Below are 57,671 nucleotides of genomic sequence, written 5' to 3' on the forward strand. Positions count from 1 at the left end.
CACTGAACGCCTTCGACATCGCCTTCGACGGCCGCCTGACGGCGGCCCGCCAGTAACCCCAACCACCCTGGTTACACCGCTCGTTTGACAGACCCGGACTGCGGCGGGAGAGTGCCCCAGGGTGATGGAGGGCCGTGGTGGCCGCAACTCACTCCGGGGTGTCAGCGATGTCTCCGTGCAACGGGATCACCGCAGGCCCGCGTTCGAGGACGGCGGGAGTCAGAAGGGACGGTCGCCGATGATGGTGACGCGTTCCATGAGGCGGAAGTCGGGGTAGTAGTCGCTGACCGCGTAGTGTTGCGTCGCGCGGTTGTCCCAGAAGGCGATCGCCCCGGGCTCCCACTGGAAGCGGACTTGGTACTCGGGATGTTCCGCCTGCCGGAACAGCAAGTCCAGCAGGGAGTTGCTCTCCGCCTCCGGCAGACCGGTGATCGCGGTGGTGAACACCGCGTTGACGTACAGGATCTTCCGGCCGGTGTCTGGGTGGGTGCGGACCACGGGGTGCTCCACAGGCCTGGTACGGGCTCGTGCCGCCCGGATGTTCTTCGCCACTTCGCCCTTGGCGTCCTCCGTCACAGCCGGGATCTCGTGGAGGGCGGTCAGTCCGTCGATGCGATCACGGACGTCCTCGGGAAGCCCTTCATAGGCGGCGGTCATGTCCGCCCACAGCGTGTCTCCGCCGACCTCGGGCACCTTGACGGCGCGGAGTATCGATCCCATCGGCGGTGTGGCGCTGAAGCTGACGTCGCTGTGCCAGACGTTCTCGGTTCCGGGACGCGACGCGTCGTGTTCGAGCCGGACCACCTCGGGGATCTCGGCCTTGGGCAGGAAGGGGTGGTCCTCCAGCTCGCCCCAGTTACGAGCCAGGCCGGCCTGCTGGCGGGCAGTCAGCCGCTGGTCGCGAAAGAAGAGCACCTTCCACTCCAGCAGCGCGCGCCTGAGTTCGGCGATCACCTCCGTCGCCGGTCCCTGGGCGAGGTCGACGCCGCGGACCTCGGCACCTATCAGCCGGGAACGGGGAACCAGGTCGAAGTGCTCGTACGGCTTGCCGGTGCCGACGGGGCGGAACTCCCGTGTGAGCAGGGTCGGCCGGAGGGCCCGCGCGGTACGCGTGGCGGCGGACTGTCCGGGCGGTTCGGTCTGGGTGGTCATGTCAGTGACTCCTTGGTGAGGCCGTTCTCCATGAAGGGGGTCACGGAGAGGTCGTTGCGGTGGGTGGTGGCGGCACCGCCGGTGGCCGGGGTGCGGCCGTGCCGCATCGGCAGTGTGGTCAGCAGGGCCAGCAGAGTGGCGCCGGCCGCGAGGACGAAGGCGAGTCGGTAGCCGGTGCCGGCGAAGAGTGATTCGCCCGATCCGACCGGATAGAGGGTGCGTACCGAAGCCAGTACAGATGCCCCGGTGGCCGCGCCGAGTTGGTTGGCGACCGCGACCAGGGCGGTGCCTGTGGCGGCCCGCTCGTCCGGTACGGCGTCGGTGATGAGGTTGGCCAGGGCGACATAGGCGAGCCCGGTGCCCACGCCGAACACGAGCGAGAGCAGCAGGACGACACCGCGTTGGCCGGGCAGGGCGGCGAAGCCGAGCGCACCGGCCACGACGAGCACTTGTGCCGCCAGTGCCGCGCTGCGCGGGCCCCGCCGCCGGGCCAGCAGACCGCCGACCGGTCCTCCGGCGAGCGAGCCGAGCCCCAAGGTGAAGGTCCAGCCGGCCGCGGCCAGTGCCGTAAGCCCGAAGGCGAAGCCGAGTCCCGCGTGGCGCGGGGTCTGCAGGAGCTGAGGCAGCAGATAGGCGACAGTCGACGTACCGGCCGTGGTGAGTACCGCGGTGAGCAGGGTGGTGCGCACCGCCGGTGCGGTGAGCAGGGCGAGGTCGACCGCTGGGTCGGACCTTCCCCTCTCGCGCCGCCAGAAGCCCACCGCCAGGAGTAGCGCCACGGGCAGCGACACCAGGACGCCGGGGTTCGGCCAGCCCGTGCGCACCGCGCTGCCGATGCTCCAGATCAGCACCGCGGCGGACAGCCCCAGCAGGAGTGCCCCGACGGCGTCGAGGCGTCGGCGCGGAGCGGTCGGCACGCCGGTCGAGGGCCGGTCGGCGGGCAGTGCCAGTGCCGCGAGCGGCAGGACGAAGGCGCTCAGTGCGAACAGGAACCAGAAGACCCCGTGGTAGCCGTAGTGGTCGACCAGCGCACCGCCGAGGAACGGCGCGGTGATCCCGCTGATCCCGATACCGCTGGAGACGATGCCCAGGGCGACCGGTACCCGGTGGCGGGGGAAGGTGTCCCGGACGACCGCGTACGCCACCGCCAGAGCCCCGCCGACGGCGCCCTGGAGGACCCGGCCGAGCAGCAGCAACGGCAACGATCCGGCCGTCGCGCACAGCAGCGATCCGACCGCGAAGACGGCCCCGGACCACAGCAGTACCCGCTTCTTGCCCACGACGTCGGCGATCCTGCCGAGCAGCGGGATACACACCACGGCGGCCAGGCTCACGGCGCCCGTGACGGCGTCGGCGCCCGAGCCGCCGAAGGACTCGGTGAGCGAGTGCGCCGCCGGGTAGACGAGGCTCAGTTCCAGCGGTGCCGTCTCGGTGAGCAGGACGAGCACGGCGAGGATGCCCAACTGCCGGAGCCTGGATTCGGGGGACGTGGTCATCGGTGAACTCCTTGTTCTCCGCAGGCGGCCGTACCGGCGACTGCTCCACGCGTCGATTAACCCATGTGGGTCAGGAGGGGTCCATGTACGCCATATTGCAGGTTTGTGTCCCCATGCGACGCCGGGCTCGGGACGGCTCCCGGTGGCCGGCGACGGCTGTGATACTCGCCCCATGACCTTGTCCACCACGAAGCAGCGCCCCCGGCCGGCCCCGGCCTCACGTGCCGACGAAACACGTCTGGCCCTCATCGAGTGCGCTGAGCGGCTGTACGCCGAGCACGGGGTGAACGGTGTTTCCCTGCGGGAGATCGGTGCCGCCGCGAGCCAGCGGAATACCGGTGCCGTGCGCTACCACTTCGGCTCCAAGTCCGCTCTGCTCACGGCCGTCTTCGAGCATCGGATGAGCCGGGCCAACACACACCGCGAGCGGATGCTGGCGGACGCGGACGCGGACGGACGGGGCGGAGACCCGCGCGCCCTGGTGGAGGCATTGGTGCTGCCGTTGGCGATGCTCCTCGGCGAACCCGGCCGGCCGAGCTGGTACGCCAGGTTTCTTGCTCAGACAGCCGCCGATCCACAGTTGGCGGACGCGGTCGGTTACCGGCCCGGCACACCCTGGACCAGCGCGGCGGTCGAAGTCGAGCAACGCGTGCTGCGACATCTGCGCCAGTTGCCCGAGCCTTCGCGCCGGCAGCGCTTCTCGCTTCTGGTCAGCTTCTTCACCCATGCGCTGGCCGACTGGGAAGCACGTCTCACCAGGACCGACCTGCATCTACCGACGCGTCATGAGCTCGCTGAGCACGTCATCAGCCTCGGCACGGCCATGCTGACCTTCGACACGTCCCCCGGAGCCCCGTCCGTCCCGTGGTGAGGCAGTGTCCGCAGCTCCGGACCACGCCCCCGTGGCCACCCCGACCATTCGATCACCACGCGTTGTCGAGATGAGGGAGGCACGGTTGTCGGCCTCGAACCGGGCCGGACTCGCCGAGCCGTCCCGGCGCTGCCTCGGCTACCCGCGCCAGAGCCATGTGGTCCGCTCGTAGACGGCTCGAATCCGGTGCGGATCATGTTGTGGAGAGACGTGTTGTGGTCACCGGGGTCTTCCGATCCGGCCCCGGCGACGATTCATCGGCAGCCGGCAGCCGGTATCCCGAGCCGCCCGCACACGCGCGGCCAGCAGTGCCGACCGGGCGCCGGGCCCGCGGGCTTCCGCAAGCGTTGCGCCGCCGAACATGTCCGCACACTCACCGTTGGCGAAGATGCTCCCGAGCGCGATCATCCGCTTGCCCTCCCAGACGCCGTCGCTGCTGCCCCCGGCCTGCCCACGCACGACGCGCCAGCTCGGTCAAACCCGGCGAGGTGAACCCGGAAGTGGGCATCATCACCGTGGCGAACTCGTGCGCCTGATGGGCTTCGACCAGCCCGACACGTAGCCCAGGGACGAGTGTCGGGCTGGGTCGGCTGGGTCGGGGCCGACGTGCCGGAAGCCACCGGCACTCTCGAATTGAGGGTGGCCCTGACCAGGCCGGATGGCGAAACACTGCTTGGGGTACTAGGCCACCGCTGCGGCCAGGAGGGCCAATGATGCGTCGAGGTCGTCGGTGGAGATGACCGGCAGGCGAGGCATCAGCACAGGGTGTGTGACACCCGTCCAGTCGTAGGTCTGGGTCACCTCGGTGTGCCCGTCGTCGGTCGGGGTGAGCTTCCATGTGAAGCGGTGACCGAGCGGGCGCTGCCCCGGTTGGCCGGGAGCCCAGGCGATGATCCGGTTCTCGGTGAAGGCGACGACGTGGTTTTCCATCCGGTTGTCGCCGCTGACCATGACGAAAGTGTCGCCGACGGCGTTGAGCGAGACAGAGCCCTCCACCTCCCGCAGGCGGCCGACCGCGTCGAGTTCGGGGTGGCTGCGGGGGTCGCGGAGCACGGCGAAGATCCGTTCGGCCGGGGCGTCCAGCACCCGGGACACCGTGATGTGGGTCGGGCCGTCCGTGATGACCGGGTCGGGGTAGAACCGGGCCCATGCGATGCGGCCGTCGCGGGTGGTGAGGATGACCGGGCCGCGCAACAGGACCGTCGCCCCGGTCGAGGCGGTTCCCCGGTACTCCCACTCCGACCACAGCTCGTCGCCGTTCTGGGCATGGCGCAGGATTTCGACCTGCAGGTCGGGCAGCCCGGCCAGGATTTTCGTCCAGTTCGCGGCGACCTCGCCGGTACCGATGAACCCTTCGGCCGGACGCAGGGGCCGTTCGGCCACGTAGTCGTCGGTGAAGCAGCCGGCAATCCGCTCCGGGACGTGGGAGTTGATCGCGTCGCGCAGTGCTTGAAGGGCCTGGGGGAGCATGCCTTCGATCTCCTAGCGGTGGTTCGTTGGGTCACGTCGATCATGAACATCGGGGGTAGTGGCTGACAACCGGACATCGCTCAGACAGCGTCCGGACAGTACGTCGGCTCTGGCGGGCATAATCGATCTCGTGAACGATTCGGTGGGAGTGGTGCGGACGACGAGTAGTTTCGCGGCCGTGCTGCGTGACCTGCGCGAGAGTAGGTCGCTGACCCAGCAGGAGCTGGCAGCCGCCGCAGGATTGTCCGTTGACGCGGTGAGCGCGTTGGAACGGGGACGGCGGACTCAGCCCCAGCCGCACACCGTCCGGGCGTTGGCATCGGCACTGCAGCTCCGCGACGCCGACCGTATGGCGCTGCTGTCCGCCCTGGGCCGAGGGGGGGAGGGGGCCCTCGAAATGCCGTCCCGCACGTTGACGCCTCGCGCACCGTCGCCGCCAAGTGTCGAGGTGGTCGGACGGGACGGCGAGGTGGCGGAGGTCGTCGCCGTCCTGGGCGCCACGCCGGGACGGCTGGTGACGCTCACCGGACCGGGCGGGGTGGGCAAGACCACCGTCGCGTTGACGGCCGCTGCGGTGATGGCCGCGGAGCGCCTGGACGCTGTGTATTTCGCCGACCTGACCGATGTCACCGACCCCGACGACGCCGTGGCCGTCATGGCCCGGGCGGCGGGATCCCACGCCGACACGGTGGACGGCCTCGCCGCCCATCTCGCCGGGACGTCGACCCTGCTCGTGCTCGACAATCTGGAGCGTGTGACGGCCTGCGGCCCGCACCTGGGCGAGCTGCTCGTGGCAGCGCCCGACTTGGTGGTACTGGCCACCAGCCGAGTCCCGTTGCGAGTGCGCCGGGAACGGGAGGTGCGTATCGCCCCACTCGATCCGGCGTCGGCGGTTCGGCTCTTCGGTGAGCGGCTGGCCGCCGCCGGTGCGCCACTCGTCGGGAGTGGAGACGAGGAAGCCGCGGCGCGGCTGTGCCGGCGGGCCGACGGGCTGCCGCTGGCCATCGAGCTTCTGGCCGCGGGGGCCGCTCGTCTCGGACCACGGGAGCTGGTTGAGCGGGACGACCAGCTGACGGACCTGCCGGTGGCGGGCCCACGGGACCTGCCGACGCGGCAGCGCACCATGGCTGCCACGATCGAATGGAGCTGCCGGCTGCTCAGCCCCGCGGCCCAACGCCTGTTCCCCCGGCTTGCCATGATGCCGGGTGCTTTCTCCCTCGACATCATCGACGCGATCGCCGCACCGGAGGGGGCGGGTACGTTGGGCGCGCTCGCCGAGTTGATCGAGCACTCACTGGTCACTCGCGACGACGAGACGGCGCCTGTCACGCGGTACCGGCTGCTGGAACCGGTCCGCCGGTACGCGTTCGAGAGCCTCCAACCTCCCGACCGGGAACAGGTCCTTCGGGGTGTGGCCCAGTGGGCTCTGCGGGCGGCGCGCGGACACGGTGCGCGGATCCGGAGCAGGGGCGACATGACGGTGGTCGAGCAGGTCGAGATCGATCGCCATGTGCTGCGACTCGGCTTCGATCAGCTCGTCGATGCCGGCCGGTACGACGACGCCGCCGAGCTGATGTGGTTGGTGTGGCTGCCGTTGTGGATGTCCGGGCACACCTATGAAGGTTGCGCCTGGACCGGCCGTCTGCGTGAGGACGATCTCAGCGAGCGGGGCAGGGCCCGCTGGCTGGTGGCGTGCGCCGGGTTCAACCGTGTCGCCACCGATTTGTTCGCCACCGCGGAGCGGGCGATGCAACTGGCCGAGCAGATCGACGACGTCTCGCTTGCCGTGGAGGCAGCGATCTTCGCGTCGGCGGCGGCGCTGCGACTGGAGAACTTTGATGGTTCGAGGGCTCTGCTGACCAGAGCGGAGGCCCACATGAAGGAGCAGTTCGACGTGGAGGGCGACGTGTGGGCGGCCGTGCACGTGCCCATCGGCCATGGGGACGGCGCACTGCTGCGCGGCGATCGGTCAGCCGCCACGCGGCACTGGTGGGACGCCGCAGCCAGGGCACGGGAGCTGGGCAGTGGCTTCTCGGTGGCTGTGGTCCTTGCGGAGTGCGCGCAGGCCGCCTGCGGCGAAGGACGCCTGGACGACGCCGCTGTGATGCTCGCCGCAGCCGCCGAGCTGGCCCCCCAACGGAACGGACACAAACCGCGGGCGCACCTGGCGGGCGCGGCCGCGGTCGTGGCAGCCGGCCTCGGTGACATGGCGTCGGCGCAAGACTGGCGGGACATGGCAGGCAAGCAGACGGAGACTGACTCCGACGAGCTCGGTGAGCGGTTCCGGGGACTTGTCCGGCAGGCCGACGCGGTCTTCGGACGGAACTGAGCCCGGCCTCGTCCACCCCGGGTACACCCCTGCGGCAGCCGGGATTCCGAAGCCGGGTACGGGAGGTGGGCCGAAGTGGTGCGGACCCCCCTGCGAGGGGACGACGGCTGCCCGGTCTGGCCGCGACCACCGCGAGCAGGCGATCACACCGAGCAGAAGGCCGCGCCCTGGTCACGCGTCGACCCATCAGGCGAGTTGGCGGAAGGCGCTTGCATGGAAGACGAGCGGGGCGCTCGTGGGGTCGGCGTCGAGGTAGTGGATCTCCAGCAGGGCGATCGAGTGGTCACCCGCTTCGATCTCCCTGTAGAGGGAGCATTCGAACCGGGCCGGAGAGCCCTGGACGAACATCGCTCCGGTGTCGGACACGTCCCAGGGGATGCCGGAGAAGCGGTCGCCGGCCTTGAGGGAAAGCTGACGGGCGTGGGCACTGTGCTGGTGGGAGAGCACGCTGACGCCGATACGTCCGGCCGTCCTCAGCTTCTGCCAGGTGCGTGAGGAGTTCTGTATGGACACGGAGATCAGCGGTGGATCGAGGGAGACCGTGGTGAAGGCACTGACGGCCATGCCCACAGCCTGTCCGTCAATGACGGAGGAGATGGCGGTCACACCGCTGGGAAAGCAGCTGAATGCCGCGCGGAGAGCCGATGCATCGGTGGGGGCGGTGAAGGACATGTTTGTCTCCTGGAGACGAGTACTGACTGCCGGTTTCAGGGGGGAGAGGGCGGGGCCGGTGGGCCATGGTCACCAACCCCGGCGGACGGCTCCGCGCGTGTTTCAGGTGACGGGGCGTACGGAATCTCCCGGCCCCTCGTCACCGGCCGGCGCGGCCAGGGGCCCGTGGGGAATGTCGTAGGACTCCGTCAGGTCCTTCTTGATCGCGGTGTGGTTCAGCTGGACCGGGGCGCGACGGCAGGCGCCGTGTGCGGGTGGACGGAGAGATCTCTCCGGATGCCGCCCACCCGGGAGATGCGCCGCCCGGCCACCGACAGGCGGAAGTCGGAGTACTGCCCGTACCCGGCGTCGGCCACCGCTGTCGGGGCCGACCCCGCCCGGCCGAGGCGCCCTGCGCCGGCCGCCGCCCCTCCCGGTGCCCGAGCTCCCGCAACACCCCGGCGACGCGGTGACCCGCCGGGTCCGCCGTCCGACAGCCGCTCTTTCATCGTCTGGACAGCATGTGCCGCACGTCCACCCACCCGCCCCCGTGCCCCGGACGGTCACAGTCGGCACATAGCCCGGCGGAGCCCTAGCAGCAGTGGTTCAGCCGGGGTCCACCGTGATCGCTCGGGCGTCGAAAGGAGACTCAGGCGCGCATGTAGTCTGCGATGGAGGGCATTTGGCCGGACAGCTCGTACGAGCCGATGAACGCGTTCTTCGCGTCGACGGAGTCGTGGCTGCCGTAGGTGCGGGCGTTGCGCCAGAACCGGTCGAGGCGATACTTGCTCGCGGTGCTGCGAGCGCCCGTCAGGTCGTGGATGCGCGACGTCACGTCCAGCGCCGTCTGGGTGCTGGCTACCTTGCTCCGCATGCCCTGGATGGCCATCTCCGCTGGGTCCGCGACCAGCTCAGGAGCCTCCAGAGCACTGGCAATCGAGACCATCAGCGCTCGGGCTGCGGCGAGTTCGCTGGCCATCTCGCCAATCTGACGGTGCATGAGCGGATCGTTGCCGGCGGTCTTGAACATTGGCATGCCTGGCCGGTTGAGCTGCCGCACGAACGACAGCGCCGCTTCCAGCGCGCCCTCTCCAATGCCCTGCAGGATGCCGGCGTGCAGGCACATGAGAGCACCGAGCCAGTGCGGGAAGTGGGCCGGGTCCATAAGCGGAGATGCATAGTGCCAGCCGTCCGGAACGAAGACGTCACGGTAGGCGATCGTCTGGCTGTAGGTTCCCCGCTGGCCCATGTTGTCCCAGTCGTGCCGCAGTTCCAGCGCAGGATTGTCCAGCCGGATCAACGCATGGTGCTGGGTGGCGTTCTTCAGCTGTTCGTCCTCGCCCAGCAGGGCGAAACCGACGCTCGCGATGTCGCGACCGCCGCCACCGCTGTTGGTGTTGAACGTCTTGACACCGCTGACGACCACTCCGCCCGGAACCCGGCGCCCCACGACCGGCCCCGTGCCGCCGGCCTCGGCGTTGGAGGAGACGAAGCGCCGGCCCTGGTAAAGCAGCTCGTCGGCCAACTGGGCCTTCGTCTGCTGCGGAAGGTCCTCGGAGCTGAACAGATCGCGTGAGACGAGCACCATGGTCGCCCAGCACTGGCCGGTGGAGCCGTCCGCCGCGGACAGTTCGGTCAACACCTCGATCGTCTCCTGCCATCCGCCGTAGGCCGATCCCTCCCACAACCCGCCGAATTCCTTCGGCACGTTCAGGCTGTTCAGTCCGGCTTCACCGATCAGACGCATATTGCGGGTCGGGTCCGCGCCCGTGGTGTCGATCATCACCGCATCCTCGGCCAGAACCGCGCGCAGCGCCCGCGCCCTGTCCAGGGCCTCCTGACGAGACGTCGGCAGAGGAGTACTCTCCGTGTCGACCGAGGTCGTGTGCGTATCGATGTCAGTCATATCAGTTCCTTCTGGCTCTGTGCACCAGGTGCAACGTGTGCAGTGGATTCACCGGGCGGACCGGCCCACCGGGGCCCGGCCACCCTTAGCCGGCCTCAAACCGCCGCTGTCCGGCGCGGTTGGTCACCTCGGACGGAGATCTTCGGCAAGACGCGGAAGGGAAGGGGGCGTGCTGCCCGGTGAGGTTGGAGCTAGGCCCGACTCAGTTAACTGAAACACGAGTGCATCAGTTACGTCAACAACTGATGTATCCGCGTTGCCATCTGTCGTAGGTTGTCAACTTGGCGGTGGGGTGATCGGCGCCCTCGGAAATTACTGAAAGTGACGACTGGTCGACGCAGCGGTCGATCTGCTCGGTACTCGTGCACAGGACGAGCCTGCGTCGCCGCACGAGCCGGATCTCGAAAGACCATGGCGCATCGCAGAGTTCTGGGGGTGTGGGCGTGGCTGCCACCGGCCTGGCAATGGGCCGGCACCTGGAAATGAAGTGGAAGCGCTTGTCCGGCTCATCGGGGATCACAGGTTTCGGGACGGCCGACGCATCGGAGCGGGTGTCCGCGATGGTCCACGCGTTGGATCCGGTCCTGCGCGAGGACGTGATGAGGCAGCTCCGTCAGTGCCCCGAGGCCGAGCTCCGGTACTCAGCCAGGTGGGGGTCACGCGTCGCGGACCGCACTGACGCGCCGTCCTCAGGGAGGACTCTGCGCGTCATGGCCCGCCCGTCGTCTTTTGTCCTCCAGAGCTGTGTGAGCGTGCGGGTGCGCACAGTCACGGAGGTCCGACCCTCAACCGGCCGTCGGAGCGCTCGTAGCGTTCATCGACGCCCACCGGCAGGTGTTCGGAGCCGATCCGCGTGGCCGGCGTCGGGCTCGGCGCCGCGGAATGGGTCAGACGAACTACTGTGCTCAACATCGGCCTCGACCGGCGCCTGCTGTCAACGCATGGAGCCTCCACCGATCCCGGAGCGCCTCAATCGGTCGCGGCCCGGCCAAGCAGGTGCGTGTCGGTCACGGAGTTCGTCATCTCGCCAATGCGCTGACGGCGGGTACCGTCAGCGGCTCCTCGCTCCGTGCTACGGATGAAGCGTCTCGGCCCTTCCTCCGAGCGCGCCGAGCACGGTCCGGGTCAACAAGTCCGTTCTCGCACCCACTTCCGCCACCGAGCCCTCCTCTGCCTGTGTCAGCGGGGGCAACCGTTCGACCTCACACATCAGCGCTCCGTACACCTGGCGACACCAGGACGGGTCGTCAGCAGTGATGACGTCGGCGGCGCGGAGCCGCGAGAACAGCAGATTGAGACCGTCGATCACTTCTTGGGCAAGGATGGCGGCACCGGTCTGCGGGTCGACCACGCTCGCCAATGCCGAACGATGACTGAGTCTGAAGTCAAAGACGATCTCGGTGAGGCGGTGCAGAGCCACCAAAGGCGGGGCCGTCGTCACCCGGGCCTGCTCCAGTGCTCGCAGATACCGCTCGTTGAACCGTTCGTTCAACGCCTCCAGCAGTGCCTGCCGGGAGGAGAAGCGTCGGTGCACGGTGATCCGGGCGAGCCCCGCCGCGTCGGCGATCTGCTCAAGCGTCGCGTTCGCGTCGACTGCAAGCAGCGTTTCTGCCGCTTCGAGGATGCGAGCGGAGCTACGTTCCGCGTCCGCCCGCACACGTTTGGTTCTCGTATCCGCAGTCATGCCACCTCCAGCTTGGAATCTTACCGTACACAGTAACATTGAGATCTCATTTTTCGGCGTAAATGGTGCAGACCTGTTTCAGTTAGCTGGCCGGGGGTGAACCCCAAGCGGCCCGTCTGCCTGGACTCCGACCTCGGTCGAGGCTGTCGCCAGTCCTGCTGTCATGTGCGACCGCCGAGGCGTCCGCGGGCGTCACGGCGTCTCCCATTTATTCCGGCCAACCTCGCTGTCAGGGGGATGGTTCACGGGGAAAGAACGTTCGGTCTTGACAAGTTGGGCAAAGCTGCCTTTACATCAGCAGTGATACCGAACGTTCTACCCATACGAACTTGGTGGTTCTGCTCATGGCTCTCCGTCGCTACTTCATCTTCCTGAGCACCGCCCTAGCGGTCGTGGCCGGCTTGGCGGCCGTGCTGCCAGTAGTCGCCGGAGTCGGGCGTGGTGCTCTCGCTCTCGTGTTCATGGGCGCCGCCGGTGCCGCCGTCGGTGCACACGCCGCCCCCTCCAAGTCCCCTTCGGATGAGCCCACTCGGCTGCTCCGGGGCCCCTACCGCGAGGTTCACGAGGTCGAGCAGGAGAAGGCAGTCCGTGAGGCGACGGACGTACGGACCCGGATCTATTCGGTGCGGGCCGGTGACTACCTTGCGAAGATCGCCGACGAACAGAAGGTCAGCGGTGGCTGGAAGAAGCTCTACGCCGACAACCGGAAGGCCGTCGGCGCCGACCCTTCGCTGATCCGTCCGAACCTCAAGCTCGTCATCGGCGGCAAGAAGACCGGCACATCCGATCCCTCGTCCTCACTGTCCACTTCGAGGCCCGAACCGTCCTCGAAGGAATCGTCCAGCTCGAAGGCGTTTTCCAAGGACTCGTCCGGCTCGGGGGTTTCTACGAAGGAACAGGGTGGCACGGTCGTCCCCAAGCCGTCGTCTCCCGAACCCTCTTCGGCGTCCAAGCCGCCCCCGAAGGAGTCGCCTGCCCCGAAGCATTCCGCGGCGAAGCAGGCCGAGCAGGCACCCCCGGCCAGTCAAACACTTGACGCAGCAGGCGGCTTTACCGCGCCGGCCTCCAGCATCCCACTCGGCACCGGCTACAAGGACGGAGGCAGCCTGTGGTCCAGCGGCCACCACACCGGAGTCGACTTCCTGGCGGCAACCGGCACTCCGCTGAAGGCGGTCGGCGCGGGCACCGTGGTCTCGGCCGGCTGGGGTGGCGCGTACGGCAACCAGGTCGTCATCCGGCTCGCCGACGGTTACTACGCCCAGTACGCGCACCTGTCCTCGCTCTCCGTCTCCGGTGGTCAGACGGTGACCGCGGGCCAGCGGATCGGTCTCTCCGGCGCGACCGGCAACGTCACCGGCCCGCACCTGCACTTCGAGATCCGCACCACGCCCGACTACGGCTCGGACGTGGACCCGGTCGCCTATCTTCGTGCCAAGGGTGTCACCGTCGGCTGACGTGGGTGCTGCACCGGCGTTTGACGAGCGAATCGACACCTCGTGCCGGGGAGGGCACAGGGACAATCCGCGCACAGGGCACCCACACACGGTCGTCGGGTGTCGTGATCGTACAGATGCACTTCAACGCGGCAGCGTCCCAGGGGGAGTGGCCACGGATCCGGGCGGCCCCCGACAGCGTGATCAGCCATCAAGCGCATAGATCAACTACCCAGGTGTGCTTCTCAGTTGCTGTCGATGCGGCCACCTGATGCGGGATCAGCTCGGAAAGGTCATTGTTGACTTTGGAGAGAACTCAAGGCAGACTCCCTCTACAGGGAGAACGTTCTGTCTTGTTATTGGGCGGAGACTCATCACTCCTGCACGCGAATCGTTCACTCCGTGGCGCCACTGACGCCGGGCCTCCGCGAGGGGTCACGCAAGGAAGCGACGCTCCCCACCAGCTCCACGGGCCTGGTCCGACACCCCCCCTAGTTGTATTGGACATGAACGTTGTTGACGGCGGGCAGGTAGGTCGGCCCGTCAGTCGCTTGGGTCACGCTGGAAGGCAGTTGGGGCCGGTTCGTGCTGCTCCGGCGCGGTGGTGGCACGCTCGGGCTGCTGTCGGCCGGTCCGCGGCTGCGGCCGGTGAGAAGGAGGTGCCTCGACGGCTGCGCAGGCTCGTACAGATCGAGCTGTCCGCCGACGCACTGGATTGGTCACTATCAGAAGTTGCTCGCCAGCGGTGTGCCGGTACGCCCGTCGAAGGGCCGACCGTGGGAGCGTCGATGCAGGTTGCCCCAGGCGGCTTCACCGCCGACTCCAGCCGAGGGTGACGTGAGGACCATGCACCTGACCGTACCGAGCGGTCATCTGATCGCTGGTAGTGCCGATCGGTACCACCGCGCTGGCATCTGACGAGCGGACGGTAGATGACCCGGGCTCAGGCCAGCCGGTCGGTGGGCCTGAGGCCGTCGAGTAGGAGGTTCAGCAGGCGACTAGCCAGGTCTTCGCGCTTGGGTCGGGGGGCCACGGTGAAGATGCCGATGAGAGAGGCGGCGATGTCTTCGGCGGTGACGTCGGAGCGGAGGTCGCCTGCCACAGTGCCGGCGTCGAGGATCGTGGTGATGGCTGTCAGGAGCTCGGTCCGGGTCTGGGCATGGGCGATGTCGCCCGACTCGATCATCGCGAGCAGCGTGTCGAGCATGCCGTTCTTGGTCGCGATCCAGTCCCCGAACAAGTCCATCCAGCGTCGCATCGCTGTGGCCGGGGGCAGCTGGCCGAGCAGTTCATGGGCACCGGTCGTCAGCCGTCTGACTTGGTCCTGGTAGATCGCATCGACCAGCGACTCGCGGGTGGGGAAGTGCCGGTAGAGCGTGCCGATGCCGACCCCGGCCTCGCGGGCGATCGCGCGCATCGACGGCTCGGCGTCAGCCGACGCGAACACGCGGGTCGCCACCGCGAGCAACTGGTCTCGGTTACGGGCCGCGTCCGCCCGGGGCGCGCGTATCTCCGACCCATTCGAAACGGAGCGCGCTCCGGTTGTGTTACGGTCATTCATGTAAACGGAGCATAGTCCGTTTCGATGCTCTCGCTCAATCCAAGGAGACAGGCGCACATGCAGGAACAGAACAGCAAGGCGGTCCGGCTCGAGTCATTCGGCGGCCCCGAGGTCCTGGGCGTCCAGGAGATTCCCGCTCCGCAGGCCGGCCCCGGACAGGTCCGTGTGCGCGTCTCCGCGGCTGGTTTGAACCCGATGGACTGGTTCATGACCGCTGACGCGGACACCGCCGCCCGGTTCGGCTTGAGCCTCCCGACTGGGTTCGGGACCGACTACGCGGGAGTGGTCGATCAGGTCGGCGACGAGGTCAGCGGCTTCGTGCCCGGCGACCGGGTGTTCGGGGGCGCCCTGTCCCGCGCGGTCGCCGAGTTCGTGGTGGTCGACGCGGCCGGGGGAACCGCGGCGAACGAGGCGTACCACACGCCCGATGGCGTCGACGACCGCACTGCCGCCACCCTCACGATCGCCGGCCGCACAGCAGCCGCCGCCCTCGCCGTGGTCAACCTCGGCCCCGACGACACCGTGCTGATCGGCGGCGCCGGAGGCGGGGTCGGCGTGTTCGCCGTCCAGCTGGCCCGGATCGCGGGAGCACGTGTCGTCGGGACGGGATCGGCGACATCGGCCGACTTCCTGCGCGATCTGGGAGCCGAACCCGTCACCTACGGAGACGGGCTGGCCGACCGGGTTCGTGCCCTTGTACCCGGAGGCGTCACCGCCGCCCTCGACCTGCACGGGACAGAAACCGTCCACACAGCACGGGAGCTCGGGGTCCCGGACGACCGCATCTGCACCATCGCCGGTCAAGTCGACGGGGTACCTGCGGCCAACGGCGCGAGCGCGACCCCCAGCGACCTGGACGAGATCGCCCGCCTGGTCGCAGCAAGCCAACTCCGGGTCCCAATCGAGGCGAGCTTCCCGATCAAGGAGATCCGCGAAGCGGTCGAGCTCCAGGCCAGCCGGCGCGTGAAGGGCAAGATCGTCGTCGACCTCTAGCCACACCGGAAGGTGCAGGTAGTGCGGCGGCGGGCCCTGCCGTTGCAGGCACTCGGCACGAGCGATGGCCGGTTCGCTCGCGCAGTGGACGCCTGGGTAGGACCGGCAAGCTGATGCCCCGCGCATCGCCACGCGCCCGTGGGGATTCCTCCATCGGCTGCGGCGGGCCGGCCCGGGTAGGCGCGTATGCCCACTGCCGCTACTCCTGGTCGCCGCCGGTGCGGTCGCTGACGTGCTGCAGCCTGGCTTCCTCCAGGTCCAGGATGTGCTGGGTGTCGTTGAGGGCGCGCGCGCTGAACGTGCCGTCCGCGCGAGCCTGCAGGAGCGCGGTGTGTTCCGCGGCCATGACGGCCAGGCGCAGCCTCAGATAGACCTGGTGGGCCTCGGGGGTCGGCCTGGGCTGCTGCTCGTCACCGGGGCGGATGGGCCGGATGAGGCTGTCCTCGCGGACCTGGGACACGATCTGGGGATCGATGTCGTCGCGCATGGCCTTTTCGTCAAGCACGTCGCTAGCCGCGTTCGACAACCTGGCGACCAATTCCACGCATTCCTTGCGCAGACGTGCGGGGTCGTCGCCGGGGACCTTCAGGGTACGGATCACGGCCGGCAGTGACAGGCCCTGCAGGAGCAGGGTCGCCGCGGCCACCACGAACGCCATCAGGATCAACTGCGGCCGGTAGGGGGTGTCTTCTGGCAGGGTCTGGGCCGCGGCCACCGTGATCGCGCCGCGCATCCCGGACCAGGCGAGCACGACCCCGCCGCGCCAGCCGAACGTCTCGGTGAGGCGGAACTCGATGTCGGCGCCGACTCGGGCGACCCGGCGCTCGATGCGCTCCTTCTTGCGCGTCCCGAACCGATCGGCGAAGTCGAACGTCGCCAGGCGCTTCTGCCAGCCCTCCATGAACGGCTTGGCCGCGGCGGCTTTGCGCTCGTCGCGGCGCACCATCGCCACCAGCGGGGCCACGAAGACCATGCGGACGACGATGACGAACCCGGCCAGGGCGAGCCCATAGAGGAAGGCCCGCCACGCACCCATGCCGTTGGCGTGCGTGTGCGCCTCGTCGATCAGCGTCTTCAGGCTCAGCCCCATCAGCAGGAAGATCGCGCTCTCCAGAAGGAATGCAAGCGTGCGCCAATTCATCTCCTCACCGAGCCGATCCTGCGCGCGCAACAGCCGAGGTGCGAGATGCCCAGTCACCAGGCCCGTCACCACCACCGCCAGGACCCCCGACGCATCGAACTCCTCCGCGGGCACATACGCCACGAAGGGCACCACGAACGAGATCGCCGCGTTCAGGACGGTGTCGTCGAGCAGGGCTCGAACCTTGACGTTCACCACGCCGACCACCACGCCGACCACCACCGCGATCACCACGGAGAGCACGAACTTGCAGGCCACGCTCCACACCGACACCGAAGCGGCCAGTGCGGCGATCGCCCGAACGCAATAGCACCAGGGCCGACGCGTCGTTCACCAATCCCTCACCCTCCAGCAGGGTCAACAGGCGCGAGGGCAGGCCCAGTTTGCGGCCCACCGACGTCGCCGCGACCGCGTCGGTGGGGCTGATCACAGCACCGAGCGCGAACGCCGCAGGCCAGCCCAGGTCCGGGACCAGCAGGTGCGCAAGCCAGCCCGCGCCCAGCGTCGTGACCACCACGAGCAGCACGGCGAGCCCGCCGATGGACCTGATGTCGCGGCGGAAGTCCGTCGCGGGCATGTTCACCGCGGCCGAGTACAGCAGCGGCGGGAGCACACCGGCGATCACCCACTCCGGCTCGACCTCCAGCACCGGGACACCCGGTACGAAGCTCAGCGCGATACCCACCACGACCAGGCTGAGCGGCGCAGCAAGGCCGAGCCGCTGCGAGAACGCCGCGACCGCAACGATGCTCGCGACACCCACCACAGCGATCAGAGTCACTTCCATGCGGGCATTCTCACCGGTATCGCCCTGATATCGCCGTGGGCGCAGTCCTGTGTCCCCACCACCGCCGCCGCGCACTCACGCTCGCGCGATGAGCGACAAGGGTGACCTGAACCAGTGTCTCGTCGGATGGAAGGTCTTGGCGGGCGAGAAGTCCGGAGAGGACGCACCTCAGCCACCCAACTATCCAGCAATCCCGGCGCGGTGCGTATGTGACCGGCCACCACGTCGGGAACCGGCACGACATACCCGGGCGCGACCCCAGGCCCCAGCACCTTCTCCACGAAAGACGTCAGCATGGCTCACCCGAACGCTCGCCTCACCGTCCACTGCAGACGTCTCCTGGTCGACCGGGTGCGATCGGGCCGTCCAGTCGCGCACGTCGCCGACGAAATGGGCATCTCCCGCGCCACCGCCTACAAGTGGGTCCGCCGCTGGCGAGCCGAAGGCGACGCAGGGCTCTTCGACCGCTCGAGCCGCCCCCTGACGACACCCCACCGCACGCCCGCAGACATCGAGAACCGCATCTGCGAACTGCGGCGCGAACGCAAGCTCGGCCCCGCACGCATAGGACCGATCCTGACAATGCCCGCCTCAACGGTCCACCGCGTCCTGACTCGACACGGCCTGAACCGTCTCCGCTGGATGGATCGGCCCACCGGCCAGGTCATCCGCCGCTACGAACGCGAACGTCCCGGTGAGCTCATCCATGTCGACATCAAGAAGCTCGGCAACATCCCCGACGGCGGCGGTCACCGCATCATGCCCAGGCAACAAGCCCTCGCCAACCGGCAGGCCACGACCGCCGCGCGCAAGGGCGGCAGCCCCGTGATCGGCTACAGCTTCGTCCACTCCGCCATCGACGACCACTCCCGACTCGCCTACAGCGAGGTCCTGACCAACGAGCGCAAAGAGACCGCCGCCGCGTTCTGGCAGCGCGCGAACGCCTTCTTCACCGCTCACGGCATCACCGTCGAACGCGTGTTGACCGACAACGGCTCTTGCTATCGATCCCGGCTGTTCGGACAAACCTTGAGCGCGGCCGGCATCGTCCACAAACGCACCCGGCCGTACCGTCCACAGACGAACGGGGGTCTGTCAAACGAGCGGGTCTGTTCCGTAATCGGTGGTGACGGAGGGTGTGGTCAGCCCAGGAGGATGCGGTGGCGGAGGAGGGGGAAGCTCGCGCGGCCGTACATCTGGCGTTTGATCAGCTTAAAAGTTACGTGGAATCTGTCCGGGGTGATCATGTCTCCCCGGTGCAACCACGGACTTGGGAGATGGCTTGAACGGCACGACGGTGCTGACGGAGAAGTGGCCGGTGCTGGGCCGGCACGAGCAGGCAGCGGTGTGGCTGCAGATCTGGACTGATCTCGGTCGGGCGCCGAGGACGATCGACGCCTACGCCCGCGGGCTGGCCGAGTACCTGGTGATGTGCGAGCGGGAGAACGTCGAACCGGTCACCGCTAACCGCGCCCACATTGCGGTCTATGTAAGGGAGCTGACATCGCGGCCGCACCGCCGAGGGGCGAACGTGGTGGCAATCGACTCGGGGTCGGGGCTGGCCAACGCCACCATCCAGCAGCGCCTGGTGCCGGTCCGCTTGTTCTACGACTTCCTCATGGAGGAGGGCCTGCGCGAGTCGAACCCGGTCGGCCGCGGACGCTACACCCCTGGGCGCCAGCAGGGCGGGCAGCAGCGCGGACTGGTGCCGCGGCTCACGAAGCTGCCATGGATCCCCAGCGAACAGCAGTGGCTGGGAATCCTGCAGGTCGCGCGAGAGGAGTCGGTCCGCAACCGGGTGATGCTGGCCCTGGCCTACGATGCCGCGCTGCGGCGAGAGGAACTGTGCTCGCTGCGTACCGACGACCTCGATCCGGCTCACCGGACGCTGAGGGTGCGGGCGGAGACGACGAAGAACCGGCTGGAGCGGGTGGTGCCGTACTCGGCGTCGACCGGCGTGCTGATGTCGGCCTACCTCGCCCACAGGGCCACAATCAGCCGGGCCAGGGGGCCGCTGTTCCTGTCGGAATCCCGGCGAAACCACGGACAACCGCTGACCCTGTGGACCTGGTCGAAGGTGGTCCGCATGATCGCCCTGGCGGCCGGTGTCCCGCGGTTCTCGACCCACACCACCCGGCACCTGTGTCTGACCGATCTGGCCCGGATGGGCTGGGAGCTGCACGCGATCGCATCCTTCGCCGGCCACCGCAACACCGACTCCACGCTTCAGTACATCCACCTGTCCGGCCGGGACCTGGCCGACAAGCTCGCCCGCGGCATGGAGCACATCCACGCGTGGCGAATAGAGGCGCTCACCTCCCCGAACGGCACGGCAACGGAGACGGCACGGTGAACACATCTCGCCTGGCCCTGCCAGCTGAGAACGGGCCTGAACGCTGGTCCTGGCCGATCATCCCGGACCACTATGACACTACTGTCGAGGTCCGACCCGCCGAGGCGGTGGCAGTGAGCGAACTCGGGGTGCGGAATCTGCGCCGGCTCAAGGACCACGATCCGTCCGCTGCCGGCTGGCGGGTGATCCACCGTCTGATGGTCCCGCTGGAGGCGGTCAACGCCGCTCTGGACTCGCCACCTACCCCGCACCGTCGACGCGCGATGCTCGACGTGATCGCTTTGCTGCTGACGCGCTGCGCGGAGACTGGCCGAAGCTTTTGGGGATGGACCTCGCAGGAGTGGATCCATCTGCTCGGCCGCAACCAGACCGAGTTCCACGAGCACGCCCCGGGCTGGGTCAACGACGAGGTCCGCCCCTATCTCGCCGCGCACGCATACCTGCTGGGCTCCTTCAACGAATTCCACCGGCTCGGCAGCTTTCAGCGACTCACACTGTCCTGGCGGGTCTTCGGACGCGGCCTGGTGACCAGCGAGATCGCCCGCATCCGCGCCGTCCTCGCTTCCTGGGGCTATCAACTGGGGCGGGACGACGACACGCTCCTGCCGATGGTCGTCTGCCAGCTGCTTCTCCTCAATCGGAGCCCGCACCTGGAGGATCTCGACACCTCGCTGTTCGAACGAGTTCGGCGCGAGAAGATGCTGGCCGGCTCCCAGCGCTACACCCTGCACGCCACACAGCGGGCGGTTGCCGAACTCGGATTCTGTGATCCTCCGCAGCCCATCACCGGCCGCCAGTCGGCACGGGCGACCGGCGGCGCGAAGACGTGGGAACAATGGGTCGATCGCTGGCACGCCACCTCTACGCTCACCCCCGGCGTCCGCGGCGCCATGCGCTCTGCCCTCCTCAGGGTGGGCCGGTGGATAGCCGCGGAACAGCCCGACACTGCTGACCCGACACTCTGGACGCGGCAGACCTGCGCGACCTGGATCGCCGCCGTGGACCGGATGAGGGTCGGCGACTACGTTCAGCGGACGGCCGGCCTGGGAGACCGTCTCGGCAAGCCGCTCGAAGCCGCGACCAAGGCCGCGCAGATCACCGCGCTGCGAACGTTTTTCAGGGACTGCCAGGAATGGGAGTGGCTGCCGCGTGGCTTCGACCCACTGCGCGCGCTGGCGATCCCTCGCAGCATCACGGCCCTCCTCGGCCCCGACCCGCGGGTGATCGCCGATGAGGTTTGGGCGAAGCTTCTGTGGGCGGGCTTGAACCTGGAAGCTGCAGATCTTCCGCAGTCCCAGGCCGGCCAGTTCTACCCCTTCGAACTGGTCCGAGCGGTCACACTGACCTGGTTGTTCTCCGGACAACGCAGCAATGAGATCGCCCGATTGAGGGTGGGCTGCATCCGTTGGCAGCACGATGGCACCCCCATCACCGGTGACTCCCAGGAGGTCCTTGCCCGCGACACCGTCTGTCTCCTCGATGTCCCGCCCCACAAGACCGGCACCGCTTTCACCAAGCCGGTTGACCCAATCCTCGGCCAGGCCGTCGACGCCTGGCAGGCCGTCCGCCCGGATCAGCCGAAGTTCACCGACCGCCGCACCGGCGAGCGCGTCGACCTGCTGTTCGCCATCCGGGCCCGCCGCGTCTCCACGCACTACATCAACAACACGATCATCCCGATGCTTTGCCGCAAGGCCGGAGTCCCGGATGCCGACGTCCGCGGGAACATCACCAGCCACCGGGCCCGGTCCACCATCGCTAGCCAGCTCTACAACGCCAAGGAACCGATGACGCTGTTCGAACTGCAGGCCTGGCTCGGACACCGATCCCCGCAATCCACTCAGTACTACGCGAAGATCACACCCAACACCCTCTCCAAGGCCTACTCCGAAGCTGGCTACTTCGAGCGCAACGTGCGCACCATCGAGGTCCTGGTCGACCGCGACGCCGTCGCCTCCGGCGCCGCCGCAGCCGGTGAGCCCTGGCAGCACTACGACCTCGGCCACGGCTACTGCAGCTACACCTTCTTCGAGCAATGCCAGCACCGCATGGCCTGCGCACGCTGCGACTTCTACAGCCCGAAGGAGTCCACTCGATCCCAACTCCTCGAAGCCAAAAGCAACTTGCAGAGAATGGCCGTGTCCATCCCGCTGACCGACGATGAGCAGGCAGCCGTCGAGGACGGCCAGGCGGCCTTGGACCGGCTACTCGACCGCCTCGCCGACACACCCACTCCGGCCGGCCCGACACCACGCGACCTGGACCTGCCGGCGACAGCCCGTCTTCTGCCGCTCGTAGACGTCCGACAGGGCGGGGCAGGCACCGCACCGCGCTGATATCGGAGTGCGCACAGGCCCAAGAGAGTGTCACAGTCACTGCCGTGACCTTGATGAACGTGCTCGTCGACTTCGCCCGAACCGGCCGGGTCGGTCCTCTTCACTGCGGGATGCCCCTGACCGAGGCTGAGGACCTTCTCGGCCCGGGGCGCCCGCACCCCGCCCACATCATGAAGGGGCCCGATATCGACGGCTACCCCTACTCCTGGAACGGGCTGCGACTGGTGGTCACGCAGCGGGCCGTCAGTGGCATCTGGATCAACCTCTGGCCTGGTTCGACCGCCAAACTCCCACCGCTCGTCCTGCCCGATTCCGAGTCATTCGAGGCCACCGTGCTCCGCGAGGAATTGGTCACTGCCCTCGACACCGCCGGCTGCCACCACGAGGTCAACCCTGTCCTGACCTTCGGTGAGCAGTCGAGCATCCTCACCCAGCCGGCCGAGGTCTGCGCTGTGCTTAGCCTGCCTGGCCGGGACCACCACGTTCCGCACCACGATCGGCACTACCTCGACGTGATGCACAAGCACACGGCTTGACATCGCTGATTCCACAGAATGGTCTTGTTGTTGACGCCTTCGGTGCCGCCGTTGTGGTGCGGCAGGGTGAGGGCGGCGTCGACTGCGGCGCGGTCCTTCTCGATGCCCCGGGTGAAAGTATGCAGGTGGGGCAGGTCCTCCTCCTGGACCGAAGTGATCCAGGTGCTCAGTCGGGTGGCATTGCCGTCGGCTGGGTCCAGTAGCGCGGCGAAGCGGTGGATGAGGTCGGCCAGAGCGGTCATCTCGTGGCAGGCGGCTCGGGCGGCCTCGATCCGTTCTCGCTGGTGAGTCTTGATGTGGTCGGGGCGGGTGAGGAGGTAGCGGGCCAGGCGTCGAGGCGAGAGGGCGGGTCGGTCGGCCTCGACGCGGCCCTGGTTGATGTAGCGGACCAGGAGGTTCGAGCTGCCGGTGTAGCCCAGTTCCCTGATCTCCCGGAGGAGATGTGTGACGGGGACGGCCGGATTCTCCAGTCGGCGCTGGGGCAAGTGGTCGCGGTAGGGATCCACCAGGGTGGGCCGGTACTTGGGGGCACGTATGAGGCGCTCGGGCTCGGCGACACGGTTGTAGCGCTTGACGGTGTTGAGGGCAAGATTCAAGCGCCGTGCGCACTCCAGCAGGCCGACTCCGCGCTCACGCAGGGCGTGGATCTGCTGCCAGCGCTCACGGGTGGTGGCGGCCTGTCTCCCCTCGGTCGGGGGCGGGCCCGCTTTCGCCCAGCAAGCGCTGTGCACTGCGACTTCCTTGTGGACGGTCTCGGCGAGGTTGTGCCACAGGTGCCAGCGGTCGCTGATCTGGACCGCGTCGGGCAGGGCTCTGCGGATCGCCTCGGCATAGGTGGTCGATCCGTCCCGGCACACGGCCTCGATGCTCGGATGTGTGCGCAGCCATGCCTCCAGGACGGCGGCCTCACGGCCAGGTAGTACCTCGATCCGCTGGCCGGTCTCGGCGTCGATAATGATCGTGGCATAGCTGTGCCGGCGCCGTAGGGCGAAGTCGTCGACCCCGATCACCCGCGGAATGTGCACCACAGGCACGGGCACACGCCGCAGCAGCCGCAGGGCGGAGGCGTACGAGAGGGGCGTCGCCAGTGACTTGGAGAGTCGGGCGGAGGCTCGGCCACATAACTCCTTGACCAGCCCGGAGAGCTGGCCGGTCAGACGTGTGGTGCGGCGCTGATGGCGTTCCAAGAGCCCGGGAACCTGCTCTCGGAAGGTCTGCTGCCTGCAGCCGAGGACCGGACAGACCAGCCGCCGTATCCTCACCCGGACGACGACTTGCCTGCCATCGATCGGTACATCCCGCACCGTCCGGCCGTGATACGCGTGGACCCTCCCCGTCACCACCCCGCACACAGGACAGGGAACGGGAACATCCCGGGTCCGAGCCGAAACCAGCACTACCTCGCCACTGTCCGCCACATCCTCGATGACCAAGGCTGACAACCCCGAAAACACCGTTCCCACAAGCGCGTTCGCATCAAGCACGCTCGATGATCACAGACTGAGACTCACCGTTACCACCGACTACGGAACAGACCCGAACGATTTACAGTCCCACGAACGGCAAGGTGGAGCGAGCAATTGTCAATACCTGTGGATCAGTTGAGCTCGGGTGAGTTGATCGCGACGAGCTCGACCTCGAAGCCGTCGATGTTCTCCAGGTAGGCCGCGTAGTGCTGTGTGCCGCCGGCGTGCGGGTGCAGTTCGGCGAACATCAGGCTCCAGCCGTGCTGGGCCGCTTCAACGGCCAGCTTCTCGACGGTAGTGGCGTCCTCGACGTGGAAGGCCAGGTGGTTCAGCCCGGGTCGGCGGCGGTCATACCGGTCGGTGGTGAGGGCCCGGGACTGTTCGAGGACGAGGTAGGTCGGCCCGAGCAGCCAGCTGCGGCCGGTGTCCCAGCTCTGCGAGACGGTGTAGCCCAGCGTCTGAAGCAGCCAGCCGAGTGAGACGAGGGCGCGGTCGAGGTCGGAAACCCAGATCTCGACGTGGTGCAGTGCCCCGTGCGTGGGCCGGTTCACGCGGCCACCGACTCCTCGCGCTCGACCAGGTCACCATTCTCGAACCTGGCGCCGGAGCGGACCAGAGCGACGAGGTGGGGTGCGGTGATCGCGCGCCAGCGATCCTGGGCGGACTCGACCAGCTTGAACACCATCGCGAGGGCGGCGGCCGGGCTGCCGGCCCCGCGGGTGACCTTGGTCCGCAGTTTGACCGTGGAGAACGTGGACTCGATGGGGTTGGTGGTCCGCAGGTGGATCCAGTGCTCGGCCGGGAAGTCGTAGAACGCCAGCAATTCCTCGGCGTCGTCGGTGATCTTCGCGACGGCCTTGGGCCACTGCGCGCCGTAGGTCTTCGCGAACGCCTCGATCGCCTTCTCCGCGTGAGAGCGGTCCTCGGCGTTGTAGATCTCCTGCATGGCCTTCGTCGCACCTGGCTGTGCGGACTTCGGCAGGGCGTTCGTGACGTTGCGGGCCTCATGGACCCAGCACCGCTGGTGCCGGGCGGCGGGGAACACCTCGGCCAGGGCCTTCCACAGACCCATCGCGCCGTCACCGACGACGAGTTCCGGGTCGCGCATGCCCCGCTGGCGGCAGTCGCGCAGCAGGTCGGCCCACGACTCGGTGGACTCGCGCAGTCCCTCGGCCAGTGCGATCAGTTCCTTGGTGCCGTCCAGACGCACTCCGAGCAGCACCAGCACGCAGGAGTGGGCCTGCCCGAGCCGGACCTTGGGGTGGACACCGTCCGCCCACACGTAGACGAAGTCGCGGTCCGACAGGTCTCGCTGCTGGAAGGTGGCGTGGTCGTCGCTCCACTGCCTGGTCAGCCGGGTCACCGTGGCCGGCGACAGGTCGGCCGTCGAGCCGAGGAACTGCTCCAGCGCGGGCACGAAGTCCCCGGAGGACAGTCCGTGCAGGTAGAGCAGCGGCAGGACCTCGGAGATCTTCGGGGACTTGCGGCACCACGGGGCCAATATCTTGGAGGAGAACCGCTTGCGCTCGCCGGTGGCCTCGTCGATGCAGCGGTCGTTCACCCGGGGCGCCGCGACCTCGACCGGACCGGCAGCAGTGGCCACGGTGCGGGGCCGGTGGCGGCCGTTGCGGACCACCAGGCGGCGCCCGCGCTCGTCCCGCTCGGCGGCCAACTCGGCTGTGTACTGGTTGACTTCCGCCTCCAGCGCGGCGGCAAGCATCCGGCGGGCGCCCTCGCGCACGATCTCGTCGATCAGGGAACCGGACTCGGTGGAACCATCGGCATTCACTACGCTGAGCACGGGCGTGCCTTCCCGACCCGCGCTGCGAACGCGGGCCTACTCAGTGACCATCACAGGATCATTCAGGAAGGTACGCCCTCCGCATGCCCTCACAGGGCTGATCCACAGGTCTCGAGCATTGCTCAGGTGGAGCGCCTGAATCGGACCCTGCTCGACGAGTGGGCTTACGTACGCCCGTACTCCAGCAACGCCGAACGCACCGACGCCCTGGCGGATTTCCTTCACATCTACAACTACCACCGATGCCATACCGCACTTGAAGGCCAGCCACCCATCAGCCGCGTAAACAACGCTCCAGGTCAATACACCTAGTTGGCCAGGCCCGTGGATTCTCGATGAACGGGAGACGGTATCCGCGCGGGTCTGCACGTGGGGGAAGTCCGTGACCCGGTACCGGTTCGGGGTGTCGGCGGCGTCCCGTGCGGATTCAGCTCGCAGTCCCGCATCGTTGTGGCGCACCGCGTCCCCCGTCGTCTGCGGTGACCTTGAGGTGCGCGGCTGAGCCTGTCGGGCACATGCGGGCCGGGGGTATTGCGGCCGGCGAAGTGGGACGCATCGAAGCCGCTCGTGCTGCCTGCCGTGAAATACCCGATCCGGCCGACCCCGTCCACCACTTCGCCGTTCCGTTGGATCCCGCCGGGGACTGATCTTGAAGGAGGGGAGAACGTTCTATCTTGACAAATACCGGCGTAATCATATGCTGACCATAGATAGAACGTTCCGTCTATGTGTGTCTCGGTAGCCCTGCGCGTCCGCCTGGGTGGAGGAGTCGACCGCGGTGCTGCCGCTGAAGTGTGTTCTTCGTCTGTGCCACAGCTCGGAAGGAGCCGCGTGACCGCTGTTGAATCGCCTGCCGACGACTCGTCTGGGGCCACCGGCGGATTTGCGTCGACGCCGTGTCAGCTGTACTCGATGCGATCCGACTTCGCCGTCGTCGGTCCAGGCGTCCGGTCGTCACCGGCTCCGGTGGCATCTCCGTACCGGCAGGGGTGCAGTTCAATTCTGGGACCTCCGCCCCGATTCCGATCAGGGAACCCGGTCCCGCCGGGCCGAACAACAACATTCACGGAGGACGTATGAGTGAGCAGCAGCCCGGCAGCGGTCAGGGGAGGATCGCGGACAGGCCGGCGCCGGGTTCGGGAGGTGAAGACGCACCGCAAGAGCCGGGTTCCGTTCCGGCCAGGACACGCTTGGCCGGTCGCGGCGGGCGGATCGCGCGGGGAGTGATTGTCGGTCTCGTGGCGGGCGGCGCGGGGCTGGCGATCGGTGAACTGGTCGCGGTGGCCACGGGGGAGGCATCCGCGCCCGTGACGGCAGCCGGGACCTGGGCGATCAGCATCACGCCGACGTGGCTTGAGCAGTTCGCCATTCGCAACTTCGGCAGCAACGACAAGACGGTGCTGCTGATCGGCGTCTATGTGACGCTGGCGTTGGCGGCAGCCATCGACGGCGTGCTTGCCCGCGTCCGGCCGATCACGGCGACCATTCTGACCGCTCTGGTCGGTGTGGTGGGCGCGATCGCCGCGGTCACCCGTCCTGCTGCGAGCACGAGCTGGCTGCTCCCCTCGCTACTCGCGGGAATCGCCGCGGCGTTGGTGCTGCGCTGGCTGACGATCTTGTCGCTGAAGGAACCGAGGCCCTCCGCGGAGCCGAGCGAGAGGCGTCGCTTCATGTTCGGCACGCTGGGTACAGCTGTGGGAGCGCTGGCGGTCGGGTACGGCGGTAACACGTGGACCAAGAAGCGCTACGACGTTTCGGGCGCACGCGACAAGGTGGTGTTGCCGGCTCCGGCGAACGCGCTGCCCGAACCGCCCGCCTCGGTGCATCCGGAAGTGCGCGGGCTCGGGCCGTTCTTCACTCCGACCTCCGAGTTCTATCGGGTGGACACAGCGCTCGCGGTCCCCCGGGTGGACCCGAGGGAGTGGAAGCTGAAGATTCACGGCATGGTGGAGCGCCCGTTCGAGATCACCTTCGACGAGCTGCTCTCCTACCGGTTCGAGGAACACGACATGACCTTGACCTGCGTGTCGAATCCGGTGGGCGGACCGTACATGGGCAACGCGCGCTGGCTCGGGACGCCCTTGGCGCCGCTGCTGCGCCGCGCCGGCGTGCGCAGAGGGGCAGACATGCTCATGTCCACCTCGACGGACGGCATGACGATCGGTTCGCCGGTCGAAGCGGTGCTCGACGGCAGGCAGGCGATGCTGGCGATCGCGATGAATGGCGAGGCGCTGCCGACCCAGCATGGCTTCCCGTGCCGAATGCTGATCCCAGGGCTGTACGGATACGTGTCGGCCACCAAGTGGTTGGTCGATCTGAATCTCACTACATTCGCCTCCTCCGACGCATACTGGACGCCGCGTGGCTATTCGCCGCAGGCCCCGGTCAAGACCGCGTCGCGAATCGACGTGCCGACGTCCGGGGCGACGGTAGCGGCCGGGACCGTGGTGCTCGCCGGCACTGCCTGGGCCAATCACCGCGGCATCGCCGCGGTAGAAATACAGATCGACAACGGGCCCTGGCAGGAGGCGAAACTGGCGACGTCGGATACCCCGGACACCTGGCGACAATGGTCATACGAGTGGGCGAACGCACCCAGGGGCTCGCACAAAGTCAGGGTGCGCGCGACCGACGGCACCGGTGCCGTGCAGACCTCGGTCGTCCAGGACGTGGTTCCGAACGGCGCCACCGGCTACCACACCATCACTGTCCGGGTTTCCTGACCCGGCCGCGCGGCCGGGTCAGGAAACCCGGACGCCGCGCCTTCGGTGCACAGCAGCTTCTTGACCTCCCGTATGCCGGTGAGCCGGAGCAGAGCCTGGCTCAGGAGCGGGTGCTGCGGCACCCGAAGGCAAGCTCGAAGCACTTGGTTGCCAGGTGGGCTGCCGCAAACTCACGAGACAGAATGTTCTGTCTTGACTCGTGAGGCGAAACCGCACTAGGTTTCAATTGTATTGAGCGCTCCATAGGCGAATCGATGAGTCAATCCGCATCGCGAAACACGTTAAGGATGGACATGCTCCATAAGACTTCACTGCGAACGCTTGGCGTTGGCCTCTCCCTCGCCGCATTGGCGACGTTCGCGGCAGCGTGCGACAGCTCTTCCAGCGACCAGTCGGCCGCCGATTCGACGACGACTTCCGCTGCGCCGGACTCGAAGGACTCCGGTTCGACGACGGCCTCAGCAACACCGGACTCGGAAGACTCCGGCTCGAAGTTGGTCTTGAAGACCGCGAAGGGCGCTGAGGGCATCTGGCTCACCGACTCGGCTGGACGCACGCTGTACCTGAACACCAAGGACAAGGAAACGGCGTCCAACTGCTACGACGAGTGCGCCAAGAAGTGGCCTCCGCTCACGACGGACAAACCGGTGACCGTGACCGGCAAGTACACCGTTCCGAGCAGTGTGGGCACCATCACCCGGACCGACGGCACCAAGCAGGTCACCTACGGAGGCCACCCGCTGTACTACTTCACGGGTGACACCGCTCCTCAGCAGATCAAGGGGCAAGGCGTCGACGGCACTTGGTTCCTCATCGGACCGATCGCCAACATCATGAACGGCACCAAGCCGTAGCAACCGCCCTGCGACCGTCTTCGTCGCCGTGTCTTTCACGTGGGTGTGTGATCGCGGATGGAGTGTGGTGCCGGGCCGGCCGTGGCGTGATCCGGGGGTGAGTGGTTCCCGGCCGCCCCGGGCCGTGTCCTCGGACGCGGACGGTCGTGTTCGCCCGGACCCCGGCCGATGATGTCGGGCCGCGGCTGGGTACCACTGAGGTAGAGGGCCATGGGCCGCCGGCCGATCGTGGCGGTCGCCATGCGTTCGGCGGGCTCTGACGTCAGTCCGACCAGACGGCATCCGAGATCGGCGGGGAGCTTCTCGTCGTCCACGAACGCTTCGCAGCCGCCGACTCCGTGGCGGTCGACGAGAGTCGGTGCCGCCGCGGTCAATCCGGCGTCGTCAATCTCGCCGTCGCCTGGCCGGGCCAAGCGCAGGGACCTGTACTACCCGCACGAGAGCTGTTGACATCGCCTCCTGCGAAGTTTCGCGAAGCGATCCGGGCGGCAAGCTCAGCGGCCTGCGGGTCGGCCTGCGACCGTGGCACCGGGCGTTCGTGCTGGAGCAGTTCCCGGGAGACCGGATCACCGGTGAACCCCCGCAGCGGGGACCGGGCGGCCTGCCCAGCACGGACGCGGTGCTGTGGGCCATTGGACGTGTACGCCCCAACGCGGGCTGACTTCCGGTCCGGGACGTGCTTCTTGAACCCGGCCCGCCAGGCATCGGCCACCGTATTCCGACTGGCAGCCCCCGTTCCGAGTGCCTCATAGCTCCTCCACGGAGCCAACTGCCCAGGGCGGTCAGGCGCTCCCGCCCTCGCACGTGGCTCGCTGGCCGGGTTCCGTCACTCGGCGGGCAGGACAACCGCCGGTTCCCCCGGGACGAGCCAATCCGCGCAGGTCCTCTCGACGCGGCTGCCGCATTCCCAGTTGCCCGAAAATGAGAGATAGAACGTTCGGTCTTGATTGCGTGACTTCGCGTGATTAGGTTCGTACGAGCGGCGCCGCACACAGATCACCTGCGCTGCGCCTGCCCTCGTGACGGTCGCCTGGGTGGGCCAACTGCCCTTCGGCCGGGCGGTCGATCCGCCTCCGCCGTAAGGCTGCAAGCCTGCAAGGCAAGGAGAGAGCCATGCCCACGATCCAGGACATTCCCCGGGCCCCTGGAGGCAATCCGCTGTTCGGGCACGCGGGACCGTTGGTTCGGGATCCACTGGCATTCGTCTCGTCCCTACCCGGGCAGGGCCGACTGGTGCGCATGGACATGGGAATCAAGAATGTCGTGGTCGTCTGCGATCCCGCCCTGATCCGTCAAGTCCTGCTCGACGACCGGACCTTCGACAAGGGGGGACCGCTCTTCGAACGTGGCCGAGAGGCCCTCGGCAACGGCCTCATCACCTGCCCCCATCACGACCACCGGCGACTGCGGCGCCTGTCCCAGCCCGCCTTCCATCCGAACCGAATGGCCGGCTACGGCGCCGTCATGATCGAACTGGCCGACGACATGGCGAGCGGCTGGCGCGACGGTCAGGTACTCGACGTGGTGAGCGAGATGATGGGGCTCACCGTCGAAGCCACTGTGCAAACGCTGTTCAGCGACTCGCTGCCCCGCGCCACGGCCTCCCAGATCACGGATGACTTCCTCGTCCTGATGACCGGATTCTTCCGGCGCATGATCACGCCCCCCTTGCTCAACCGGCTTCCCAGCAGAGGAAACCGCGACTACACACGTGCGATTGAGCGCCTCCGGAACACGGTCGGCGGCATCGTGGCCGCTCGGCGAGCCGATGAGTCCGACCACGGTGACCTGCTGTCCGCGCTCTGTGGCGCCACCGGCCCGGACGGCTCCCACGGCCGCAGTGAGACGGAACTCATCGACGAAGTCCTCACCTTCCTGCTTGCCGGGACCGAGACCACGGCGGCCACCCTGTCATGGGCGATGCACCTGCTGTCCCAGAACCGGGAGGTGGAACGTCAGGTGCACCGGGAGGTGGAGACCGTACGGTCCGGAAGCCGACTGGATTTCGCACGTCTCGGCGAACTGGAGACAACCGCCAACGTGATCAAGGAGACGCTTCGCCTGTACCCCGCCGTGTGGATGCTGACCCGGGTGACGTCCGCAGAAACCGACCTGGACGGGTACGCGCTTCCCGCGGGAACGATTGTCGCGTTCAGCCCATACGCCATTCACCGGCGTCCCGATCTCTACGAGCGGGCGGAGTCCTTCGATCCGGACCGGTGGCATGACACCACGATGGTGCAGGACTCCTACCTCCCCTTCTCCGCAGGGGCGCGGAAGTGCATGGGGGACCGATTCGCGCTCAACCAGGCGACGTTGGCCCTGGCCACCGTCGTCTCCCGCTGGAGGCTCTCACCCGTCACCGACCAACCGCTGCGGCCCTCCGTCAAGGCATCCCTGACACCCCGCAGGCTGCGTCTGCGTGTGACCGCTCGGAGCGAGCCCCTCCCGGTGCGGGATTCCGCCGCGGGAAGCGCGGAGGAGGGAGAATGACCGCTCGACGCGGGAGGTCGGCGCACCAGGACGAAGAGGCAGAGTCGAAGGCGCCGAGGACAGCGGACACATCCGTGCCGCGCAGCGTCGCCGAGTACCGGGCGATAGCGGCCAGTCATGTGCGGGACGGGCTTCACACCGCCCCGGCAGTCGGCGGTGTATGGAGTGTGCAGGAGTTCAGAGGACCTCGGCGATCACTCGTCCGAGTCGGCTCCCCCGGCGCCGAGCGGGCCGGCCGGGTGTCGATCCGATACCCGGACGTCGTGCGATCTCCGGAAGTGTGGCGGTCCCTGCTGGGCGACACCGACTCGCTGAGGGGGAACGGCGCGGGGCCAGGATCCCGGACGGATCCGCCGGCCGTAGTGACCGAGGACGACTGGCGGCGGAGCCTGGCGGCGCTGGTGGCGAGCCTGCGTGTGGACCACTCGGTCGACCCGCACGGTGACGGCCTGGCCAGGACGGTCGAGCGGGCCGCTTACGCCCTGCTGGGGGCCATGCTTCACGAACCGGAGCACACTGCCGCGCGCCCCACGAGTCGCTTCGCCGCAGACGACACGGGTGAGGCGCAACGGTGTGGGGCCTGGTCGGGTTCCGCTCAGTGGTCGCGTGCGCAAGGGGGTTCCAGAGCCTCTCGGGCGGCGCCGGAACGGCCATGCGGATGCGACGACGCATCCCTTTGCCTGTGGGCCTGGGCGGACACGCACTATCCCGAGACGATGCCCGCACACGACTGGGACGAGTTTCGCGACCTGATCGCCGACTCGACCCTGATGCGGTCGGTTCGGGCTTTGGGTGTCGACGCGAGGGCCCGGAACGCCGGTAAAGGCCGACCGCCCAGGGTCGAGGGAGGGCTCTGGGCACGCGCCGTCCGGGAGTGGGGATTCCAAGGTGCCATGACGTCCCGCGTGTACGCGGTCCCCTCGTTCACCGTCATGCCGGCGTCCAGGTGGCTGGTCAACGAGAGCCGACGGGAGAGCGCGCTCACCGAGGTGTTCGGTTACCTGGACGACATACACATCGAGAACCTCGCCCTCGCCGGGCCGGACGGAGGAGCCACCGCCGCATCCATTCGTGACAACCTCCGGTCCTGGGCATCGGTCGAGCCGCTTCGCGAGACGGCGGTCATGGTCGCGCTGATCGGTGTGTGGAACACCCTTCTGGAGATCACCCAGAATTACCCGGCCCCAGGCGGAGGCGGCCCAGCAGCTGTACCTCAGTACGGACAACTGAGTGGTGGGGAGCGGAAACTGATCCTTGCGGTCGACACGTGCCTGCCGCATCTCGCCTCGGCCTACGACGCCGATGAGCGCTCGCTCGACGATCTGGCGATATCGCAGACGCTCAACGGATACAGCGACCTCGGCAGCGACATGGCGATGGGCGTGGTCAACAACGGGCTCCTGCTCGGTGCCGGGCCAGGAGCCGTCCCAGGCAGTCCCGACGCGGAGGACGCCTACCGAGCGTTGTCGAGATCCATGCTGGCCATCGCCCGGTCGGGGGCGAACCGGCCAGGTGCCGAGGCGGTGTCGAACACCGTCATCTGGAACATCACCAATGGGCGCCACAACATCGTCGAACGTGCGGCGGGGGTGCCGTACGAGTGGATGGCCCGTCGATGGCCGGCACTCGACGAGAACCGCCGGGACTGGGACGCGGTGGAGGGAGAGCTGTGCACCCGGGTGCGCGCAGCTCTCGGGCGCGATTCCGGTCACGGCGACGGGAGGGAGAGGTCCTGTCCCGTGTGCGGCGAACTGCCGCGCTGGAGTGCTCTCATGCACGAGCTGCTGGACGACGTCGAGGGCGCCGCATGCGCGATGACGAGGTACATACACTGCGATCGCGTCTACGCCGACGAGTCCGCACGCGCGGATGTACATGGCACGCCCGCCAGCGACTGCGCCGGAGCGGTCGGCATCCTGATCCGGCGGTTCGAGTCGAGCGGTGTACTCAGCGACCTGAGCTGGATTCTGGCCGGCGCCATCTGGTTCCGAGAGGCACTGCATCTCCGCGGGAGCCTGGTCGACATGGCATATCGCCGGTCCGGTCGGGACACCGAACTGGCCGAGGACGACTGGTAGGCCGGTGCCGGACACGTGCGGCGCGTCGGTCGGACGCGTCCGCGTTCGTGCCGGGGCGGACCGAAGTCGCCATCGACGTGTTGCGGCCTTCCGCCAGGAGCAGGCCGGCGCGCCCTCGACCACATGGCCCGGCACGCACTCCTCCATCGGTGCTACTCAGTGTGCAAAAAGACTCGCTTATGGTGATGCTGTCCGTGTCAACCGCTTGGGGCGGTCATTCTGTGCCTACCGAAAAATGCGGGGCATTTCGTCACGTACCGGTTGATTGTTTATAGTCCGGGCGTCACCGTGGAGTACATGAATGATGGTGCCGTGGCGACCCCCGGAGTGCACATGCGCTCCAGAGGCCCGGGTACGCCACTGGCCGTGACGGATGTTCGCGGCCGCGTCGTGGCTTGGAGCACCGGTGCGACTCTGCTGGTCGGCCTTGATTCCGCCGAGGCAGTCGGCCGACCCGTTGCCGAGCTGCTGGGGACACAGCCCCACTGGTTGACCGGTCCGGACGAATGGTACGGCACGCTCGAGATCCGGCGGGTGGAGGGTGGCAGCCGCCAGGTGGCCGTACGGGCGTCCCGCCTGGGCGGTGGCACCGACGAGGAACCGCTGTGGCTCCTGGCTCAGGACGCGGGAGAGACGTTTCCGACGGGTCAGATGCTGACGCACTGGCTCCGGACCCAATGCCCCGTCGCGGTGGCGATCTACGACGCCCAGTTCCGCTGCGTATTGCAGAACGGGGAGATGCGGCGATTGCTGGGCGTGTCCGACGAGGAGCACACCGGTCAAGGCTTGTCCGCAGCTCTGATCGGGGCCGGAGCCACGGAGTGGGAAGCGCGGATGCGCCTCGTGCTGGAGACCGGGCAGGCGGATGACAGGTTTCTCGTCCGGGATCGGACCCGGTCCGGCACCGATCATGAACAGCGTCTCACCACCACGGTGTCCCCCCTGCGCGGACCGTCGGACCAGGTGGTCGGTGTGTGCGTCATGGTGACCGACACGGCCGAGCGGCGCAGCGCCCAGGAGCGACTGGCGCTGCTGAACGAGGCCAGCGTCAGCATCGGGCGCACCCTGGATGTGACGCGCACCGGGCAGGAACTGGCCGACCTGGCTGTTCCGCGCCTCGCCGACTTCGTATGTATCGACCTGGTGGACGCGCTCCTCAGCGGCGAGGATCCACCGCACGGTCCGGCTGCCGGGGCCGTGCTGCGCCGGGTGGCGAACCGGTCCGTTCACGAAGGCACACCGGAAGCCGTGGTTCCCGTGGGCGACGTGGACTTCTACCCGGCGAACTCGGCGCAGGCCCACTGCCTGGCCAGCGGGCGTTCCACGCTGTACCGGACACCCGGTGACGCGGGCTGGGTGCTTGAGGACCCCTTGCGCATGGCCAAGGTACGGGAGTACGGGTTCCATTCCTGGATGATCGTGCCCGTGGATGCCCGCGGTACGAGGCTGGGCGTGGCGATGTTCCTCCGCGGGCGGCACTCCGAGTCCTTTGACGACGAGGACCTGTCCCTGGCGGAGGAAGTGGTGGCCCGAGCCGCTGTCTGCCTGGACAACGCACGGCGTTTCACGCGCGAGCGCGCGGCGGCTCTGACCTTGCAGCAGAGCCTGCTGCCTCAACGACTGCCTGAGCAGTCCGCCGTGCAGGCGGCCTTTCGCTATCTGCCGGGCGCTCCCGAGCTCGGTGTGGGCGGCGACTGGATCGACGTGATTCCCCTGTCCGGGGCGCGGGTGGCGCTCGTGGTCGGCGACGTCGTCGGTCACGGCCTCCAAGCCTCGGCGACCATGGGCCGGTTGCGCACCGCGGTGCGTACCCTCGCAGACGTCGACCTGGCCCCGGACGAACTGCTGACCCATCTGGACGACCTCGTCATCCGGCTGGCCTCGGAGTCCGAGACGGGAACGGAAGAAGTCGACGCGAGCGAGATCGGAGCCACCTGTCTGTACGCCGTCTATGACCCGGTATCCGGTCGCTGCTGCCTGGCCCGGGCCGGCCACCCCCTCCCGGCAGTGGTGCGGCCGGACGGGACGTCCGCTCTCCTGGACCTGCCTGCCAGCCCCCCGCTGGGTCTGGGCGGACTGCCGTTCGAGTCCGTCGAGGTGGAGCTGCCGGAGGGCAGCCTCCTCGCGCTCTACACCGACGGTCTGATCGAGTCCCGTCAGCAGGACGTGGACACGGGACTTGAACGGCTGCTGCATGAGTTGTCGGGTGTTCATGCCTCACCGGAGGCTCTGTGCGACCAGGTCGTTGACGCCCTCTTGCCGGAGCATCGCACCGACGACGCCGCGCTGCTGCTGGCTCAGGTCCGGCAGCTCGACATCGGCCAGGTCGCCACCTGGGACGTACCTGCCGACCCCGAAGCGGTGTCGGGCACCCGCGCACACGTCGTCCGTCAACTGCGCGACTGGGGCTGCGAGGCGGCCGGCTTCCCCACCGAGCTCGTGGTCAGCGAGCTGGTCACGAACGCCATCCGATACGGCAGCACTCCCATCCAGCTGCGGCTCATCAAGGACCGATCGCTGATCTGCGAGGTGATGGACGGCAGCAGCACAGCGCCGCACCTGCGCAGAGCCCGTGCGTTCGACGAAGGTGGCCGCGGCCTGCTGCTCGTCGCGCAGCTCACCCAGCGCTGGGGCACACAGCAGACACCGGACGGCAAGGTCATCTGGTGCGAGCAGGCGCTCCCGGCCGAAATGTGAGCCGTCTGCCACTGCGGCGGGCGCCGGCCCTGGCGGCGGCAGGGTCCGGCATGTCGCGAAGCGCGCGGTGCGCACCGGACCGCCCTTCTTGCCGCAGTGCCCGGCACTCGTCGGAGCACGTCCGTGGCTGTGGCGACACGGCTCGGCGTCACCGAGGAACACGGCCAACGCGAGCCGGGCACCGGTCGGCCCGCATTCCGGGGGAGTGCGGCGAGCCGCTCGGGAGGCCATGGGGACGCTGTTCGCACAGGCCGGGGGCGTTGAACGTCACGTACCGCCCGCTCGCGGCGAGCGCGTGGAGAGCCGGTCCGCGCAACGCGCGGGATTTCGCCTTGTCGCAGGCTCAGTCCAACCCCTTTGAGTGCCCACGAGCCCCGATCGTCCTTCGCCCACAGGTCTGAGGCCCGAAGAACCTCTGCCTAACGAATGCGGTCTGGAGGTCGCGGCCCACCATGGGCGACGCGAGGCTCTCGTCGTCGAGCTCCTTCACGTCGTCGGCGACGACACCGCCTGGGCGCTCCCGGCACGGGCGCCCCCGACATCACGATCCCGTCCCTGGCCACCTCCCACCCCGCGTGTTCGTCAGCGAGTGGGTGCCGGGCCGTACAGCTGGGACGGGTCGCCGGACAGGGCGGCCTTGACGAAGCGGCTGGGCTCGTCGACCAATACTTCGAGCAGGTTGTTCTGCACCCCGTCGAGGCTGGCCCGCGCCACATCGAGCGGGTCGATCTTGGGGGCGTCGCTGCCCGCCATCATGTCGGTGTCCGCAGCGCCCAGATGAACCCCCTGGACAAGGGTCCCCTGCCCGGCGAGCTCGACGCGGACACCGTTGGTCATGTTCCACTCCGCGGCCTTGGACACGGAGTAGGAGCCTGAGCCCTGAGGGGTCGCCACCCAGGACAGCACGGACAGGATGTTCACGATCGCTCCGCCGCCGTGCGCGGCAAGGGCAGGGGCGAAGGAGCGGATCACGCGCAGGCTGCCGAACAGGTGTGTCTCCAGCTCACGCCTGATGTCGTCCAGGTCGCCGCTCAGCAGGTCGGCTCCGGTGGTGATGCCGGCATTGTTGACCAGCAACGTGACGTCCTGCGCGACAGCGGCCGCATCCGCGATGGACTTCTCGTTGAGAAGGTCCAGGAAAAGAGGTGTGACCCGCGGGTCGGAGACGGAGACCGTCTCGGGGCGGCGGGCGGCCGCGTAGACCCGCTCGACGCCCCTGTCCAGCAACTCTTCGACGAAGCTTCGGCCGATCCCCCGGTTGGCGCCGGTCACTAGCGCGACAGAGCCAGCAATATTCATGATCGTCTCCGGTTGTGCGAAGTCCCGCACCTGTCCGCGGGTTCCTGGCCTACGCTAGAACTTGACGTCAGCGTCAAGGGCAAGTCGAGTAACGCAGAGGAAGCGGGGTGTCACGGTGCGGATCGGTGAGCTGGCAGAGCGAGTGGGTGTCTCAACCCGTGCTCTGCGCTACTACGAGAACCAGGGCCTGCTGTCGTCGTCGCGCACCTCAGGCGGACAGCGCGTGTACGCACCGGTGGCCGCGGATCGCGTAAGGCTGATCAGGGAGCTGTATACAGCTGGCCTCAGCAGCACCCTGATCGCCGACCTCCTGCCGGCTATCGACGACAAACACATTGGGCCCGCACTGCTGGCCCGCCTGCTGGAGGAACGCGCCCGCACCGCCACGAAGGTCGCCGAACTGCAGGCGGCGGAACTGCGGCTGGACACGCTGATCCGCCTGGCCACGTCCGCGGGCAACGGGGCATGTCCCACCACACTCGACCAGACGCACGGCGAGAACACCGCCGCATGAACGCCGGGCCGCCCGCTGAAGAACCGGCGGGTACTGGCCCGCCACCTCACGGATCCGGCGTTGCCGGTGTGGACGAGGGCAACCGGACCAACGAACTTGCCGGAAGCCACCGCGAGGCATTCGTCGCCAGGATTCTCACGAAGATCGAAAAGAACCTCACCCCCCACCGCCGACAACTGAAGTGGCCGGCAAGGCACTCTGTGCCGCGTGGTTATGCATGGTCGACCGTGAAGACGTCACGCCCAGTCGCAGTGCGGCGATACGGGTCGGGAAGGGGGGGCATGATCGCCGCGATCACCCGCTTCATGGCTGGCGGATCTCACGGCCACCGGGACCATTTCCGGCCCGGCGTGAACGCGGCGGCGTGAATGCGGCATCAAGCCCCCTCTCCCGAAAACCGGCCCGCTCGTGCGGTTCCTTCGCATCATGGTAAACGTGACCGTATACTCGACGTGTGAGCGCAGCGGACACGGTGGCCCGACGGCAGGGACGTGGAGGTCGGGAGCGTATTCTGGCGGCCGCCGGCCAGCTGTTCGCGGCCCAGGGAATCAACGCGACCGGCATGGAACAGGTCGCGGAGAAGGCGCCCGTGTCGAAGCGCACGCTCTACGCGCACTTCAGGACCAAGAACGACCTGGTCGTCGCCCATCTGAAGGGCCTCGTGCTGACGGGCGGCACGCTGGAGAGTGTGCTGGCCCGCGAGGACATCCCCGCGCGGGAACGCATCCTCAAACTGTTCGACCGGCTCCCGGCGGACGTGGGACCGGTGCGCGGATGCCCGTTCATCGACGCGGCCGCGGAGTTCCCCGACCCCGAGAGCGCGGTCCATTCCTACGCGCGTGAGCAGAAGCTGCGAATGGTGCAACTGCTTGCCGTCGCCGCGGCGCAGCTGGGCTGCCGCGAACCTCTCGCACTCGCGGAACAACTGGCCACCCTCGCGGACGGGGCAGCCAGTCGTGCCATGGTGCTGGGCGAAGCGGACTACGGTCGGCACGCGCGGGCGGTGGCAGAGATCCTGCTCGAACGAGCACTGTCGGACGTGAACTGACGGCGAGAGGGCACCGCAGGGCGGCTGCGTCGAGAACGGTTCAACTCGTTCAACCAGTCCGTCTTCCCGGGGTCGCGCGCTGAGCCGCGCCACAATGCCTCGTCACGCATGGGAGGTCCCGGTCCACTCGTGCGCGGCCCGCCTGGCTGTCACTCGGTTCACCGGGACGGCTCGGCGCTCCCCTGCGGCCACGGCCGGGCGCTGTACCCGTGGGCCTGGCGTGACGCCAGTACCCGGGCGTCGCCGATGCGCGGGCGGTCCCGGATCGGGCGGGTCGCCGCGACGGGGGCGGGTGGCGCCAGGAGTCGGCCTCGTGGCGAGCGGCTCTCACACCCCCGGAGCGCCTTTCAGGGGCAGAGTCCGGCTGCCGCTGACCGCCCCCATGTCCGTGCCGCGGTCTGAGGTCCCATCCATTTAGTAAACGAATGCGTTTACCTAGCTGTCCGCGACGTGCTACGGTGCCCAGGTAAACGATTGCGTTTACCTGGGGTGGAGTCGAGGCTACGCCTGCCGACCACCAGACATGCATCGCCCGAAATGAGAAGTTATGCCTGACGGCCTTCCGCCCGACCAGACCCTCGTCGAGCCGCCTCCCGGACAGGACACATCCACTGCCGTCGAATCCGGCGCGTCGTCGAGCGTCCGCAGGCCGGGGCTGGTCCTGGCGCTGCTGGCGATGGCGACCTTCCTGGCTTCGCTGGATCTGCTGATCGTCAACGTCGCCCTCGACCCGATCGGGCGCGGAATCGGTACACGCGACCTGTCTGGCCTCAGCTGGATTCTGAACGGCTACGCCATCGTCTTCGCCGCGTTGCTGGTCCCCGCAGGCCGACTGGCCGACCGCTATGGACGCAAGGGTGCCTTCATCTTCGGCCTCGGCCTGTTCGCCGCGGCCAGCCTGGGCGCGGCGCTGTCGGGGAATCTGTGGATTCTCGTCGTGTTCCGCGTCATCCAGGCCGCCGGTGCGGCGGTGCTCACTCCCGCCAGTCTCGGCCTGGTCCTTGCGACGGCCCCGCCCGCCAAGGTGCACAAGTACGTTCAGATCTGGGCGGCAAGCGGGTCGCTCGCCGCTGCGGCCGGCCCCGTGGCCGGCGGGCTGCTGGCGAACGCGGCCTGGCAGTGGATCTTCCTCATCAACATCCCCCTGTGCCTGGCCGCCATCGTCATGGCGATCCCCTTGATCCCCAACGTCCGCCACGACCTCGGCACCCGCATTCCCGACCTCCTCGGCGGGGCGCTGATCATCCTGGCCGTCGGAGCCCTCGCCGTCGGGCTGGTTAAGGCCCCCGACTGGGGTTGGGGCACGGCTCCCACAGTCGGCAGTCTGATCCTGGCCGCCGTCTCGCTCATCGCGTTCGTCGTCCGCTCGGCCCGCGCGCACCTGCCGATCGTGGAACTCCGCATCTTCCGCAACGTGGTGTTCTCCTCGGCGAACGCGGCAGTCCTGCTGTTCTACGCCTCGTTCACGCTCCAGTTGCTGGGCATCATCCAGTGGCTCGAACAGCAGGCCGACTGGTCGGTCGTCAGGACGGGGTTCGCCGTGGCACCCGGACCGGGCATGGTCTTCATCGCCTCATTGCTGGCCGCGCGACTCGCCCTCCGGCTGCCCGTGGGCCTCATCGCCGCCGTAGGCGCTCTTCTTTCCGGTGTCGGCATCGTCCTGATCACCGCTTCCACCGGCGGGCATGCCATCCACTACGCCTCCGACATCCTCCCAGGCTGGCTCGTCGGAGGCTTCGGAATGGGTCTGGCACTGCCCACCATGTTCTCCTCCGCGACCCGCGACCTCCCCGCACATCAAGCGGCCACCGGCAGCGCCGTGGTCAACATGGCCAGCCAGATCGGCTCCGTCCTCGGGGTGAGCCTGCTCGTCATCTTCCTCGCCCTGCCCGGCTCCGACCCGCATCACGGCTACGCCATCTCCTGGTGGACCGCCGCCGCGGTGGCCGTCGCCAGCGGCGTCGCCGCTCTCGGCCTCAACGCACGGCGACACCCCCACACGACCGTCGCCTGAGCGGTCCGGCGCCCTCACCGTCCGCCCACCGGGCGTACGAGGAGGGCGCCGCCCCTGGACAACCCACCAAAGGCACACGACGGGACGCCACAGTGAAGACTCTCGGTTTCCTCTCCTTCGGCCACTACCAGCCGGTGCGGGGCTCACGTACCCGCACCGCTCGCGACGCACTCACCCAGACCATCGAACTCGCGATCGCCGCGGAAGAGATCGGCATCGGCATGGCAGCCGTGCGCGTCCACCATTTCGCCCGACAAGCATCCACACCTTTCCCACTGCTCGCCGCCATAGCCACACGCACACACCGGATCGAGATCGGCACAGCCGTCATCGACATGCGCTACGAGAACCCGTACGCCATGGCCGAACAGGCCGCCGCGGCAGACCTCATCAGCGGCGGACGCTTGCAACTGGGGCTCAGCCGAGGCTCACAGGAGGTGGCGCTCCGCGGATACGAGGCGTTCGGACACGTCCCCGCAAAGGGAATGAGCGACGCCGACATGGCCGTCCACCACACCGCGGAATTCCGGCGCGCCATCGCCGGACAGCCCGTCGCATCGACCGATCCGACGACAGGCCCTGTCACCGGACTCCTGGTCGAACCCCACTCACCGGGCCTCGCCGAACGTATCTGGTGGGGCTCCTCCACCCGCGCGAGCGCCGCTTGGACGGCAGAGCGGGGCATGAACCTCATGAGCAGCACACTGTTGTCCGAGGACACCGGAACACCCTTCGACGAACTCCAGCGCGAGCAGATCGACACCTATCGCGAGGCATGGCGCTCGGCGGGCCACGCATTCACCCCGCGCGTGTCCGTCAGTCGCAGTGTTCTGCCGATCACCAGCGACGAGGACCGCCTCTACTTCGGGGGCGGCGACACAGTGAACAACCGCGACCAGGTCGGAATCCTCAACGGAGCGGTCTCCCGGTTCGGCCGCAGCTACATCGGCGAGCCGGACACCATAGCCAAGGAACTGGCCGCCGATGCGGCCGTCGCCGCCGCGGACACCCTTCTCCTGACCATTCCGAACCAACTCGGTGTCGACTACAACACCCGCCTCCTCCAGACGATCAACGATCACATCGCTCCCCACCTGCGGTAGCCGAACCCCTTCCCGTAGAACGACGGCACCGCCGACGTGCCCCTGGTCTTCTCCAGCACCTTCGCAGCTCCTCCGGTGGTCTGCCTGCTCGACGATGTCGCGACGGGAGTGCGGACGAGACGGGCCCGCGGACCCCGCATGGACCGGCATGTCGTCGGCGGCCACCCCGAGCGCCTGCAGAAGCCGTCGAGGCGGAGAAGCGGGCCGAGCACGGAGGCGGCGCCCACCCGAAAGGCCGGCGGGCACCGACTCGCGATTCGGCCGGCGCGAGCACATGGGCGACACCGGCCAAGCCCTCGGCGTCTCACCGGCCACCGTGCACCGGCGCGTTGTGCGAGGAAGCCGGACAGGGGACGTGACCGTCCCGGGGCGTCTCAGGTGTTCGCTTCCTCCGAGGACCAGATCTCGTCGACGGCTTTGTCCCGCGCCGCGATGAACGCGTCGAGTGTGCCCAGCGGGTCCGCGTTCTCGGCCAGATGGTCCGCCAGCAACGAAGCCTGTCGGACGGCCGACCACACACCCTGTCCGTGGACGGGGTTGAAGCTCGCGACGCAGTCTCCTATGTCGAGCAGCCCGCCCGGGAACCGAGCCCCGTCCCGCAGACCCCGCCGCATGCTCTGCGCGTAGGAGAAGCTCTCCGGGGCGCCGATGGCTTCGCCCTCGGTCGCTTCCTGGAACACCTTCGGGAGTCCCGCGCAGATCTCACGAATGTCCTGATGGGAGATCTTCCTCCGGCGCGGTCCCCCGATGGCGACGACCTGCCACTGGTCGTCCTCCACGGCATAGGCGGCCACGGCGGACAACGGACTGCCGCCGTGGGAATGTTCCACCGGCCGCGTGCCTCCCGGGGTGAACTGGTCGAGAGCGCAGGTGACATCAGGCACCCGGGCCCGGGTGAACAGGGCTGTCGTGTAGTGGACGTCGATGGTCTCCCGCTGCGTGTCCGGGACCGGAAAACCGCCTTTTTCCAGCCACTTGGCCAGGCGGCTGCCCCTGCCCATCGCGTCCACCACGAGATCGGCCTCGAAGGACCGCGGTTCCGCGAAACCGGCGCCTTCCCACGGGTGATACATGACGGCGCGGGCCGCCCGGTCCGCGAAGGCCACCCCGGCCACCCGGGCACGCAGGAACTCGACGTTCGTCAGGGACTCGACACGTCGACGGAGCTCGTTCTCCAGGAGCGGTCGCGTGGCCATGAGCATCGTGACGGCCGGAAAGTCGATGGGGGAGCCGTCGACGAAGAGCTCGTGGTGACCGGGGGGCGCCAGGAGGGCGCCGAGCCCGAGCAGGTCGTCCGTGATCCCCGGGAACCACTGCTCGACCGGCGGCAGCGTCTGCGGCTGCAAAAAGTGTCCGTGCCTGCCCTGGGGTACGGACGGGCGGGGACGCGTGCCGTCGGCGGGACGGTCACGCTCCAGGACGACGACCCGCTCGGCGTGGTCCGAGAGAACGCGCGCCGCGAACAGGCCGGCGACACTTCCACCAAGGACGCATACGGTTCCGATGGGGCCCAGAGCCCTGGTGACATACCTCATGTTTCAACCAACAATGACACGTCGGTCACTAGTCCGGTGCCGGGACGAGACCCGCCTCACATGCGTGCCCGGGCGTCGACGTGCGCGGAAGTGTCTTGAGCACCTGAATTCCTCTGTTGCACATGGGTACTTGAAAGTTGAACGCATTCCCACAAGACTCAGTCCACGCTCACGTCACACGGCGAGCACAGGGCCTGCTGACCGGAACGTTCATCGGTGCTGCGCGCGTCCGCGGCGTCGGCCCCGGCTCGGTCGGGACAGTGCCGCCGTGTGCGGCAACAACGAAGGACGGTGTCATGAAGACCACTCCCCCCACCTCCGGACCGGCCCGTTTATTCCGCAAGCGCTCGCTGGCGGCCGCGTGCGGCGCGGCACTCTCCGCGGCCCTTCTCGTCGGGTTCGGCTCCGGCACCGCGACCGCCAGTACGGCAGCCCAGGACACGGCTACTTGCAGCGCGGACGTCTACGAGGCCGCTCACTATCCCGACGGCAGGTACCGAGTGACCGTCGCGGTGAAGAACACGGGCCCCGTGACGATCAACGCATGGAACGTCAAGGGCACCCTGCCGGAGGGCGAGACGATAGAGAGCTTCTGGCCGTTCGTCCCCACCGTCGACGGTGACAAGGTGACGTTCGACAGTGCTCCTTACGGGTACCGTCCGATCCTGGTGGACCGGGTCGACGTCTTCGAGTACATACTCAGTGGCTACGACGGCACGGAGGCACCCACCTTCACGTGCGAGGCGCAGGCCTGACAAATCCGTGCACGGCAGGCGGTGAGGTGTCGGGCATACCGGCGAACTCGGCGTCCACCTCTGCCGTGCCGGGGTCACGGCCAGCGGGACCGGTTGCGCGGGCCACGCGTCAACCAGGCCGCCGGCCGGACAGGCGGTTCGGCCCGAGGCGGATGGGCAACCTGGATCGCGGACAAGACCGCAGTCTCCGCACCGATCATCGGCGCGACCAAGTCCCACCATGTCGACAACGCCGTCGCCGCCCTCGACCTCAGCCTCACTCAAAGCGAGATCGACCGGCTTGAGGCCGCCTATACGCCCCGCACCGGGTTCTGACGCGCGCTCCGCCGAGCGGGTGGGGCGACGATGACCCGTGGCGGCCAGCAGTCCCCGCCGACTTCGCACGGCGGCTGGTCGCAGCGACTGATCGCCGCGCGGTTGGCGGCTCCCCGGCACGGGCGCCTCAAGCCGCATCAATGCGTGGCCGGTCGGCCGGCCCGGCCTGCTGCCGGGACCGTGATCGATTCCCCATCCGTCAAGGCCTGTCCGCCGCAGTTCGTCATGGTCGCCCCGGCCGACACGACCGACCGCGCCGCCGCCGAGGATGACTCTGTCCCGGCCACGGTTCATGCACCGCGAGCCCGCGACGGCTCTCCCTCAGCATCACAGATCACCGGCAGCACGGTAGCGATCAGCGATCCCGGGATGCGAACGGGGCAGTCGGCTCAGCGATGAACATGTTTCTCCACGCCTCACATGCTGCCGCCGCCGCTGGTGTCCTGTTCGTACAACTGACTGTGGGGGTAGTACTCGACGGGGTGGGTCGTGTCGAGCTCGACGAGCAGATCGCCTTCCTCGTCCCTGTGCACGATCACGTGCGTCCCGGGAACCGGGATCTCGTGTGCCCAGGTGTTCACCCGTACGGTGACCGTGTGCTCGGCTTCGTCGCCGTCGTCCCGATAGCGGATCGGAACGTCGCCGCCGTGGCTCCAGGTCTTGCGGTCCGGGAGTGCCGCGATCACCCCCGTGTGTGCCGTTCCCGTGGCGCGGAGACGGAGGATGCGCATGACGTCCGTCCGCGCCCGGCGTATCCCGCGTGCGGCGTACAGCGCGGTGACCGCACAGGCGACCGCCGATACCGCTGTCGCCGGCATGACGCCTTCCGCGCCGCCCAGCGCAGCCAGCACCGCGAGGCCCAGCGTGCACCCGCCCAGCAGGCCGGCCAGCAGGAGCAGATTACGCGGTCGCTCGCGCATCATCCGCGGCATGCCCTCAACATAGATGCCGGCGAAGGAGAACAGCGCCAGTCCCGTCGCCGGAATCGCGAGAGCCAGCCACCACCAGCCTCTCGGGGGTGATGCTCCTGACGGGCCGGAGATCACGAGCCCGGTGCCGACGACCGCCAGCGAGATGCTCACAACGAACGACGCCACGCCGAGCCAGAAACGCAGAGTGAGGGGCTCGAGTACGGCACCGGGCGGCACAATGGTGACGTTGCCGCCCCTCTCGCCGCGGGTGGTGAACACCGGCCGGTCCTCGAGCCAGGACCATTCCTCGTCCGGCTGGGCCACCGTAGACACCCCCCTCATCGTGTGGCGGGCGCGCGCCCTCTGGCGTCGGGACGTCTCCCGCAAGCGGCCGTCTCAGACTAACATCGGTTGACCTGCTGATATAGGTTCAGGAGCGGGCTCTGAACTCGATCCTACGTACTTTGGACGAGCGGGAGTTGGTCGGCAGGGCCGATCCGCGGCGAGCGCGTGCAACCTCAAGTGGACGCCGTCCTCCCAGGCATCGCGCCAGCGGTGCCGTAGCGGTCGGTGCCTCTGCACGGTCTCGGTGTCCCGGAGCCCCAGGAGTCCGGCTCGGTGCAGCGCGACTCCCACCCCGATCGGCGAAACCGCAGGGGAATCCCGGCGCCTTGGCGCGGCCCGAAGCCCGTCGGGCCATCGGCCCGCCCACCACCAGCCCGGACAACCGACCGGCTCGCCGAAGTAGCCGACGGGCCGCACGAAAGGCCGAGCTCAGGCGGCAGCGTCGAGTTCTGCCAGTTCCGCTTCGCTGAGGCGGAGCCGGGAGGCGGCCAGGTTTTCTTCCAGGTGGGCGACCTTGGACGTACCGGGAATGGGCAGGACGACGTCGGAGCGCTGCAGCAGCCAGGAGAGCGCGACATTGGAGGGGGTGGAGTGGTGCGCCGCGGCGACGTGGTCGAGCGGCCCCCCGGGGCGCGTCAACCGGCCTGCGGCCACGGGCGCCCAGGGGATGAAACCGATGCCGTGCCGGGTGCAGTGGTCGAGCACGTCGGCGGAGCTCCGGTCTGCGACGTTGTACCGGTTCTGGACCGTGGCGATGTCCGCGATCCGTCGCGCCTGCTCGATCTGCTCGACCGTGACCTGTGACAGTCCGATCGCGACGATCTTGCCCTCGTCCTGGAGGTTCTTCAGCTCGCCGACCTGCTCCTCCAGCGGAACCTTGGGGTCCACCCGATGGAGCTGGAACAGGTCGATCTGGTCGAGGCCGAGCCGCCGCAGACTCATCAGCGCCTCCTGACGGAGGTATTCCGGGCGGCCGACCGGCGGCCAGGCCTTGGGCCCGAGGCGCACCAGCTCGTCTCCCTGCCTGATGACGTCCGGGCCATTGCGCGTCAGGCCGGCTTTGGTGGCGATCAGTACATCCTCCGGATAAGGATGGATGGCCTCCCGGATGATCTCCTCGCTGATATAGGGCCCGTAGGAATTGGCGGTGTCGAAGAGCTGCACGCCGAGTTCGACGGCACGCCGCACGACACGCACGCACTCGGCGCGGTCCGCGGGCTCGCCCCAGATGCCGAGGCCGGTCAACCGCATGGTGCCGAAGCCCAGGCGAGCGATCTTCTTCCCCGCGATCTCGTACGTGCCCACGCTGTCGGCGAGGGAGGTGTTCATGATCGGGCGTCACCCTTCTCCGGGGGGTCTTGTCCTCGACGGTGTCCCCGTCGGCGTTCTCGTCGGACGGATGTCTTCCTGGCAGTCACCGGGTTTGTTCTCACTGTCCGCAGTGACGACATTAATGCGGTCGGCTCGTGGGGGCGTGGGTGTGCTGCACCCACGCGGGCGGGGCAGGTGCCGTGGTGTCGCCACCGGCGGCTGGATGGACCCCATGCGTCCGGCGTCAGGCGGTCGGGGTCCAGCGCTGGGCGGCCGCGCCGTTGCAGTCGTAGATCTGCAGCTGCGTTCCGTCCGCGCTGGAACTCCCCGGATCGTCCAGGCATCGCCCGGACTGCGGGTTGACCAGTGAGGAGTCGGGTCCCGTCACCCAGCGCTGGGCGCCGGTGCCGTTGCACGGCCAGAGCTGGACCTTGGTCCTGTTCGCGGTCCCGCTGCCGCTCACGTCGAGACAGCGGCCCAGGGCCCGCAGTGTGCCGCCCGCGCCAGGCACATACGTCCATCGTTGCGCGTTGGTGCCGTTGCAGCTGTAGAGCTGCACGGGCGTGCCGTCGGCGGTTCCGGAGTTCCGCACGTCGATGCACTTGCCCGCGATCCCTGAGCGGAACGTGACCGTATCCGTCTGCCCGCCGGCCGCCACGGCGGACTGTACGAGGGCGGCCGCCTCTCTCATCCCGGCCTCGTTGGGGTGGTAGGTGGCCCGGCCCGCCGCCGGACGGTACGACTCCACCCAGGGGCTCCCCGAGCACGCGTCGTGTCCACGGCTCGCGGCAGCCAGGTCGACCAAGGTGGCCTGTGTGTCGGCTGCCGCTGCCGCGGTGGCCTCCGCCAGGCGCGAGGCGATGCCGCGCTCGAACGTCGCCTGGTCATCGGTCAGCGGAACGTTGGCGCACACCCCGGAGGCCGGCAGGAGGGTGAAGTAGTTGACCAGATAGACGTGCGCCTGGGGTGCCGTGCTGCGGATGGCCGTCACGATGTTCCCGATCCGCCCGGCCAGGGCAGGGAAGGCCTGGTTGATCGCGTTCCGGTCCACCGTGCCGCAGTTGGCGCCGCCGCCGCTCTGGCAGGAATAGGCGTTCATGCTGCCCAGGTAGTTGACATCGTTGCCACCGATCGTGACGGTGACCACGCGGGTTTCCGCGGTTACGGCCCGGACCTGCGGCTGCTGCCCGGACTGACTGGCCGTCAAGATGTTCGCGGTGGTCGCGCCGCTGCACGAGACGTCCGTGAGGTTCGCCCCGATCTCCCGGGCCACGATGCTCGGGTAGTTGGCGCCCGACCGGGCGCACGCCGAGGCACCGCCGCTGTCCTGCACCGGAGGAATCCCCGGCCCGGCTGCGAAGGAGCTGCCCATCGCGACGTAGCCGAGACCCGAGGCGGCGGCCGTCAGGCCCGGCCCCGCCTGTGCAGCCCCCCGCGCCGCGGCGGTCGGCGCCGCGGCGGTGAATGCTGCCGCGCACGCCGCCGCCAGGGCGACGAGAGTGCGCACACGCACCGATACCGGTTGGTGCGAACGGTCCTTCGAGTACAAACCCGCCATCGGCTTCCTCCGCAGTGGGGTAGGAGCACAGCAGAACCTGGGACAGCGACCGGCCGGACGCGATTGGTCCGGACCTTAGCGGCCGTCAGGTGCGGCGCCAAGACCGCCGACGCGCATTGCGTGGACGCCGGCCGCGTGGCGCACGAGTTCCGCACGACATGGCTCGCGCCACGAGCGCCACCGGACGACGCTGACCAGGTGAAGGCCGACGGCCGATCAGGGAGTGACGATCACCTTGCCGGTAGCTCGCCGCTCGTCGATCTCCAGCAACGCCTCGACTATCCGCTCCATCGGCCGCACGGACGAGACGACCGGTTCCAGCGCACCGGTCGCCAAGTGGGGGGCAAGGGCGTCCCACTGACGCCGCAACCGGTCCGGACGCGCCAGGACGGACGGGCCCCACCCGACCCCGACCACCGACGTGTTGCTGAGCAGAAGCCGATTCACCCTGACCTCGGGGATGGCACCGGCGGTGAAGCCGATCACCAGCAGGCGTCCGTCCTCGGCCAGCAGGCGCAGGGAGTCGGTGAACCGATCGCCACCGACGGGGTCGACCACCACGTCGAACGTGGCGCCGGCGAGCCGGTCGCGGAATCCGTCGGCCAGAACGTAGTCGTCGGCTCCGGCCGCCGTCGCGACCTCTCCCTTCGCCGCTGTCGACACCACAGCCGTCACACGCCCGGCACCGAACGCCTTGGCGACCTGGATCGCCGCCGTTCCGATCCCGCCGGCCGCACCGTGTACGAGCACCGACTCGCCGGCCTGGAGACGGCCACGCCGGAGAAGGGCGAAATAGGCGGTTCCGTAGTTGAGGATGACCGCGGCGCCCGTCTCGAACGAAACCGGGTCGGGCAGGGGGAAGACGTACCGCGGATCGACTGCCGCCTGCTCGGCGAAGGCTCCCACCGCGCTCAGAGCGGCCACCCGATCACCAGGTGAGAACACCGACTCCGCGGGTGCCTCGACGACGACACCGGCCAACTCGGCACCCGGAACGAAGGGCAACGCCGGCTTCGTCTGGTACTGCCCCCGCGACTGCAGCACCTCCGGAAACGACACACCGGCGGCCTTGACCTGGATCAGCACCTTTCCCGTGCCCGATGGGGCGTCGACCTCACCGACGCTCACGGCCTCAGGACCGGCCAGGGAGGTGATCTGCACCGCGCGCATCAGGAGGCACCGCCGCTCGTCGCGAGGGAGCCCGGTGCCCCGCTCGTCGAGCCGAGGCCGGCAGCGGACGGCAGGTCGGTCGGGATCGTGGTTCCGATCAGCCCGCCGTCGACGGCCAGCACGGAGCCGGTGACCCAGCGCGAGCCCGGTCCGGCCAGGAACGCCACGGCGTCCGCGACGTCCCAGGCAGTGCCCTCGGTTCCCAGGACGCCTGCGGCGGCCCGACGGGCCCGGCCCGCTTCATCGACGCCCGAACCGACCATCGGCGTATGGACCAGACCCGGCGCAACCACGTTGACGCGGATGCCGTCGCGTCCGTGCGCCAGGGCCATTGACTGCGAGAGTGCCACGACCGCGCCTTTCGTCGTGCTGTAGGCCGCAGCGGGGGAGAGCCCGCGCAGGCCCGCGACAGAGCTCATGTTGATGATCGTTCCGCCGCCCTGGCGACGCATGTGGGGAATCGCCTCGCGTGACGTCAGCACCATCGACGTGACGTTGACCTCGAAACACCTGCTCCAGGCCGCAAGGTCGACGGTCTCGGCCGTGCCGGCCGGGCCGGCCACGCCGACGTTGTTGACCAGGACGTCGACACGGCCCCAGCGCGTGATCACGGACTCCATCAGCCGTGCGACGTTGGTCGGGCTGCTCACGTCGGCCACCTCGACGACGGCGATCCCTCCTGCAGCCTCGATCATCTTCTGCGTCGTGCGTGCGCGCTCTTCATCGATCTCGACGAGGACGACACCGGCTCCGGCCTCGGCGAGGCGGACCGCACTGGCGCGGCCGTTGCCGATCCCGTCGTCGTGCGAGCCCGCCCCCGTCACGACGGCAACCTGTCCGGTCAACGCTCCCGGTGATTCAGATACTGCGTTCAAGACCCCTCCAGAAAGACTGACGGACCTCACGCCGGAGGACCTTGCCGTTGACGCTGCGCGGCAGGTCGCCGACGAACTCGACGCGCTTGGGCGCCTTGTAGGAGCCGAGCCGCCGCTTGCACAGCGCGATGAGTTCCTTCGCCGACACACTCATCCCGTCGTTGAGCTCGACCACGGCGACCAGTTCCTCGCCCCAGTCGGGATGCGGTGCGCCCACGACCGCGCAGTCCTGGACGGCCGCGTGCGACCACAGGACCTGCTCCACCTCGGTCGGGTACACGTTCAACCCGCCGGAGATCACCACGTCCTTCGCGCGGTCTGTGATGTACAGGTAGCCGTGCTCGTCCATGTGGCCCACATCGCCGGTGTGGAGCCAGCCGTCCTTCAACGCCTCGGCTGTCGCTTCGGGGTTGCCGTAGTAGCCCTTCATCACCAGATCGCCCTTGACGCAGATCTCTCCCGTCTCGTGCGCGCCCATCGTCCTGCCGTCTCGGCGAATCTCCACGCGCACGAACGGGTAGGGGCGCCCGCAGGAGGCCAGGCGCCCGTCAGTCCTGGGAACGCCGTCCTGGAAGTGCTCGGACGGCTGGAGGAACGAGATGCCGGCGAATGCCTCGACCTGACCGTAGGACTCGGTCAGCACCGGCCCGAAGACGGTCAGCGCCTTCTTGAGCTTCTCGACCGACATCGGTGCGGAGCTGTAGATGAGGTACCGCAGCGAACTGAGGTCCCGTTCGGAGAGATCCGGCTGCTCGAGCAACCTGTAGATCACGGTCGGCGGCAGGAAGACCTCGGTGACCGAGTGGTCCTCGATCGCCTGGAGGATGGCCCGGGGCTCGGCGCGTTCGAGGACCACCACCTTGCCGCCCTGTGCGGAGGTCACCAGCGAGAGCATCCCCGAGGAGTGCGTCAGCGGCGCCGCGGCGAGGTTGACCGGCGGGCGGTCGGGCTCGTAGGGGAAGGCCAGCAGGATGTGGGCGAAGGTGACGGAGAACGAGCGGTGCGTGTTCATCACGCCCTTGGGACTGCCGGTCGTGCCACCCGTCGGGAAGATGGCGACGACGTCGTCGGGGTCGGCCTCGAGCTCCGGCCGATGGTCGCAGGCGTCCCCGATCCACTCGTCCAGGCCCGGCAGTCCAGGCCGCGTCGGACCGAACGCCAGGCTGAACATCTCCGTGCCCGCCGATTCCTGCATGGCCGCGAACTTCTCGGCGAGCGACTCGTGGAAGAAGATCCCGTCGCCGTCGAACCCGGTGAACAGATTCGCAAGGGTCTCGGGTGGGCTCGCCGGATTCATCGGGATCCAGACCATGCCGGCGCGCCACAGCCCCAGCACGATGATCCATCCCTCCGGATCATTGGGCGCGAGCACGCCGAACTTGCTGCCCGGAGGGAAGCCCTGGGCCAGCAGCCGATGAGCGATCGCGCACGATCTCCGGCCGGCCTCGTCGTACGTCCAGGTGCGTTCGCCCTTGACGTAGGCGACCGAGTCCGGGGCGATCTTCCAGCCGCGGTCGAACAGGTCGGTCACGAGCGTCACGCCGACCTCCCCAGGATGGTCACCGCTGCGACGGCCTCCTCGCCGCGGTGGAAGCCTCCGCCGTTCTCGGCGAGGGCAGTCCGTGCGCCGTCGACCTGCCGGGATCCGCATTCTCCACGGAGCTGTCCGACGAGCTCATGAATCTGTGCGAGTCCTGTCGCGCTCAAGGGGTGGCCCTTGGACTCCAGGCCGCCCGAGGGGTTGACCGGGAGCTCGCCACCGAGACTCGTGCGGCCACCCTCCGCGTCGGGACCACCGCGCCCAGGCTCGCACAGACGCGTCCGCTCCAATGCCATGATCTCTCCGAATGCCGTCGCGTCGTGCACCTCGGCCACATCCACGTCGCCCGGTCCGAGCCCGGCTGCCCGGTAGGCGCGGTCGGCGGCTCGCGTGGTCACGTGCTCATCGATGTCGGTCGCACGCCGGGGCCGGCCCGATGCGACGGTGGTGGCGAGGACTGTCACGTCGTCGCGGAGGCCCAGCTGCCGGGCGACCCGACGTGAGGTGACGAGGGCCGCCGCCGCACCATCCGTGATCGGCGAGCACATCGGGACGGTCAGGGGATGGGCGAGCGCGCGGGCTTGCAGTACGTCGTCGACCGATATCGGTGCGCGGAAGAACGCCCTGTCGTTGTCGACGGCATGCGCGTGGTTCTTCGATGCCACTGCGGCGATCTGTCGCGCCGTGGTGCCGAACTCCTTCATGTGCGCCCGCGCGGTCGCGGCGTAGATGTCCATGAACACCGAGCGCCGGCCTTCCCCGGCCACCGGAGCGGACCCGCCGAGCTCCTCCAGCTCGCGCCACAGGCCGTCCGGATCTTCGACGTCGTACGCTCCGTCGAAGACAGCGAACGAGCGGGACTTGTCGCCCACGTTCATCTTCTCCACGCCTACCGCGAGGCCGATGTCGGCGAATCCGCCGAGCACCTGGCTGATCGCGAGGTGGAGTGCGCTCGCACCACCCGCGCACGCGTTCTCCACATTGAAGATCGGCACACCGCTGATTCCGGCCTCACGGAGAGCGATCTGGCCGCCGGCCATCAACTGGCCCTCGAGCGCGCCCCAGGTGGCGTTGGCGAAGACGCCCACCCCGATCTGCTCCGGTTGCAGGCCCGACAGCGCCAGCACCTCGTCTACTGCCTGGTGGCTCAGTTGCTTGACCGTGGTGTCGTCGTGACGGCCGAAGGACGTCATCGAGGTGGCCACGATCACGACGTCGTTGTCATTCAACGCTTCCGCTTCCTTCTTCGTGCGCCGTTGCGGTCATGGGGGCTTCCACTGTCCGGCCAGGAGAACGTGTCGTCATCTGCGGCGGCTCCAACATGTCCGGCATCCACTTGGAGTCTTCGACAGTCACCGACCGCCGGCGCGGGAGATCCAGTACGCGATCTTCGACATGGCATGTGCCTGGCGCCGCATCGGAGCCGATCACCGTTGGAATTCGGAACAACGGATGCGGGCGGTCTTTGGAATTCGCTCCGTGGTTGGGGCGGCAGGCTGTCCGTAATCTCCCTCAGGTCCATGTGACCTACGACACGAGAGGACGACTCATGGCAGCGTCCTTCACCCCGGCCGAGCAGCAGCGCCGGCCGTCCTCGCTGAGCGCCGCGTTGCGGCTGGAGTCCGTCACGGTCCGTTTCGGCGGTGTGACGGCGCTGGACGATGTGACCTTCGGTGTCGCCCCCGGAGAGATCGTTTCGCTTATCGGGCCGAACGGAGCCGGCAAGTCGACGGCATTCAACGCGATCTGCGGGCTGGCGCCGGTTGCGAGCGGTCGTGTCCGGTTCGCCGACACGGACCTCCTCGCGCTGCGACGGCACGAGATCGTGAGGGCCGGGATCGCCCGGACCTATCAGGGCCTTCAGGTGTTCCCCTCGCTCACGGTGGGCCAGAATCTCACCGTCGGCTATCACTCCTTGCGGAGGAGCACGGCACTGGCACACGCCGCACGGCTTCCGCGTGTGCGGCGAGAGCGTGCTGCCGCCTCCGAGAGGGCGCACTGGGTGGCACGGGAGTTCGGGCTCGACGCCCTCTGGGACCGGGAGGTCTCCGAGCTGCCGTACGGGACGCAGAAGAAGGTGGACATCGCCCGGGCCATGGTCTCGGAACCACGGCTTCTGCTGCTGGACGAGCCGGCCGCCGGCCTTCCGCAGCGCGATCTGGACGAACTCTCCGGTCTCGTCTCCTCGTTGAACACCCGCTTCACGATGTCGGTCCTGCTCGTGGAGCACCACATGTCGATGGTCATGAGTGTCAGCGACAGGGTGGTGGTGCTCCACCACGGGCGTCTGATCGCTGAGGGCACGCCCGCGGAGATCCGGAACGATCCCCAGGTCCTGGAGGCGTATCTCGGCCGAGACCGACGGGACAGCCATGCTTGAGATCCGGGACCTCCATGTCACCTATGGCGCCGTCGAGGCCGTCCGTGGCATCTCGCTCACCGTCGGGGACGGGAGCATCGTGGCGCTGATGGGCGCCAACGGCGCCGGCAAGTCGAGCACTCTCAAGTCCGTCACCGGACAGGTCCGGCCGGCCCGCGGAGAGATCCTGTGGGACGGCCGTTCGCTGGCGGGCACGAGTGCTGTCCGGATCGCGCGCCAAGGTGTCGCCTGCGTTCCGGAAGGCCGGGGGATCTTCGGCGATCTGACGGTCCTCGACAACCTGCGGCTGGGTGCGTACCGGCTGCGGGGGTCGCGCTCCCTGGCGTCGAAGCTCGACGCGGTCTATAACTTCTTCCCCATCCTGCGGGACCGTCGGGACCAGACCGCCGGCACTCTCTCCGGCGGTGAGCAGCAGATGATGGTCATCGGACGGGCACTGATGTCGGAGCCTCGGTTGCTGCTGCTCGACGAGCCGTCCTTGGGCCTGGCTCCGAAGATCGTGGACCAGGTCTACGGGATCGTTGGGGACATCTGCCGCCAGCTCGACCTGGCCGCCCTCGTCATCGAGCAGGACGCCTCGATCGCCCTGTCGATCTGCTCATCGGGCTACGTGCTGCGCAATGGGGTGGTAGCCGTCCACGGGACCCGCGACGACCTCATGAACGACGCGGCGATTCGCGACAGCTATCTGGGGGCTTGACCATGACCTTTCAACTCATAGCCAACGGGCTGGCCAGTGGCGTGATCTACGGGATGGTCGCCCTCGCGATCGTGTTGATCTTCCGTTCCACAGGGGTGCTCAACTTCGCGCAGGGTGAGATGGCGACCTTCACCACCTTCGTCGCGTGGACACTGATCGTGGGTCTCGGCCTTCCCTACTGGCTGGGCTTCACCCTCACGGTGCTCGGCGCCTTCCTGCTCGGGGGTGTCGTGGAGCTGGTCTTCATACGGCCGACCAGTCGCTTGCCCCATCTGTCGGTGCTGATGGTGACCCTTGGCCTCTACCTCCTCTTCAACGCGCTGTCCCATGAGTGGTGGGCGTCCGAAGCCCGCTCGTTCCCGACGCCGTTCCCCGCGGGTGTCCTCCAGATCGGCGGGGTGCGTCTCAGCTGGGTCACCGTCGGGATCTTCGTGGTCGCGTCCATCGTGGTGGTGGCTCTGACCGCACTGTTCCGGTTCACGAAGCTCGGGCTGGCGATGCGCGCGGTGGTGTCGAACGCGGAGGCGGCCCCTCTGATGGGCATCAGCGTCAAAGGCATCGTCTCGGTCGGCTGGGGGCTGTCGGCGGCGGTCGGGGCGATCGCGGGAATGCTGGCGGCGAACCTCCTGCTTCTGGACGCCAACATGATGACGTCCGTCCTGCTGTTCTCCACCACCGCCATGGTGCTGGCAGGGATGACCAGTGCGGCGGGCGCCGTCGTCTGCGGGCTCCTCCTCGGAGTGCTCAACTCGCTCGCGACCCGTGTCTCGTTCATCGGAACCGAGCTGAGTACCGTCACGACCTTCATCGTCATCGTGGCGATTCTCGCGGTGCGGTCGGCCGGATTGTTCGGCAAGCGGACGGCGGTGAAGGTGTGACTGCTCTCACCGCGCATCGGCGGTCAGTGATCGTGGCCGCCGCCGGTTCGGCCGCAGGTCTGGGGATCACCTACCCCCTGGTGTTCCTCCCCGGCGCCCTCGCGCTGGGCCTGTGCTGGCTGCTCGGATACCTCGCCGGAACGATGGCCGGGGGCGGCCGTCGGCTCGCGGCGACCGCGGCTCTCGTCCCTCCCGCCATAGCGGCCCCGGCCTTCATGCCCCTTCTCGACGTGACCCAGGTCCTCATCCTGGGCATCGCCGTGCTCGGACTGAACGTCATCGTCGGCTGGGCCGGTGAACTGAACCTCGCTCAGGGCACTGTGGTGGGTCTGGGCGCCTACGTCAGTGCGATCCTGTCGGTCCACCACGGCTGGCCGATTCTCCTCACCCTGCCGATCGCCGCAGCGCTCTGCGGCCTGGTCGGGTTGTTCCTGGGGCTCGTCGCCCTGCGCTTCGAAGGCATCTTCCTCGCCGTCCTGACGATGTCGTTCGCCCTGATCCTGCCGATCGTCCTGAAGCACTACGGCGGTCTCACCGGTGGGACCCAAGGCATCATCGTGCCCGACGTGCCGCTGCCCGGTGATCAGGCGACGGGCGAGTACGTCCTGG

Annotated in this window: 45 protein-coding genes and 3 pseudogenes (1 of these 48 running past the window's edge); 25 read left to right on the top strand and 23 right to left on the bottom strand. The window is 68.3% G+C overall.

Annotation, left to right across the window (positions count from 1 at the left end; all coding sequences use genetic code 11):
* Nucleotides 1-219: 219 nt before the first annotated feature.
* Both ACIQFU_RS35750 and ACIQFU_RS35755 read right to left on the bottom strand, forming a co-directional pair.
* On the bottom strand, nucleotides 220-1,152 hold the full coding sequence (locus tag ACIQFU_RS35750; protein WP_402557273.1) for a TauD/TfdA dioxygenase family protein: 933 nt from the start codon (nucleotides 1,150-1,152) through the stop codon (nucleotides 220-222).
* Nucleotides 1,149-2,648, bottom strand: coding sequence for an MFS transporter (locus tag ACIQFU_RS35755; protein WP_402557275.1), 1,500 nt, complete (start codon nucleotides 2,646-2,648; stop codon nucleotides 1,149-1,151). The genes ACIQFU_RS35750 and ACIQFU_RS35755 overlap by 4 nt, the downstream gene beginning before the upstream one ends.
* A gap of 172 nt (nucleotides 2,649-2,820) precedes the next feature.
* Here ACIQFU_RS35755 and ACIQFU_RS35760 point away from each other — a divergent pair, with 172 nt between their 5' ends.
* On the top strand, nucleotides 2,821-3,519 hold the full coding sequence (locus ACIQFU_RS35760) for a TetR/AcrR family transcriptional regulator (protein ID WP_402557277.1): 699 nt from the start codon (nucleotides 2,821-2,823) through the stop codon (nucleotides 3,517-3,519).
* Nucleotides 3,520-4,200: 681 nt separating this feature from the next.
* Here the strand turns inward: ACIQFU_RS35760 and ACIQFU_RS35765 are convergent.
* Nucleotides 4,201-4,989 (bottom strand): nuclear transport factor 2 family protein, encoded by a 789-nt coding sequence (locus ACIQFU_RS35765; protein WP_402557279.1) that lies wholly within the window; start codon nucleotides 4,987-4,989, stop codon nucleotides 4,201-4,203.
* Nucleotides 4,990-5,119: 130 nt separating this feature from the next.
* Between ACIQFU_RS35765 and ACIQFU_RS35770 the strand changes: the two genes are divergently transcribed.
* Entirely contained in the window at nucleotides 5,120-7,318 is a 2,199-nt protein-coding gene (locus ACIQFU_RS35770; RefSeq protein WP_402557280.1) for an ATP-binding protein, read from the top strand.
* Nucleotides 7,319-7,504: 186 nt separating this feature from the next.
* On the opposite strand, the gene ACIQFU_RS35775 is transcribed toward ACIQFU_RS35770, so the two are convergent.
* The 4 genes from ACIQFU_RS35775 to ACIQFU_RS35790 form a co-directional block, all read right to left on the bottom strand.
* Nucleotides 7,505-7,990: a flavin reductase family protein gene (locus tag ACIQFU_RS35775; RefSeq protein ID WP_402557282.1), complete on the bottom strand. Its 486-nt coding sequence runs from the start codon at nucleotides 7,988-7,990 to the stop codon at nucleotides 7,505-7,507.
* 215 nt (nucleotides 7,991-8,205) lie between these two features.
* Nucleotides 8,206-8,478 carry a transposase gene (locus ACIQFU_RS35780; RefSeq protein ID WP_402557283.1) on the bottom strand — a complete coding sequence of 91 codons (273 nt, stop codon included), beginning with the start codon at nucleotides 8,476-8,478 and terminating at the stop codon, nucleotides 8,206-8,208.
* 140 nt (nucleotides 8,479-8,618) lie between these two features.
* On the bottom strand, nucleotides 8,619-9,875 hold the full coding sequence (locus ACIQFU_RS35785; protein WP_402557285.1) for an acyl-CoA dehydrogenase family protein: 1,257 nt from the start codon (nucleotides 9,873-9,875) through the stop codon (nucleotides 8,619-8,621).
* A gap of 1,072 nt (nucleotides 9,876-10,947) precedes the next feature.
* Nucleotides 10,948-11,559, bottom strand: coding sequence for a TetR/AcrR family transcriptional regulator (locus ACIQFU_RS35790; protein WP_402557287.1), 612 nt, complete (start codon nucleotides 11,557-11,559; stop codon nucleotides 10,948-10,950).
* Nucleotides 11,560-11,903: 344 nt separating this feature from the next.
* Between ACIQFU_RS35790 and ACIQFU_RS35795 the strand changes: the two genes are divergently transcribed.
* Nucleotides 11,904-13,013, top strand: a complete 1,110-nt coding sequence (locus ACIQFU_RS35795; protein WP_402557289.1) for a LysM peptidoglycan-binding domain-containing M23 family metallopeptidase — start codon at nucleotides 11,904-11,906, stop codon at nucleotides 13,011-13,013.
* A 922-nt stretch (nucleotides 13,014-13,935) separates the two neighbouring features.
* On the opposite strand, the gene ACIQFU_RS35800 is transcribed toward ACIQFU_RS35795, so the two are convergent.
* Nucleotides 13,936-14,553, bottom strand: a complete 618-nt coding sequence (locus ACIQFU_RS35800) for a TetR/AcrR family transcriptional regulator (RefSeq protein WP_402557290.1) — start codon at nucleotides 14,551-14,553, stop codon at nucleotides 13,936-13,938.
* Nucleotides 14,554-14,610: 57 nt separating this feature from the next.
* Between ACIQFU_RS35800 and ACIQFU_RS35805 the strand changes: the two genes are divergently transcribed.
* Nucleotides 14,611-15,546 carry an NADP-dependent oxidoreductase gene (locus ACIQFU_RS35805; RefSeq protein WP_402557291.1) on the top strand — a complete coding sequence of 312 codons (936 nt, stop codon included), beginning with the start codon at nucleotides 14,611-14,613 and terminating at the stop codon, nucleotides 15,544-15,546.
* A 199-nt stretch (nucleotides 15,547-15,745) separates the two neighbouring features.
* Here ACIQFU_RS35805 and ACIQFU_RS35810 read toward each other — a convergent pair whose 3' ends face one another.
* Together ACIQFU_RS35810 and ACIQFU_RS35815 are read right to left on the bottom strand one after the other, a co-directional pair.
* On the bottom strand, nucleotides 15,746-16,921 hold the full coding sequence (locus tag ACIQFU_RS35810) for a cation:proton antiporter (RefSeq protein ID WP_402557293.1): 1,176 nt from the start codon (nucleotides 16,919-16,921) through the stop codon (nucleotides 15,746-15,748).
* A gap of 130 nt (nucleotides 16,922-17,051) precedes the next feature.
* Nucleotides 17,052-17,474, bottom strand: a pseudogene (locus tag ACIQFU_RS35815) (cation:proton antiporter); the annotation flags it as partial.
* A 294-nt stretch (nucleotides 17,475-17,768) separates the two neighbouring features.
* Here ACIQFU_RS35815 and ACIQFU_RS35820 point away from each other — a divergent pair.
* The 4 genes and pseudogenes from ACIQFU_RS35820 to ACIQFU_RS35835 form a co-directional block, all read left to right on the top strand.
* Nucleotides 17,769-18,563 (top strand): annotated as a pseudogene (locus tag ACIQFU_RS35820) (IS481 family transposase); the annotation flags it as partial.
* 193 nt (nucleotides 18,564-18,756) lie between these two features.
* Nucleotides 18,757-19,827, top strand: coding sequence for a tyrosine-type recombinase/integrase (locus ACIQFU_RS35825; protein WP_402557295.1), 1,071 nt, complete (start codon nucleotides 18,757-18,759; stop codon nucleotides 19,825-19,827).
* Between the two features lie 113 nt (nucleotides 19,828-19,940).
* Nucleotides 19,941-22,163: a tyrosine-type recombinase/integrase gene (locus ACIQFU_RS35830; RefSeq protein ID WP_402557296.1), complete on the top strand. Its 2,223-nt coding sequence runs from the start codon at nucleotides 19,941-19,943 to the stop codon at nucleotides 22,161-22,163.
* A gap of 44 nt (nucleotides 22,164-22,207) precedes the next feature.
* Nucleotides 22,208-22,699 carry a hypothetical protein gene (locus tag ACIQFU_RS35835; protein ID WP_402557297.1) on the top strand — a complete coding sequence of 164 codons (492 nt, stop codon included), beginning with the start codon at nucleotides 22,208-22,210 and terminating at the stop codon, nucleotides 22,697-22,699.
* Here the strand turns inward: ACIQFU_RS35835 and ACIQFU_RS35840 are convergent.
* The 3 genes from ACIQFU_RS35840 to ACIQFU_RS35850 all read right to left on the bottom strand — a co-directional run bounded on the left by ACIQFU_RS35840 (nucleotide 22,666) and on the right by ACIQFU_RS35850 (nucleotide 25,966).
* On the bottom strand, nucleotides 22,666-24,153 hold the full coding sequence (locus ACIQFU_RS35840) for an ISL3 family transposase (protein WP_402557356.1): 1,488 nt from the start codon (nucleotides 24,151-24,153) through the stop codon (nucleotides 22,666-22,668). The two genes, ACIQFU_RS35835 and ACIQFU_RS35840, sit on opposite strands and share 34 nt — an antisense overlap.
* A 143-nt stretch (nucleotides 24,154-24,296) precedes the next feature.
* Nucleotides 24,297-24,716, bottom strand: coding sequence for a VOC family protein (locus tag ACIQFU_RS35845; protein ID WP_402557299.1), 420 nt, complete (start codon nucleotides 24,714-24,716; stop codon nucleotides 24,297-24,299).
* Nucleotides 24,713-25,966 carry an IS256 family transposase gene (locus ACIQFU_RS35850; RefSeq protein WP_402557300.1) on the bottom strand — a complete coding sequence of 418 codons (1,254 nt, stop codon included), beginning with the start codon at nucleotides 25,964-25,966 and terminating at the stop codon, nucleotides 24,713-24,715. Before ACIQFU_RS35850 ends, ACIQFU_RS35845 begins: the two co-directional genes overlap by 4 nt.
* 123 nt (nucleotides 25,967-26,089) lie before the next feature.
* Between ACIQFU_RS35850 and ACIQFU_RS35855 the strand changes: the two are divergent.
* Both ACIQFU_RS35855 and ACIQFU_RS35860 read left to right on the top strand, forming a co-directional pair.
* Nucleotides 26,090-26,278 (top strand): annotated as a pseudogene (locus ACIQFU_RS35855) (integrase core domain-containing protein); the annotation flags it as partial.
* A gap of 764 nt (nucleotides 26,279-27,042) precedes the next feature.
* Nucleotides 27,043-28,689: a molybdopterin-dependent oxidoreductase gene (locus ACIQFU_RS35860; RefSeq protein ID WP_402557302.1), complete on the top strand. Its 1,647-nt coding sequence runs from the start codon at nucleotides 27,043-27,045 to the stop codon at nucleotides 28,687-28,689.
* 259 nt (nucleotides 28,690-28,948) lie between these two features.
* On the opposite strand, the gene ACIQFU_RS35865 is transcribed toward ACIQFU_RS35860, so the two are convergent.
* Nucleotides 28,949-29,218: a hypothetical protein gene (locus tag ACIQFU_RS35865; RefSeq protein ID WP_402557304.1), complete on the bottom strand. Its 270-nt coding sequence runs from the start codon at nucleotides 29,216-29,218 to the stop codon at nucleotides 28,949-28,951.
* Here ACIQFU_RS35865 and ACIQFU_RS35870 point away from each other — a divergent pair.
* From ACIQFU_RS35870 to ACIQFU_RS35890, 5 genes are all read left to right on the top strand, one after another.
* Entirely contained in the window at nucleotides 29,190-29,543 is a 354-nt protein-coding gene (locus ACIQFU_RS35870; RefSeq protein WP_167752096.1) for a hypothetical protein, read from the top strand. The genes ACIQFU_RS35865 and ACIQFU_RS35870 overlap by 29 nt on opposite strands.
* 538 nt (nucleotides 29,544-30,081) lie before the next feature.
* Complete coding sequence (locus ACIQFU_RS35875) at nucleotides 30,082-30,204, top strand: hypothetical protein (protein ID WP_402557306.1); 123 nt, start codon at nucleotides 30,082-30,084, stop codon at nucleotides 30,202-30,204.
* Between the two features lie 452 nt (nucleotides 30,205-30,656).
* Nucleotides 30,657-32,036 carry a cytochrome P450 gene (locus ACIQFU_RS35880; protein ID WP_402557308.1) on the top strand — a complete coding sequence of 460 codons (1,380 nt, stop codon included), beginning with the start codon at nucleotides 30,657-30,659 and terminating at the stop codon, nucleotides 32,034-32,036.
* A 716-nt stretch (nucleotides 32,037-32,752) separates the two neighbouring features.
* On the top strand, nucleotides 32,753-34,114 hold the full coding sequence (locus tag ACIQFU_RS35885; RefSeq protein WP_402557310.1) for a hypothetical protein: 1,362 nt from the start codon (nucleotides 32,753-32,755) through the stop codon (nucleotides 34,112-34,114).
* Between the two features lie 366 nt (nucleotides 34,115-34,480).
* Complete coding sequence (locus tag ACIQFU_RS35890) at nucleotides 34,481-36,811, top strand: SpoIIE family protein phosphatase (RefSeq protein ID WP_402557311.1); 2,331 nt, start codon at nucleotides 34,481-34,483, stop codon at nucleotides 36,809-36,811.
* 582 nt (nucleotides 36,812-37,393) lie between these two features.
* Here the strand turns inward: ACIQFU_RS35890 and ACIQFU_RS35895 are convergent.
* Entirely contained in the window at nucleotides 37,394-38,110 is a 717-nt protein-coding gene (locus ACIQFU_RS35895; RefSeq protein WP_402557358.1) for an SDR family oxidoreductase, read from the bottom strand.
* 115 nt (nucleotides 38,111-38,225) lie between these two features.
* Between ACIQFU_RS35895 and ACIQFU_RS35900 the strand changes: the two genes are divergently transcribed.
* From ACIQFU_RS35900 to ACIQFU_RS35915, 4 genes are all read left to right on the top strand, one after another.
* Nucleotides 38,226-38,624, top strand: coding sequence for a MerR family transcriptional regulator (locus tag ACIQFU_RS35900; protein ID WP_402557313.1), 399 nt, complete (start codon nucleotides 38,226-38,228; stop codon nucleotides 38,622-38,624).
* Between the two features lie 454 nt (nucleotides 38,625-39,078).
* A complete protein-coding gene (locus ACIQFU_RS35905) occupies nucleotides 39,079-39,672 on the top strand; it encodes a TetR family transcriptional regulator (protein ID WP_402557314.1) in 594 nt (197 codons plus the stop codon).
* 547 nt (nucleotides 39,673-40,219) lie between these two features.
* The gene (locus tag ACIQFU_RS35910; protein ID WP_402557316.1) at nucleotides 40,220-41,686 is read left to right on the top strand and encodes an MFS transporter; all 1,467 of its coding nucleotides are present in this window, start codon (nucleotides 40,220-40,222) and stop codon (nucleotides 41,684-41,686) included.
* A gap of 92 nt (nucleotides 41,687-41,778) precedes the next feature.
* A complete protein-coding gene (locus ACIQFU_RS35915; RefSeq protein ID WP_402557318.1) occupies nucleotides 41,779-42,789 on the top strand; it encodes an LLM class flavin-dependent oxidoreductase in 1,011 nt (336 codons plus the stop codon).
* A 374-nt stretch (nucleotides 42,790-43,163) separates the two neighbouring features.
* Here the strand turns inward: ACIQFU_RS35915 and ACIQFU_RS35920 are convergent, their stop codons facing one another.
* Nucleotides 43,164-44,324, bottom strand: coding sequence for an NAD(P)/FAD-dependent oxidoreductase (locus tag ACIQFU_RS35920; protein ID WP_402557320.1), 1,161 nt, complete (start codon nucleotides 44,322-44,324; stop codon nucleotides 43,164-43,166).
* 296 nt (nucleotides 44,325-44,620) lie between these two features.
* On the opposite strand from ACIQFU_RS35920, the gene ACIQFU_RS35925 reads away from it, so the two are divergent.
* Together ACIQFU_RS35925 and ACIQFU_RS35930 are read left to right on the top strand one after the other, a co-directional pair.
* Nucleotides 44,621-45,079, top strand: a complete 459-nt coding sequence (locus tag ACIQFU_RS35925) for a cellulose binding domain-containing protein (protein ID WP_402557322.1) — start codon at nucleotides 44,621-44,623, stop codon at nucleotides 45,077-45,079.
* A gap of 93 nt (nucleotides 45,080-45,172) precedes the next feature.
* Nucleotides 45,173-45,394: an aldo/keto reductase gene (locus ACIQFU_RS35930; RefSeq protein ID WP_402557323.1), complete on the top strand. Its 222-nt coding sequence runs from the start codon at nucleotides 45,173-45,175 to the stop codon at nucleotides 45,392-45,394.
* Nucleotides 45,395-45,810: 416 nt separating this feature from the next.
* Here the strand turns inward: ACIQFU_RS35930 and ACIQFU_RS35935 are convergent, their stop codons facing one another.
* From ACIQFU_RS35935 to ACIQFU_RS35965, 7 genes are all read right to left on the bottom strand, one after another.
* A complete protein-coding gene (locus tag ACIQFU_RS35935; protein ID WP_402557325.1) occupies nucleotides 45,811-46,638 on the bottom strand; it encodes a hypothetical protein in 828 nt (275 codons plus the stop codon).
* A gap of 441 nt (nucleotides 46,639-47,079) precedes the next feature.
* Entirely contained in the window at nucleotides 47,080-47,979 is a 900-nt protein-coding gene (locus ACIQFU_RS35940; protein ID WP_402557326.1) for an aldo/keto reductase, read from the bottom strand.
* Between the two features lie 226 nt (nucleotides 47,980-48,205).
* A complete protein-coding gene (locus ACIQFU_RS35945; protein ID WP_402557328.1) occupies nucleotides 48,206-49,474 on the bottom strand; it encodes a ricin-type beta-trefoil lectin domain protein in 1,269 nt (422 codons plus the stop codon).
* A gap of 261 nt (nucleotides 49,475-49,735) precedes the next feature.
* Nucleotides 49,736-50,689 carry an NADPH:quinone oxidoreductase family protein gene (locus ACIQFU_RS35950; RefSeq protein WP_402557330.1) on the bottom strand — a complete coding sequence of 318 codons (954 nt, stop codon included), beginning with the start codon at nucleotides 50,687-50,689 and terminating at the stop codon, nucleotides 49,736-49,738.
* Entirely contained in the window at nucleotides 50,689-51,513 is an 825-nt protein-coding gene (locus tag ACIQFU_RS35955) for an SDR family NAD(P)-dependent oxidoreductase (RefSeq protein WP_402557332.1), read from the bottom strand. The genes ACIQFU_RS35950 and ACIQFU_RS35955 overlap by 1 nt, the downstream gene beginning before the upstream one ends.
* A 34-nt stretch (nucleotides 51,514-51,547) precedes the next feature.
* Nucleotides 51,548-53,104 carry a class I adenylate-forming enzyme family protein gene (locus ACIQFU_RS35960; RefSeq protein WP_402557334.1) on the bottom strand — a complete coding sequence of 519 codons (1,557 nt, stop codon included), beginning with the start codon at nucleotides 53,102-53,104 and terminating at the stop codon, nucleotides 51,548-51,550.
* Nucleotides 53,101-54,315, bottom strand: coding sequence for a thiolase family protein (locus tag ACIQFU_RS35965; protein WP_402557335.1), 1,215 nt, complete (start codon nucleotides 54,313-54,315; stop codon nucleotides 53,101-53,103). The genes ACIQFU_RS35960 and ACIQFU_RS35965 overlap by 4 nt, the downstream gene beginning before the upstream one ends.
* A gap of 338 nt (nucleotides 54,316-54,653) precedes the next feature.
* On the opposite strand from ACIQFU_RS35965, the gene ACIQFU_RS35970 reads away from it, so the two are divergent.
* The 4 genes in view from ACIQFU_RS35970 to ACIQFU_RS35985 are tightly spaced (at most 2 nt apart) and all read left to right on the top strand, a layout consistent with a single transcriptional unit that may run on beyond the window.
* Nucleotides 54,654-55,484 carry an ABC transporter ATP-binding protein gene (locus ACIQFU_RS35970; RefSeq protein ID WP_402557337.1) on the top strand — a complete coding sequence of 277 codons (831 nt, stop codon included), beginning with the start codon at nucleotides 54,654-54,656 and terminating at the stop codon, nucleotides 55,482-55,484.
* On the top strand, nucleotides 55,477-56,184 hold the full coding sequence (locus ACIQFU_RS35975) for an ABC transporter ATP-binding protein (protein WP_402557338.1): 708 nt from the start codon (nucleotides 55,477-55,479) through the stop codon (nucleotides 56,182-56,184). The genes ACIQFU_RS35970 and ACIQFU_RS35975 overlap by 8 nt, the downstream gene beginning before the upstream one ends.
* A 2-nt stretch (nucleotides 56,185-56,186) precedes the next feature.
* On the top strand, nucleotides 56,187-57,062 hold the full coding sequence (locus ACIQFU_RS35980) for a branched-chain amino acid ABC transporter permease (protein ID WP_402557340.1): 876 nt from the start codon (nucleotides 56,187-56,189) through the stop codon (nucleotides 57,060-57,062).
* On the top strand, nucleotides 57,059-57,671 hold the 5' portion of the coding sequence (locus tag ACIQFU_RS35985; RefSeq protein WP_402557341.1) for a branched-chain amino acid ABC transporter permease. The gene runs 551 nt beyond the window's last position; the window shows 613 of its 1,164 coding nt (coding positions 1-613); it begins with the start codon at nucleotides 57,059-57,061; its stop codon lies off the right edge, out of view. The genes ACIQFU_RS35980 and ACIQFU_RS35985 overlap by 4 nt, the downstream gene beginning before the upstream one ends.

The organism is Streptomyces sp. NPDC093065, assembly GCF_044754585.1.
GTDB lineage: Bacteria > Actinomycetota > Actinomycetes > Streptomycetales > Streptomycetaceae > Streptomyces.

Bases quoted from the DNA above. Each gene is read 5' to 3' on its own strand.
- ACIQFU_RS35750 (WP_402557273.1), bottom strand. From the start codon at position 1,152: ATGACCACCCAGACCGAACCGCCCGGACAGTCCGCCGCCACGCGTACC.
- ACIQFU_RS35755 (WP_402557275.1), bottom strand. From the start codon at position 2,648: ATGACCACGTCCCCCGAATCCAGGCTCCGGCAGTTGGGCATCCTCGCC.
- ACIQFU_RS35760 (WP_402557277.1), top strand. From the start codon at position 2,821: ATGACCTTGTCCACCACGAAGCAGCGCCCCCGGCCGGCCCCGGCCTCA.
- ACIQFU_RS35765 (WP_402557279.1), bottom strand. From the start codon at position 4,989: ATGCTCCCCCAGGCCCTTCAAGCACTGCGCGACGCGATCAACTCCCAC.
- ACIQFU_RS35775 (WP_402557282.1), bottom strand. From the start codon at position 7,990: ATGTCCTTCACCGCCCCCACCGATGCATCGGCTCTCCGCGCGGCATTC.
- ACIQFU_RS35780 (WP_402557283.1), bottom strand. From the start codon at position 8,478: ATGAAAGAGCGGCTGTCGGACGGCGGACCCGGCGGGTCACCGCGTCGC.
- ACIQFU_RS35785 (WP_402557285.1), bottom strand. From the start codon at position 9,875: ATGACTGACATCGATACGCACACGACCTCGGTCGACACGGAGAGTACT.
- ACIQFU_RS35790 (WP_402557287.1), bottom strand. From the start codon at position 11,559: ATGACTGCGGATACGAGAACCAAACGTGTGCGGGCGGACGCGGAACGT.
- ACIQFU_RS35795 (WP_402557289.1), top strand. From the start codon at position 11,904: ATGGCTCTCCGTCGCTACTTCATCTTCCTGAGCACCGCCCTAGCGGTC.
- ACIQFU_RS35800 (WP_402557290.1), bottom strand. From the start codon at position 14,553: ATGAATGACCGTAACACAACCGGAGCGCGCTCCGTTTCGAATGGGTCG.
- ACIQFU_RS35805 (WP_402557291.1), top strand. From the start codon at position 14,611: ATGCAGGAACAGAACAGCAAGGCGGTCCGGCTCGAGTCATTCGGCGGC.
- ACIQFU_RS35860 (WP_402557302.1), top strand. From the start codon at position 27,043: ATGAGTGAGCAGCAGCCCGGCAGCGGTCAGGGGAGGATCGCGGACAGG.
- ACIQFU_RS35865 (WP_402557304.1), bottom strand. From the start codon at position 29,218: ATGCCCTCAGCGCCCTTCGCGGTCTTCAAGACCAACTTCGAGCCGGAG.
- ACIQFU_RS35880 (WP_402557308.1), top strand. From the start codon at position 30,657: ATGCCCACGATCCAGGACATTCCCCGGGCCCCTGGAGGCAATCCGCTG.
- ACIQFU_RS35885 (WP_402557310.1), top strand. From the start codon at position 32,753: ATGCCCGCACACGACTGGGACGAGTTTCGCGACCTGATCGCCGACTCG.
- ACIQFU_RS35895 (WP_402557358.1), bottom strand. From the start codon at position 38,110: ATGAATATTGCTGGCTCTGTCGCGCTAGTGACCGGCGCCAACCGGGGG.
- ACIQFU_RS35910 (WP_402557316.1), top strand. From the start codon at position 40,220: ATGCCTGACGGCCTTCCGCCCGACCAGACCCTCGTCGAGCCGCCTCCC.
- ACIQFU_RS35920 (WP_402557320.1), bottom strand. From the start codon at position 44,324: ATGAGGTATGTCACCAGGGCTCTGGGCCCCATCGGAACCGTATGCGTC.
- ACIQFU_RS35925 (WP_402557322.1), top strand. From the start codon at position 44,621: ATGAAGACCACTCCCCCCACCTCCGGACCGGCCCGTTTATTCCGCAAG.
- ACIQFU_RS35940 (WP_402557326.1), bottom strand. From the start codon at position 47,979: ATGAACACCTCCCTCGCCGACAGCGTGGGCACGTACGAGATCGCGGGG.
- ACIQFU_RS35950 (WP_402557330.1), bottom strand. From the start codon at position 50,689: ATGCGCGCGGTGCAGATCACCTCCCTGGCCGGTCCTGAGGCCGTGAGC.
- ACIQFU_RS35970 (WP_402557337.1), top strand. From the start codon at position 54,654: ATGGCAGCGTCCTTCACCCCGGCCGAGCAGCAGCGCCGGCCGTCCTCG.
- ACIQFU_RS35975 (WP_402557338.1), top strand. From the start codon at position 55,477: ATGCTTGAGATCCGGGACCTCCATGTCACCTATGGCGCCGTCGAGGCC.
- ACIQFU_RS35980 (WP_402557340.1), top strand. From the start codon at position 56,187: ATGACCTTTCAACTCATAGCCAACGGGCTGGCCAGTGGCGTGATCTAC.